This window comes from Bradyrhizobium jicamae (genome assembly GCF_001440395.1).
In the GTDB taxonomy this organism is placed as follows: domain Bacteria; phylum Pseudomonadota; class Alphaproteobacteria; order Rhizobiales; family Xanthobacteraceae; genus Bradyrhizobium; species Bradyrhizobium jicamae.
Map to the genome: position 1 here is coordinate 502 of NZ_LLXZ01000219.1, position 42,420 is coordinate 42,921.

Below are 42,420 nucleotides of genomic sequence, written 5' to 3' on the forward strand. Positions count from 1 at the left end.
CCGGACACGGTCGTGGCCTCGCCCGACGGCCGCGCCATCATCGCCTCCAACGCGCCGCCCTGGCTCGCCACCGCTGGCGCCGGCGATGTGCTGGCGGGGATGATCGCAGGAATGCTGGCGCAAGGCGTGCGGGCCTTCGAGGCCGCCAGCATCGGCGTCTGGATGCACGGCGAGGCGGCATCCGAGGCGGGGCCGGGGCTGATTGCGGAGGACTTGCCGGAAGTGTTGCCCGCGGTGTTCCGGAGACTCTACGACGAGTTCGGGATTGAGTATTAGTTTCGTAGGATGGGTGGAGCGAAGCGATACCCATCGCTTTCGAGCTACAGGCGTTGATGGGTATCGCTGCGCTCCACCCATCCTACGATTACGTCACACGAGATATTTCGCCACCGCCGTCTCGTTCCATTCCAGCCCGAGTCCTGGCCCTCGCGCGGTCACGGTGCCGTCGACGATCTCGGCCGGCTTGGCGAGGATCACACTGGCGAAATCCAGGAATTCGAGCCAATGCGCCGTCGGTGTCACCGCCAGCATGTGGGCGCTGGCTTCGGCGAAGAGGTGGCTCGACATCGGGATGTTGGCGGCTTCGGCTTGCGCTGCCACCTGCAGCCAGCCGGTGACGCCGCCGCACTTCATCAGGTCGGGCATGATGAAGTCGCTGGCCCCTAGCTCGATCGCCTCGGCAAAACCGCGCGGGAACCACCAGTTCTCGCCGGCCTGAATCGGCGTTGGCGACGTCTCGCGCACCTTGGCATGGCCGGACAGATTTTCCTGCGGCACCGGTTCTTCGATCCAGTGCAGATCGTAAGGTTCGAGGCGGGCGATGCGGCGCGTGGCTTCCGCGGGATCGAGCGACTGGTTGAAGTCGATCATCAGCGCAACATCAGGGCCGAGCAGGGCGCGCACGCCCTTGACCACACGCTCGTCATTGGCGGCGTCGCCATCGCCGCCCTTGATCTTGATGCCGCGAAAACCCTGTTCGAGCGAATGGCGCAGTGCGCGTTCGTCGGAGACCGGATCGACGACGCCATAGCTGTCATACGCCTTTATCGGTTTTGGCGAACCGCCAAGCAGCTCGGCCACCGGCCGACCAGCGATCTGGCCCAGTGCGTCCCAATAGGCCATGTCGAGGCCTGACACCGCCATGCCGACAAGGCCCTGCCAGCCGAGCAGGCGGAATTTGGCGTCCATCGCCTTCATCAGGTCGTAGGGCGCGATCGGTTTGCCTACGAGCTCGCGGCCGATCTCCTCGATCAGGTGAACCAGCGGCTTCAGCGTCAGCTTCGCGTAGGCAAAAATGTAGGCGCGCCCGGTAACGCCCTGATCGGTCTCGACATCGATCAGGACGAGCGGCCCGACGTCGATCACGCCAAAGGCGTTCTTCACGGGACGCTTGAGCGGTACGACGAGCGCTCTCGCCTTGACGCTGCGGATGGCAGGAACGGATTTGCTCATGGCGTGCTCCTCACTCGACACGATACCCCCGCAGCCGCCGCGGCGCCGCCCAATCGGCAGCGACGGATTCGATTAGTCCAGCATATTCGGCGCGGAAGGCAATGCGCTGGGTCTGGCCGGGCTCGATCGCCAGCGTATCCAGCCAGAACGGCTTCCAGCCATCGTCGAGCCGGTCGAGCAGGCGGAAATGATGGCCGTGCAGACGGAAGACGGTGGCGGTGGCGGCGCGGTTGGTCAGGGCCACAACGACGGTGCGGCCGGCCTTGACGCGGAAGGCAGGTGCAGGTGAGGACGAGGCGCCGGAACTCGTGGGTACACTCCAGTCGGGTCCGTCGAGCGCAAGGTCGACACGCAGCGCGTTTTTCAAGTCGAGCCGCGCCGGCAGGCCGTTCGACGGCAAAGGTGGAGGGGGTGGCAGCGGCGTGGGGCGAGCGGGCGGATCGGGAGACACGATCACAGAGCCGATGGTCCGGATTTCCTTGCCTTCGTGCAGCCAGATCTTGAGGTTGCTTCCGGCAGGTGCGGTGACATCGACAAAGGCATCAACGCGGCTGCCCGGCGCCAGCACCACCGCGCCGTTGCGTGCCGGGAATGGCTCGGCCGGCTGGCTGTCGATTGCCATGACCCAGACCGCAACCGACTCCAATTTCACTGCAATAACGGTGCGCTGGCTGCCGTTGATGAAGCGAAGCCTGAACCGTTCGTTGGATCGGGCTGAAACGTCGAACGAGGGTTTCCCGTTAAGCGTATAGAAAACCTCGGCTTCGTTGGGGGCGGCGCCCGGCGGAACTGCTTTCCCGTCGGCGCGTATCCGCCACTCCTCGATGAGCAATGTCTCGTCCCGATCGACCGCTACCTGTTCGCTCTCCTGGACGATCAGCGGGTGCGCGCGGGTCGGCCACCCCCGCTCGTTGGGAAATAGCCCGAGATCGCACACGAAAGTGCCGGCCTGGCGGAGAACCGTTCGCCTTTCAATCTTGGACGGCCGCGCCGGATCCTGCGGTGTGGCTGGACCACTGTCCATGCCCAGCAACGACGCCATTCCGTTCTCGAGATTGGGATCGGAGGCCAGTTCGACCTTGTCGCCACGGTTGAATCGCATGTTGGCCGTGCCGAGTGACAAGACGGGAGTATCCGGGGCTCCCGGGCGTATCGCCAGGCGATCGGGCCTAATCCGCAGGTCCAACAGGGGGTCGGCCTGCGCCATGCCGGTGGCGGACCATGCGGGGGTCAGAGCGGCAGCGCCCAATCCTGCGATCAATTCGCGTCGGTTCACGCCGAATTTCTCCCTTGCCATTAGCCCGATCCGGACCATTTTTCGGGTGAGATGTCCAGTTGCGGCGCATTGGCCCAAAGCGGCTGGGACCGGCCATTTTTTTGCTGCGGAGGTGTAGGCTCATGTTATAAGCCCGCCGCCCGCGGCATCGCGGCCGGGTATGGATGCTTTTCACGCGGGCGTGGCGGAACTGGTAGACGCGCTGGATTTAGGTTCCAGTGACGAAAGTTGTGGGGGTTCGAGTCCCTCCGCCCGCACCAAGCGCTCTATCCAAGCGTTTGCATGACGATACTGGAGGACCTTCCCGCCGGGGAGCGAAGGTCAGCCGAACCACCGGCGCAGGCTTGCCAAGGCCTCGCCTCTGACATTTGAACACTGCCGGGCTGCTTCCAGCCCGGCGCAAGCGGAAGAAGATTGACACCATGCAGGTCACCGAAACCCTCGCCGAGGGATTGAAACACGAGTTCAAGGTCAGCGTTTCCGCATCGGATCTCGATGCCAAGGCGGACGCCAAGCTGGTCGATCTGAAGGACAAGGTGCGCCTCAATGGATTCCGTCCCGGCAAGGTGCCGGTGGCCCACCTGAAGAAGGTGTATGGCCGCTCGGTCATGGCCGAGACCATTGACCAGACCATCCGCGACAGCAACACGCAGATCTTTACCGAGCGCGGTTTCCGTCTCGCGACCGAGCCGAAGATCACCATGCCGACCGAGACCAAAGAGGTCGAGGAGCTGCTCGCCGGCAAGACCGATCTGACCTACACGGTCGCGATCGAGGTGGTGCCGACGATCCAGCTCGCCGATTTCAAGACCTTCTCGGTGGAGAAGCCGGTGGTCGAAGTCACCGATGCCGAAGTCGATGAAGCGATCAAGCGCATCGCCGACCAGAACCGCCCCTATGCGGCGAAGGCCGATGGCGCCAAGGCCGAGAACGGCGATCGCGTCACCATCAACTTCAAGGGCTCCATCAACGGCGAACTGTTCGACGGCGGCACCGGCGAGGGCATCCCGGTCGTGATCGGCGCGGGCCAGTTCATTCCGGGCTTCGAGGAGCAGCTCGTCGGCATCGGCGCCGGCGAAACCCGTACGCTGAAAGTGTCGTTCCCGAAGAACTACGCCAGCGAGAAGCTTGCCGGCCAGCCCGCCGAGTTCGAGACCACGGCAACGCTGATCGAAGCTCCCGGCGAGACCAAGATCGACGACGAGTTCGCCAAGACGCTCGGCCTGGAATCGCTCGACAAGCTGAAGGAAGCTGCGCGCGAGCGTCTGGTCGCGGAGTTCGCCGGCGCGACGCGCCAGCGCGTCAAGCGCGCGCTGCTCGATCGTCTCGACGACAGCCACAAGTTCGAGGCGCCGCCATCGCTGATCGAGGAAGAGTTCAACCTGATGTGGAACTCGATCAAGGCCGAGATGGAGTCCTCCGGCAAGACCTTTGCCGACGAGGACACCACCGAGGATGCGGCCAAGGAAGAGTACAAGAAGATCGCCGACCGTCGCGTCCGGCTCGGCCTCGTACTCTCGGAGATCGGCGAGAAGAACAAGATCACCGTGACCGACGACGAGGTCGGCCGCGCCGTGATCGAGCGGGCGCGTTCGATGCCCGGCCGCGAGAAGGAAGTCTGGGACTACTACCGCAACAATGCCAATGCGCTGGCCCAGCTTCGAGCGCCGATCTATGAAGACAAGGTGGTCGATTTCATCCTCGAACTCGCCAACGTGACCGAGAAGAAGGTCTCGCGCGAGGACCTGTTCAAGGACGAAGACGAGAAGAGCGCAGCCTGATCGATTCGATCAGGCTGACATTAATGATGAACGGCGAAAGCGGAGTGGCGGCAGCATCCGTCGCTATGAGATCGCCTGCGAATCAGCTTGAACTCGTTCCATTCGGCTCGCAATTGCCCGGCCTTGTCGCCGGGAAATTGGCTCATATCTGTGAACGGCTCGCTGACGCGAGTTGTGAGTTGAAGTCCTGCATCACGGGACGTTCGTCCACGCGCGACAATCATGCCGATTGGCCTGCCTTGCCGATGGATGAACGACCCCGCCGATCAAGCCCTCTTCTAACCCTTGGGGTAACCAATGCGCGATCCCGTTGAAACCTACATGAACCTCGTTCCGATGGTGGTCGAGCAGACCAACCGCGGCGAACGCGCCTACGACATTTTCTCGCGCCTCCTGAAAGAGCGCATCATCTTCGTGACCGGTCCGGTCGAGGACGGCATGTCGACGCTCATCGTCGCGCAGCTTCTGTTCCTCGAGGCGGAAAATCCGAAGAAGGAAATCTCGATGTACATCAACTCGCCCGGCGGCGTGGTGACATCGGGGCTTGCGATCTACGACACCATGCAGTTCATCCGTCCGCCGGTGTCGACGCTGTGCACGGGGCAGGCGGCTTCGATGGGCTCGCTGCTGCTCTCGGCCGGTGAAAAGGACATGCGCTTCTCGCTGCCGAACTCGCGCATCATGGTGCATCAGCCCTCCGGCGGCTTCCAGGGCCAGGCCACCGACATCATGTTGCACGCGCAGGAGATCCTGAATCTCAAGAAGCGCCTCAACGAAATCTACGTGAAGCACACCGGCCAGACCTACAAGGCGATCGAGGATGCGCTGGAGCGCGACAAATTCCTGACCGCCGACATGGCCCGCGACTTCGGCATCGTCGACAAGGTGATCGACAAGCGGCCGGAAGAGGCGGCGCCGACGAAAATCGGGTAAGGGGAAAACCCCGTAAGGTAACGGGTTGCGACACCCCTCGTTGACCTTAACGGTTGGTTGAATCGGCAAATTTGGCCGAAAGCAGCAGGCCTGTGCGCTGCACAGGCCGAAAGTTCCGCTTTCGTGCCGGTTTTGCGGCGTGGCACAAGCGCAACGCTCGGCCGATTTTGTCAACTTCTCCCCGTGCGAACGCCACAAATCACGGTATTGTCACGGGTAGCCAATCCGGCCCCGATTAGCGAATTCTTGATAGTCGGGTGTCAGCATGGTTGGCTGCGTGGACTGGGTTAAGATCGCGGGGGATTCGAGTGGCCGTGATTCGCAGCACGGTGTGTAATTGAGTTAGGGTCTTTTCTGGTACGGAATTTGCTCTATCTACCTTGAGGTCCGGTGAAGTGCCGGAATGGGTCGATCGGGTAACGGATCGAACGGCGGACGGAGACAGGAATGAGTAAGGTTGGCACGAGCGACTCCAAGAACACGCTGTATTGCTCGTTCTGTGGAAAGAGCCAGCACGAAGTCCGCAAACTCATCGCGGGTCCCACCGTATTCATCTGCGACGAGTGCGTCGAACTCTGCATGGACATCATCCGTGAGGAGAACAAGTCCTCGCTGGTGAAATCGCGCGACGGGATTCCGACGCCGAAGGAAATCTGCAAGGTGCTGGACGACTACGTGATCGGCCAGAGCCATGCCAAGAAGGTGCTCTCGGTTGCCGTTCACAACCACTACAAGCGCCTCAATCACCAGACCAAGCACAACGACGTCGAGCTGGCGAAGTCGAACATCCTGCTGATCGGTCCGACCGGTTCGGGCAAGACGCTGCTGGCGCAGACGCTGGCGCGCATTCTCGACGTGCCATTCACGATGGCGGATGCGACGACGCTGACCGAAGCCGGCTACGTCGGCGAGGACGTCGAGAACATCATCCTGAAGCTCCTGCAGTCGGCCGACTACAATGTCGAGCGCGCGCAGCGTGGCATCGTCTACATCGACGAAATCGACAAGATCAGCCGCAAGTCGGACAACCCGTCGATCACCCGCGACGTGTCGGGTGAGGGCGTGCAGCAGGCGCTGTTGAAGATCATGGAAGGCACGGTTGCCTCCGTGCCTCCACAGGGCGGCCGCAAGCACCCGCAGCAGGAATTCCTGCAGGTTGACACCACCAACATCCTGTTCATCTGCGGCGGCGCCTTCTCGGGCCTTGAGAAGATCATCTCCGCGCGCGGACGTTCGACCTCGATCGGTTTCGCCGCCCAGGTGCTGGCGCCCGAAGACCGCCGCACCGGCGAAATCTTCCGCCATGTCGAGCCGGAAGATCTCCTGAAGTACGGCCTGATCCCGGAATTCGTCGGCCGCTTGCCGGTGGTCGCCACCCTGGAGGATCTCGACGAGAACTCGCTGAAGAAGATCCTGGTCGAACCGAAGAACGCGCTGGTGAAACAATACCAGCGGCTGTTCGAGATGGAGAACATCGAGCTCACCTTCGCCGACGAGGCGCTTGGCGCGGTCGCCCGCAAGGCGATCGAACGCAAGACCGGTGCGCGCGGACTGCGTTCCATCCTGGAGGCCATCCTGCTCGAGACCATGTTCGATCTGCCGGGTCTGGAAGGCGTCGAAGAAGTCGTGATCTCGCGCGAAGTGGTCGAGGGAACCGCCCGTCCGCTCTACATCTACGCGGACCGTTCAGACCGGGCCGTCGAGAGCAGCGCCAGCGCCTGATCGCGCTCGCCAGAGCTCGCCTGGATTACCCACAGATAACCCGGCTGCCGGATATTCCGGCGGCCGTTGTTGCGTAGCGTTTTCCACGCGTTAGCCCGAAATAATGGGCATTTTTCCGTGACTTGACACCCCCATGCCCGATAGCCACCTAATGCCAATGGTGGCGGAAATCACGTTCGAGATTCGTCGCAAAATCATCCGGCAAGAAACGGCAGCAGGTGCGGCCGAGTGACCCGGAACTCCCGGCACCTTGTGGCGGTTGCGCAAGCTATGCGGACTGCGTGCAAGGGGGCAAAACAGAAGGACAAGGCCATGACGACCCCAAAAACCCGGCCAACCATCGTTCTCGGCGAAAGCCATTCGTATCCGGTGCTGCCCCTCCGCGACATCGTTGTTTTTCCGCACATGATCGTGCCGCTGTTCGTCGGCCGCGAGAAGTCGATCCGCGCCCTCGAAGAGGTCATGAAGAACGACGCGCTGATCCTGCTCGCGACGCAGAAGAACGCGTCCGACGATGATCCGAGCCCGGAATCGATCTACGAGGTCGGTACGCTTGCCAGCGTGCTGCAGCTCCTGAAACTTCCCGACGGCACCGTGAAGGTGCTGGTCGAAGGTCTCGAGCGCGCGCGCGTGCAGAAATATTCCGACCGCACCGAATACTATGAAGCGACCGCGATCGCGCTCGCCGACACCGACGCCAACTCGGTTGAAGCCGAGGCCCTGGCGCGCTCGGTCGTGTCCGATTTCGAAAGCTACGTGAAGCTGAACAAGAAGATCTCCGCCGAAGTCGTCGGCGTGGTTCAGGCGATCACCGACTTCGCCAAGCTCAGCGATCAGGTCGCACAGCATCTCGCCGTCAAGATCGCCGATCGCCAGGGCATCCTGGAGACGTTGTCCGTCACGCAGCGCCTGGAGAAGGTGCTGGGCCTGATGGAGAGCGAAATCTCGGTGCTGCAGGTCGAGAAGCGCATCCGCTCGCGCGTCAAGCGCCAGATGGAGAAGACCCAGCGCGAGTATTACCTGAACGAGCAGATGAAGGCGATCCAGAAGGAACTCGGCGACGACGAAGGTCGCGACGAGCTTGCCGATCTGGAAGAGAAGATTGCCAAGACCAAGCTTTCGAAGGAAGCGCGGGAGAAGGCGCAGCACGAATTGAAGAAGCTGCGCCAGATGTCGCCGATGTCCGCGGAAGCGACCGTCGTGCGCAACTATCTCGACTGGCTGCTGTCGATCCCGTGGAACAAGAAGTCCAAGGTCAAGAAAGACCTCGAGCAGGCGCAGGCCGTGCTGGACTCCGATCACTACGGGCTCGAGAAGGTCAAGGACCGCATCGTCGAGTACCTCGCGGTGCAGTCGCGCGCCAACAAGCTGACCGGACCGATCCTGTGTCTGGTCGGACCTCCCGGCGTCGGCAAGACCTCGCTCGGCAAGTCGATCGCGAAGGCGACGGGGCGCGAATTCGTGCGCGTCTCGCTCGGCGGCGTGCGCGATGAAGCCGAAATCCGCGGTCACCGCCGCACCTATATCGGCTCGATGCCCGGCAAGATCATCCAGTCGATGCGCAAGGCGAAGACCTCGAACCCGCTGTTCCTCCTGGACGAGATCGACAAGATGGGCGCCGATTTCCGCGGCGATCCGTCGTCGGCGCTGCTTGAGGTTTTGGACCCCGAGCAGAACTCGACCTTCAACGACCACTACCTGGAGGTCGACTACGATCTGTCGAACGTCATGTTCATCACGACCGCGAATACGCTGAATATTCCCGGCCCGTTGATGGACCGCATGGAGATCATCCGGATCGCCGGCTACACCGAGAACGAGAAGGTCGAGATCGCGCGCAAGCATCTGATCCCGAACGCCATTTCCAAGCATGGCCTCGATTCAAAGGAATGGTCGATCGACGACGATGCGCTGCTGCTGATGATCCGCCGCTACACCCGCGAAGCGGGCGTGCGTAACCTGGAGCGTGAGCTCTCCACACTTGCCCGCAAGGCGGTGAAGGAGCTGATGATCTCCAAGAAGAAGTCGGTCAAGGTCACCGAGAAGACTCTCGAAGACTTCCTCGGCGTGCCGAAGTACCGCTTCGGCGAGATCGAGAGCGAGCCGCAGGTCGGTATCGTCACCGGCCTTGCCTGGACCGATGTCGGCGGCGAGTTGCTGACCATCGAAGGCGTCATGATGCCTGGCAAGGGCAAGATGACGGTCACGGGCAATCTGCGCGACGTGATGAAGGAGTCGATCTCGGCGGCGGCGTCCTATGTCCGCTCGCGGGCGATCAACTACGGCATCGAGCCGCCGATGTTCGACAAGCGCGACATCCACGTCCACGTTCCGGAGGGCGCAACCCCGAAGGACGGACCGTCGGCGGGCGTCGCGATGGCCACCGCGATCATCTCGGTCATGACCGGCATTCCGGTCCGCCACGATGTCGCGATGACCGGCGAAATCACGCTGCGCGGCCGCGTGCTGCCGATCGGCGGTCTGAAGGAGAAGCTGCTTGCTGCCGCCCGTGGCGGCATCAAGACGGTGCTGATCCCCGAGGACAACGCCAAGGATCTCACGGAGATTTCCGATGCGATCAAGGGCGGCATGGATATCATCCCGGTCGGAAGGCTGGATGAGGTGGTCGCCAAGGCGCTGGTCCGGACGCCCACGCCGATCGTGTGGGAAGAGGACGCCAAGGTGGTCGCCAAGCCCGATGCCGGCGAGGAAGCCGGTGGCGGTCTGACCGCCCACTGAGCCGATCCGTCTCGATATGATAAAACGGCGCCCTCGGGCGCCGTTTTTGTTTGTGCGGACGGATGTGGGCAGACGGAGTCGACGGAAATGGAAATCGACGGGCAATGCCATTGCGGGCGGGTGACCTATCGGGCCGAAATCGATCCGAAGAAAGTCTCGATCTGCCACTGCACCGATTGCCAGAACCTGACGGGCTCGCCGTACCGGGTCACCGTGCTCTGTTCGGCGGACCAGATTCGGATAACGGGCGCGCCGACGAAAGTCTATCCGAAGAAGGGCGACAACGGCCGGACGCGCTTTCAGCATTTTTGCGAGGCCTGCGGCTCGCCGCTGTTCACCAGCGGTGACGGCGGGGCCGACGATTGGGGTATTCGCTGGGGCAGCATCCGCCAGCGCGATCAACTCAAGCCGGCGCGGCAGATCTGGTGCCGCTCGGCGGCGCCGTGGATCAACGATATCGCGGGATTGCCGGGGCGCGAGACCGATTAGCTCAGTCCATGGCGCGTGACACGCGCCGCAGCAGTGACGGGTTGACGGTCGTGAGAACGACGTGAAAGCCCTCGGTCGCGCCGCCGATCGGCCACACCGCCATCAGGATCGTCGCGTCGCCAAGGTATTGGTGGGGCCGGTAATAGGCCCTCAGGCCGGCTGGCGGCAGCAGGCGGCTTTCCGGCATCACCGGGTTGTCAGCGAGGACGCCGGTGCGGCCCCAGCCGCGCTGGTCCAGCAACCGGTCGAAATGGGCGAAGACTTCCTCGACGGACGTCCACCCTTGCGTGTGCGGATAGGCCGTTCCGACCCGCCGGTGAACATAGAAAGTGCCCGGCGAATCCGCGTAGGTAATTTGCGAATAATGCTGCTCCCACCAGAACGCGCCGCCGCCCTTGTGCTTCATCACGGGAACGTCGAGTTCGATGTAGCCCGGCTTGAACCACCAGAACGCAAAGGCAGCGATGGCAACGGCCAGCAGGCCGTTGCGCAGAAAAGGTTTCATGATCTCGCCGTATGGCAGGTATTTCGCGGCAATTGGCCGGTTTCGGGCCATTTGTCGTCGCCGGCCTCGCTTGCGTTCACACCGCGCGGCGCTGTAGATAGGGGCGGCTCAAGGGCGGCTAGCTCAGCTGGTTAGAGCATCTCGTTTACACCGAGAGGGTCGGGAGTTCGAATCTCTCGCCGCCTACCAGCCTTCGCGCTGGCGCGCTACGGCTCGGCAAGCCAGCTTTCCGCGACGGTGGTGCCGCGGACACGGCGCGCGAAGGCCGTCGCGCCGAAGCTTGAAGGCGAACGGTTTCTGAACATCCAAACCGATAAGACGGAACGCGCGCCTCGCGCGTCGGCGCAACGTTCACCGCACGGCAGTGCAGGTGCGGTTCTCTGCCAGGGCAGCAAAAAACCGGCGCTCATGTTTCGCCGGTTAACTGCGTCTGGGTGTTTCAACAAGAACCGGGCGCGGGACCAAGGCCCTGCGCGTCGCTCGCTTGTTCTTCAGCCTTGAGGGGCTGGCGTGGTAGCCGGGGGACCGAGCGGGGCTCCTCCGAGCGAAACAGGTCCCACTGGTTTAGACTGCTGAACCATCTTCTTGCGCACCACCCGCGACATTCGGTTTTGAGCGCGCTTTGTCGAGATAGAGGAAGTTACTTCCGGGCTTATTGCATTCTGCAGCGAGTCGACCTTCGCAATGAGCGTGGAGATCTTGGCAGAGATCTTCTTCACGTCTTCATGCTCATCCGCTATCTGGGAAGATATTTTCTTCACAATGACCTGCTCATCCACGACGCTCTGTCGCAAGGAAGCAAGCGAAATCGAATCCTGCCGAACAATATCTGTGTTTTGCTGCAATAAGAAGTTATTCGCTTGCAGCGCGGCAACGTATTGCTGCTGGGTCGACTGAATATCCTTCAATGCGACGACAGCCGTATCCGGTATTGGATCGGAAGCTTTCTGCTGCGGAAGCAGTTCGGCCAAACGGCTGATATCCGGCAAGCTGCTGATATTCTGCAGATCAAGATCAGGCGCCAGTGTATGAACGGCCGCAGCGGTGTTTATTCCAAGAGCGAGGATCGCCAGCGCCACAACCGACTTCCGGCTCTTTTGCTTGACCGGTGTCATGGCTTCGGGTTGTTCGGTTTGGCCCTGTGTTTCCGTTGTGTTGGTCACGTGCATCTACCTCAAAAGAGTGCAACAAAAAAGGAGCCGTCGCTGGATCGTCCCATGCGAGGGCTCCTTTACGCGACAACCAACTAGAACTTCTGAGACTATAGGCTGACGAGATTAATTCCGCGTTAGCGCTTCATTCGCGTGGCTAGTCGAAGAACGAATCAACGTCCGTGTCATCGTTCGCTTCAATGCGTGCCGTCGAGCCGAACAATAATGAGGCGCTACGCCGGGCCGCTTCAGGTCGAGCAATGCGGAGGGCGGTATTCCACGATCGCGCAGCGTGCGCTAGGATCGTTGTGTCGGAGCCGGTGAAGGCGAAGAAGCAACGTTCTGTCCTTCGACGTTGAGTGGAGTCGTGTCCCATATGAATATCCCGCATCCTCACGATCAAAACGCCGACCAGGTCGCCTACTGGAACGGTCCCGCCGGACAGCGCTGGGCGGATCGGCAGGCGGTCCAGGACGTGCTGCTAAAGCCGGTCGCCGACCTCGTCGTCGACCGGGCCGGCTTCAAGCCGGGTGAGCGGGTCATCGATGTCGGCTGCGGCAGCGGCGCGACCGCAATCGCGTTCGCGTGCAAGGTCGCGCCATCGGGCCATGTGCTCGGCGTCGACGTATCTGGCCCGATGCTGGAGCGGGCGCGGCAGGCCGCGCCGAAGGATTTGCCGATCGATTTCGTTCTGGCCGATGCCACCGTCTATCCGTTCGAGCCTGCCAGCTTCGATGTGCTGGCCTCGCGGTTCGGCGTGATGTTCTTCGCCGATCCCACGCTGTCGTTTGCCAATATGAGAAAGGCGCTGAAGCCGTCGGGCCGGCTGGCGTTCGCGTGCTGGCGCGAGCCGCGCGAAAATCCGTTCTTCATGGCGCCGCTGATGGCCGCCTACAAGCACGTGCCGAAACTGCCGCAGGTCGGGCCGGAAGATCCCGGGCCGTTTGCGTTTGCCTCCGAGGCGCGGGTGCGCCGCATCCTCGGCGAGGCCGGATTTACGGGCGTGGAGATGGAAGCGTGTCCACTGTTGCTCGATGCCGCGATCGGCCGCGGCCTCGACGGCGCGGTGCAGGGCGCGCTGGACATCGGTCCGGTGAGCCGGGCGCTGGACGGCCAGCCGGAAGATGCCCGCGCTGCCGTCGCCGCTTCGATCCGTGAAGCGCTAACGCCGTTCGCGAAGGGCGACGCGGTGCTGCTGCCAGCGTCGGTGTGGATCGTGACGGCGCGGGCGTCGTAGTCGGGACCAAAGCAGCCGCGCCCCACGCGTCATTGCGAGCGCAGCGAAGCAATCCATCTTTCCGTTATGCCGCGCTATGGATTGCTTCGCTGCGCTCGCAATGACGGGGAGAGAGCGGCAATGACGCGGTGAGAGCGGCGCTGAACTCTCTACGCCCGCTCTTCCCAGATCATCGCCAGATGCACGATGGTCTCGGCCGCCTTTTCCATGTCCTGGCGGCTCACCCATTCCAGCCGTGAGTGGAAGGCGTGTTCGCCGGCGAAAATGTTGGGGCAGGGCAGGCCCATGAACGACAGCCGCGAGCCGTCGGTGCCGCCGCGGATCGAGCTTCGCACCGGATTCAGCCCGGCGCGCCTGATCGCCTCGATGGCGTAGTCGACGGTTTGGGGATGGCGGTCGATCACCTGCTTCATGTTGCGGTATTGCTGTCTGACCTCCATCCGGTAGGTCGAATGCGGATAGTCCTTCATCACGCTTTTGACGATGCCCTCGAGCAGGGCTTCCTTTTCCTTCAGGCCCTCGTCGGTGAAATCGCGGACGATGAAGCCGATGGTGGCCTTCTCCAACTGCCCCGACATGCCGATCGGATGCAGAAAACCTTCCTTGCCCTCGGTCGTCTCGGGCGAGCAGGTGTCCCTGGGCAGGTGGTCGATGATGGCAGCGGCGATCTTCATCGCGTGCTCCATCTTGCCCTTGGCGAAACCCGGGTGGGTCGAGACGCCCTCGATGGTGATGGTGGCGCCGTCAGCCGAAAAGGTTTCGTCCTCGATATTTCCGGCAGTTTCGCCGTCCATCGTATAGGCGAAGTCGGCACCGAGCTTTTTCAGGTCGACCTTGTCGACGCCGCGGCCGATCTCCTCATCCGGCGTGAACAGGATCTTGATGGTGCCGTGCTTGATGTGCGGATTCTCGATCAGGAACCGCGCCGCATCCATGATCTCGGCGAGGCCGGCCTTGTTGTCGGCCCCTAACAGCGTGGTGCCGTCCGTCGTGATGATGTCATGGCCGACCTGGTCGGCGAGCGCCGGATGATCGGCGGCGCGGATCACCTGGGCGGAATCGGCCGGCAGCACGATGTCGCCGCCGCGATAGTTCTTCACGATTTGCGGCTTGACGTTGGCGCCGGTGCAGTCCGGCGACGTGTCCATGTGCGAGCAGAAGCAGATCACCGGCACCTTCTTGTCGGTGTTGGCCGGGATCGTCGCATAGACATAGCCGTGGTCGTCGAGATGGGCGTCCTTGAGCCCCATCGCCTGCAGCTCCGACGCCAGCAGGCGGCCGAGATTCTTCTGCTTCTCGGTGGAAGGGCAGGTCGGCGAGGTCGGATCGGACTGGGTGTCGATCACGACATAGCGCAGGAAGCGCTCGGTGACATCGTGGGTGAAGGCGAGGGGTGCAACCGGCATGACGATCCCAGAAAAGATGAGCAACGAGAGCGCTCTATAACAGAAAAGCGCCATTCCGGGTCCCGCCGGAATGGCGCTTCTGGTCAGATCGGAGGGAGCGTCGGATCAGACGGCTTCCTTGAGTTCCTTGGCGGCGCGGAACGCGACCTTCTTGCTGGCCTTGATCTGGATCGGCTCGCCGGTGGCCGGGTTGCGGCCGGTGCGGGCGGCGCGTTTGCGGACCTGGAGGATGCCGAGCCCAACGATCCTGATGCGCTCGCCCTTCTTCAGGTGTTTTGTAATCTTGCCGACCATGTCGGTCAGGATCGCCTCGGCGGCCTTTTTCGACAGGTCGTGTTCCTCGGCGAGCGCCGCCGCCAGATGCTTGAGTGTGATGGTGGCTGGAGACGCCGCTTTCTTCGCCATATCTGGCCCTTCCTCGATAATTGATTGGCTCGAGCGTGGTTGAATGCCGGTCTGCGCCGGGGAAAATGCATTGCGTGGCGACTTGAAACCCCGGGATCGCGCAACGATCAGCGCGGGAGGGCTTCAGGAACACCAGACGTCACAGGCCTTAGACGATTCGGCCGATCGCTGCCTACGCCGTTTGCCCGAAAACAGTCGGCAATTGGCATTGAAACCGCGGAAAATCCCGTCTCACACAGGTATTCGCAACGTCCTTGACTAAGCGGGAGCGGGCCTTTATGCCCTCGGTTCTGCGCGGATCAGGATCTGATTACGGCATCCGCGGGAGTAGCTCAGTTGGTTAGAGCGCCGCCCTGTCACGGCGGAGGCCGCGGGTTCGAGTCCCGTCTCTCGCGCCATTTTTCAATGGCTTGATGCTGGTCTCTTAAGACCGCTGCAAACAAAAAGGCCGCCCCGAAGGCGGCCATTTTTACTCCAATAATATCGATAGCGCTTAACGGACCGTCGAGGTGCTCGAGCTGGTGACAACCACCGGCTTGCCGGCCTTTACGACTTGGGCGGTCTGGCTGTAGTCGGCCCCGGTCCGGGCCGAGATGCCGAACGCCGCAACCGCAATGCCTGCGACCAATGCGACGACCACGATCTTCAAATGGGTGGCGCGATCTGCCGAGTGAAATGAGTGGTTCATCTAATGCCTCCCGGACGCTTTTGACGTCCTGTGTTGGCGAGATAGGTACGCCCCATCTGTTTCAGGATCGTTTCGCGGTTTCGGCAAAATGGTTTCATTCAGCCGGTTTTTCGCCGATTTTCTGCCAAATCATCCGTGATGTAGATCACATACAGGCCGCCCTTCGGCGTCGATGCGCGCAGGCGGCGATCGGTGAGATGAAAACAATAATGAAAACAATGGGAGAGGGCGGATGCGAGCCCGGTTCAGCTCGCCCGCTCGATATCGCCCCGGATTGACCGCGCCGCCCAGATGAAGAGCAGCGCCCCGAGCACGCTGGTGACGGCGGCGGAGAGCAGTGAATAGCGCACGGCATGGGCGCCGAAGTCAGCCTTCAGCGCGTCGTTGAGCATGCCGACGGCGAGCGGGCCGACGCCCTGGCCGAATCCGGCCGCCATCAGCAGCATGATCGCCGAGGCCAGCGCCCGCATGCTCGGTTTGGCCACGGTCTGCGCGATCGCAAAGATCGGGCCGAGCTGGAAGCCCGCCAGGAAGGAGGTCGCCGCCAGCGTCACTACCATGGTGGCGAAGTCCGGCGTCAGCATGCAAACCGCAAACACCGGGCCGGCGAGGCCCGAGGTGATCGCCGGCGCCCACAATTTCCAACGATCGTCGCGCCGGCCGATCTGGGCCACGATGATGCCGCCGAGCAGCGTGCCGGCGATACCGCACAGTCCTTTGAAGGTGCCGGCATAGGTGCCGATCTCGGCGCTCGACAGATGATGCACCCGCGCCAGGAATGGCGGGATCCAGGCCGAGGTGGCGTAATTGGTGTAGGTCGTCAGGCAGAAGCCGACGAGCAGGACCACGAAAGTGCGCTGCGAGGCGAGGAAGCCGAGCGTCGGCCCGATCGGCTCCGGCGTGAACGTCTCCGCCATCGCGCCGCGCTTGGGCTCGGAGACCGTCAGCCACAGCACCGCGGCGAGCGCGAGGCCGGGCAGGCCCGCGGTGTAGAATGCCATCCGCCAGCCATAGTACTGGTTGACGTAGCCGCCGATGAAATAGCCGAGGAACACGCCGAGATAGGTGCCGATGGCAAAGATGCCGAGCGCGCGCGGCCGTTCGTGCTTGCTGAAGAGGTCGGCGATGATCGACTGCGAGGCCGGCGTGCCGCCGGATTCGCCGATGCCGACGCCGATGCGCGCCAGCGCCAGCGTCGCGACGCTTTGCGCCATGCCGCAAAACACCGTCATCGCGCTCCAGAACGCCAGCGCGATGGTCACAATGTTGCGGCGGTTATAGCGGTCGGCGATGCGCGCGATCGGGATGCCGAGCAGTGAATAGAACAGCACGAAGCCGAAGCCGGCGAGCAGCCCCATCGTGGTGTCGCTGAGCGCAAACTCCTTTTTGATCGGCTCGATCAGGACGTTGAAAATGGTGCGGTCGAGAAAGTTCAGCGCATAGACGATCGTGAGCAGCGCCAGCACGTAATATCGTCGGAGCGAGGGCCTTGCGGCGGCTTCCGCCGGAGCAGCCGCCTGCGGTGCAATATCGACCATGCTTTCCCCCTGGATTTCTTATTGTTGCGAGCCGGGCGGCTCAGGCGTCGCGAATGAAATTCCCCGCCTCGAATTCCACCGGCGGCGCGTTTTGCTCGAACGAGACGCCGATCGGATCGCGCCCTGCGGCCATCGCCGCGAGCTGATCGCTCAGCATCCGCCGGATCATCAGGATGCCGCGGTCGCTCTGGCCGAAATGTTCTTCCGAATGCAGCGTCACCGGACCCTGGCCGACCTGCGCCTCGTAATCCCCAGGAAATTGCTGGTGCTCCCGTTCGGTCATGTCCCACCAGAATTTGCCGTTGAATTTGGAGCGCATGCGGCCGATGTCGCCTGAATTCTTCACGCGGCCGGCGACATGAATGCGGAACGAGGTGTCATCGATCGGCAGCGTCCAGCCGATCGACTCGACGCGGGCGAACTGCGCGACGCGCGGGTTGGGCACCACGCGCAACGTGGGAAGTGCAGCTTCCGTCACGCGGTAAAAAACCTTGCCGTCGTCCTGATGCCGGATCGAGCGCACGGTGACGCCGCGCGACGACATCTCGAATTTCACCTCCGGCATCGAGGCCATCATGTTGGTGAATTGCGGTCCCGAGAACGAGCCGTGCAGGACGGGCACGTGGTAGGGATCGACCACGTTCTCGAAATGCTGCAGCCAGTTGCAGGGGATGATTGCGGGGCCGCCGCCGCCGATCGAAGAATCATCCGCCTCGACGAATTCGCCGTCGTCCATCTTCTCCAGGCATTCGTAGCGCGGCAGCGCCGGCTTTTTCTCTGATGGTCCGAGATAGGCGAAGATCAGGCCGTAGCGCTCCTGCAGGGGATACCAGGGCTGCCGCACCTTGTCCCTGAACAGGCCGCCCTCGGGCTCGCAGGGCTGTTCGAGGCAATGGCCTTCGGTGTCGAACTTCCAGCCGTGATAGCAGCAGCGGATGCCGTCTTCCTCGACCTTGCCGTAATAGAGCGTGGTGCCGCGATGGCAGCAGCGGGCGTGCAAGAGGCCGGCGCGGCCATGCTTGTCGCGAAACAGCACCGTGTCCTCGCCGAGCACGCGCACTTTTCTGGGGATATCGGTGGCGTCGCCAACAAGGCCAATGGGGTGCCAGTAGCGCCGCAACAGCTCGCCCATCGGCGTACCGCGTCCCACCGAAGTCAGCTCAGTCCGCGTGGTGGACGGCTTCATGGCGTAGCCAGTCCCGAGATCGCGATCCCGCTGCGTGATGGTCATCCCGTTTCCTCCCGCCGCGGCATTGGCGCCGCGGTCGTTGATGTATTTCAGTGAGTGAAAGCATAATCGATGACAATGTCAACGAATTTCAATTGGCTTATCCGATGGCCCTATTCGAGGGGCTTATCCAGGGGCGTTGCGCGCCGGCGCGCCGGATGGTCTTGCCAGATGCTCTTGGCACCGGGCCGCTTTGTTGGCAGAGGTTTGCAATGAGCCGGAAGCTGGAAAAGCAGACCGCGCCAATATCTGCGGCCGATGACGCCGCGGAGCTGGCGCCGATTACCGCGATGATGTCGTCGCGGCTGATGGTGCTGGCGAACCTGCTCAAGCGCGGCGCGATTCTGCGTTACAAGCGGCTGACGGGGCTGTCCTCGGTGGAATTCGGCCTGGTGGCTTCGCTGGGCCGCCGGCCGCCGATGAGCGTTATCCGGCTCGCCGAAGCGGTCGGCATGGACAAGGGGCAGATCAGCCGGGCGCTGGCGGAACTGGTTGCGCGCAAACTGGTCGCCAAGGAAGTCAATCCGCGGGACAATCGCGAGACGCTGGTTTGCCTGACCAAGGCGGGGCTGGCCGCCCATGATGCAATCGTGGCAGGGGCGCAGGAGCGCAACCGGCGCCTCCTGGAACAGCTCGGTAAGGACGAGCTGGCGGTGCTGCTCGACCAGATCGATAGCCTGACCGATACGGCTGCCCAGATGCTGGCAGATGAGAAGGATTTGAACTGAAATTTGGGCACCATGCCGCCCGCCTTGCGTTGATGGGAGAGGCAGGAACGCAACACTTTTTGGTGTTCTGCCGACGCATTGGAGGCGGGCTTGGGCGTCAGGGCGGCTTGTCTTGCGCCCTCTGTTGCGCTGCGCTAAGCCAAGAATAATTCCAATCAACGAATCTGCGGTCAAAATCCGCAGGAAAAGGCACCGCCGATGTCCGGCATCCTGCAAGACTACCTTCCGCTTGTCGTGTTTATCGGGGTGGCGAGCCTGATCGGTCTGGCGCTCCTGATCGCCCCGTTCCTGGTCGCGTTCCAGCAGCCGGACCCCGAAAAGCTCTCCGCCTATGAATGCGGATTCAACGCATTCGACGACGCCCGCATGAAGTTCGATGTGCGCTTCTACCTGGTCGCCATCCTCTTCATCATCTTCGACCTCGAAGTGGCGTTCCTGTTCCCGTGGGCGGTCGCGTTCGGCAAGCTGGGGGCCACCGGCTTCTGGTCGATGATGGTGTTTCTTGCCGTCCTCACGGTCGGCTTTGCTTATGAGTGGAAGAAAGGCGCGCTCGAATGGGATTGAGCCCGACTGCAACAGGCTCTTCGCCGGCGATCGCACAGGCGCCGAAGGGCATTCTCGATCCCTCGACCGGCAAGCCGGTCGGGGCCAACGATCCGTTCTTTCTCGAGGTCAATCACGAGCTTTCGGACAAGGGCTTCTTCGTTGCCGCCGCCGATGACCTGATCACCTGGGCGCGCACGGGGTCGTTGATGTGGATGACGTTCGGCCTCGCCTGCTGCGCGGTCGAGATGATGCAGGTGTCGATGCCGCGCTACGACGTCGAGCGGTTCGGCTTTGCCCCGCGCGCTTCGCCGCGGCAGTCCGACGTCATGATCGTCGCGGGCACGCTGACCAACAAGATGGCGCCGGCGCTGCGCAAGGTCTACGACCAGATGCCCGAGCCGCGCTACGTGATCTCGATGGGATCATGCGCCAATGGCGGCGGCTACTATCACTATTCCTACTCGGTCGTGCGCGGCTGTGACCGCATCGTGCCGATCGACATTTACGTGCCCGGCTGTCCGCCGACGGCGGAGGCGCTGCTCTACGGCGTGCTGCTGCTGCAGAAGAAGATCCGGCGCATCGGGACCATCGAACGCTAAGGTTTTAGGTAATGGACGACGGCAAACTCGACGCCCTTGGGCAGACGATTGTTAGCGCGCTTGGCGGCGCGGCCTCTGCCCATGCGGTCGCGTTCAACCAGCTCACCATTACGGTCGATGCCGGCAAGATTGTCGATGTCATGAAGCACCTGCGCGACGATCCGGCGCTGCGCTTCGTCAACATCACCGATGTGACCGCGGTGGACTACCCCGGCCGCGAGAAGCGTTTCGACGTGGTCTATCACCTGCTGTCGCCGACCCTGAACGAGCGCATCCGCGTCCGCGCCGAGGCCGACGAGAACACGCAGGTGCCCTCGATCATCGACGTGTTTCCGGGCGCCGACTGGTTCGAGCGCGAAGCCTATGATCTCTACGGCGTGATCTTCACCGGCCATCCCGACATGCGCCGGCTGCTGACCGATTACGGCTTCGACGGCCATCCCCTGCGCAAGGACTTCCCGCTGACCGGCTTCGTCGAGGTCCGCTACGACGACCAGGAGAAGCGGGTGCTGTACGAACCCGTCCGTCTCAACCAGGAATTCCGCAAATTCGATTTCCTCTCGCCATGGGAAGGCGCCGACTATCCGCTGCCCGGCGATGAGAAGGCGGAGCCGAAGGCCTGACCATGAACGAACAGAACCTGCGTAATTTTACGATCAATTTCGGGCCGCAGCATCCTGCGGCGCACGGCGTGCTTCGCTTGGTCCTCGAATTGGACGGTGAGGTGGTCGAGCGTGTCGATCCGCACATCGGTCTCTTGCACCGTGGCACTGAAAAGCTGATCGAGCAGAAGACCTATCTGCAGGCGATTCCGTATTTCGACCGGCTCGATTACGTCGCGCCGATGAACCAGGAGCATGCGTTCTGTCTGGCCGCGGAAAAGCTGCTCGGCATTGCGGTGCCGCGCCGCGGGCAACTGATCCGCGTGCTCTACTGCGAAATCGGCCGCATCCTGTCGCATCTGCTGAACGTCACCACGCAGGCGATGGACGTAGGCGCCTTGACCCCGCCGCTGTGGGGCTTTGAAGAGCGCGAAAAGCTGATGGTGTTTTACGAGCGCGCCTCCGGCTCGCGCATGCACGCGGCCTATTTCCGTGTCGGCGGCGTGCATCAGGACCTGCCGCCGAAGCTGATCGACGACATCGAGGCCTGGTGCGACCCGTTCCTGCAGGTGGTTGCCGACCTCGAAACGCTCCTGACCGGCAACCGCATCTTCAAGCAGCGCAATGTCGACATCGGCGTGGTGTCGCTGAAGGAAGCCTGGGAGTGGGGTTTTTCGGGCGTCATGGTACGCGGCTCGGGCGCGGCGTGGGACCTGCGCAAGGCGCAGCCCTACGAATGCTACGACGAGATGGATTTCGATATCCCGATCGGCAAGAACGGCGACTGCTACGACCGCTACTGCATCCGCATGGAGGAGATGCGCCAGTCCGTGCGCATCATGAAGCAGTGCATCGCGAAACTGCGCGCGCCGGACGGGCAGGGACCGGTTGTGGTCGAGGACAACAAGATCGCGCCGCCCCGCCGCGGCGAGATGAAGCGCTCGATGGAAGCCCTCATCCATCACTTCAAGCTCTATACCGAAGGCGTGCATGTGCCGGCCGGCGAGGTCTATGCCGCGGTCGAGGCCCCGAAGGGCGAGTTCGGCGTCTATCTGGTGTCCGACGGCACCAACAAGCCGTACAAGTGCAAGATCCGCGCGCCGGGCTTTGCCCATCTGCAGGCGATGCATCACATCTGCAAGGGCCATCTGCTGGCCGACGTCTCGGCGATCCTCGGCTCGCTCGACATCGTGTTCGGAGAGGTCGATCGGTGATGGCGCAGGCGCCCATCCAGTTTGACCGGGCTTCGGGCGTACTTGCGGGTGCGAACGCGTGGGAGCGTTTGGCCGCGGTGGCGCTGGTGCTGGGCTCGAAGGTGGCGTCGAATTTCTCGCACCGAGGCTACAACATGTGCGCCAATCTGTTGCGCACGACGCTGCCGGAGCGCGGCATCCAGATCAAGCTCAACCCCGACGCCACCTTTGAATTTCCCTATGGCGACGGCTACTGGAGCAAGCTGCTCAACCGCACCTACAGTTACGAGAACGAGCTCGAACTGCTGTTTCAGGACTCCGCCGACGTCGACTACACGCTGCTCGATTGCGGCGCCAATTACGGCTACTGGTCGGTGCTGGTGTCGAGCAAGCCGTTCGGGTCGCACAAGGCGATCGCGATCGAGCCGTCGGGGCAGAATTTTCCGAAACTTGCCAACAACGCCAGGATCAACGGCAACCGTTTCGAGGCCATGAAATGCGCGATCGGTGCTGCGCGCGGCACTGCGCGTCTGTCGGGCACCAAGCATGAGGCCTTCAGCATTGCCGGCGACCAGTCGGCAGGCGAGGAAGTGCCCGTCATCGCGCTCGACAATCTGCTCGATGACGGCAAGGTCGCGCCCGGCGGCAAATTCCTGATCAAGCTCGACGTCGAGGGCGTCGAGATCGAGGCCATGAAGGGCGGCGCACGGCTGATGCAGGCCGACAGCGTGTTGCTGTGCGAGGAGCACGGCAACGATCCACAGCATACGGTGTCGCGCTATATCCTCGAACAAACTCCGCTGAAGCTGATCGTCTACGATCCGCGCAGCCATCGCCTTGAAACCGTGACCGACCTTTCGATTCTGGATCGGATCAAGGTTTCAACCCATGTCGGCTACAACGTGTTCGGCACCGCAAGCGCATTCTGGCTCGCCCGGATCGATGCGCTCAATGCGAAAACCGCGCGCCGCGTGCAATGAGAGACTGAACGATGTCCGTCCGCCGCCTCGCACCGAAGGAATTGCAGCCCGCGAGCTTTGCGTTCTCGGATGAGAACCTCGCCTGGGCCAAGGCGCAGATCACCAAATATCCGCCGGGCCGTCAGGCGTCGGCGGTGATCGCGATCCTGTGGCGCGCGCAGGAGCAGCATGAGGGCTGGGTTTCGGAAGCCGCGATCCGTGTGGTCGCCGACATGCTCGATATGCCCTACATCCGCGTGCTGGAAGTGGCGACCTTCTACACCATGTTCCAGCTCCAGCCGGTCGGCAAGAAGGCCCATGTGCAGGTGTGCGGCACCACGCCGTGCCGGCTGCGCGGCGCCGAGGATATCATCAAGGTGTGCCAGAGCCGCATTCACCACGATCCCTTCCATCTGTCGAAGGACGGCAATTTCAGCTGGGAGGAGGTCGAGTGCCTCGGTGCCTGCGTGAACGCACCGATGGTTCAGATCTGGAAGGACACCTACGAGGACCTGACCAAGGAAACCTTCGGCAAGGTGCTGGACGGCTTTGCGTCGGGCAATCCACCGAAGCCGGGACCGCAGATCGACCGTCAGTTCTCGGCGCCGGCAGGCGGGCCGACGACGCTGAAGGAATCCACATGATGCGTAACGACACTTTGCCCGTGAGCGGGCCGGGGAAGGGCAGCACGATGAAGAACTGGCGCTATATCGGCATGCACGCCGTCGCGGCAGCGACATTCATCTTTCTGCTGCAGCGTTACGGGCTGAACAACACGCTCGAATCCAGCCTGTTGTGGGCGCTGACCTTCGGCGGATGCGCCGCGGGGCTCGCCTACGCGCAGTCCAAACGTTGATCCGCTAGGAAGCTTCAAGTCATGCTCGACGACAAGGATCGCATCTTCAAGAACCTCTACGGCCTCCATGATTGGGGCCTGGAAGGCGCGCGCCGCCGCGGCGCGTGGGACGGCACCAAGGCAATCATCGACAAGGGCCGCGACTGGATCATCAATGAGATGAAGGCCTCCGGCCTGCGCGGCCGCGGCGGGGCGGGCTTTCCGACCGGCCTGAAATGGTCGTTCATGCCGAAGGAATCCACCGACGGCCGGCCGAGCTATCTCGTGGTCAACGCCGACGAGTCAGAGCCCGGCACCTGCAAGGACCGCGAGATCATGCGGCACGATCCGCATCTGCTCGTGGAAGGCTGCCTGCTCGCCAGCTTCGCGATGAATGCGCATGCCTGCTACATCTATGTGCGCGGCGAATTCATCCGCGAGCGCGAGCGCCTGCAGGCCGCGATCGACCAGGCCTATGATGCAAAACTGGTCGGCAAGGACAACGTCAATGGTTGGCCGTTCGACATCTATGTCGCGCATGGCGCCGGCGCCTATATCTGCGGCGAGGAAACCGCGCTGCTGGAGAGCCTGGAAGGCAAGAAGGGCCAACCGCGGCTGAAGCCGCCATTCCCGGCCAATGTGGGTCTCTATGGCTGCCCGACCACCGTCAACAACGTCGAATCCATCGCGGTTGCGCCTGACATCCTGCGCCGTGGCGCTGCGTGGTTCGCCGCGATCGGCCGGCCGAACAATGTCGGCACCAAACTGTTTTGCGTCTCCGGCCATGTCGAGCGGCCCTGCAACGTCGAAGAGGCGATGGGGATTTCGTTCCGCGAACTGATCGAAAAACATTGCGGCGGCATTCGCGGCGGCTGGGGTAATCTGAAAGCCGTGATCCCCGGCGGCTCGTCGGTGCGCATGGTGCCGGCCGAGCAGATCATCGACACGCCGATGGACTTCGACAGCCTCAGCAAGTTGCGCTCCGGCCTCGGCACCGCTGCCGTGATCGTGATGGACAAGTCGACCGACCTGATCCGGGCTATCGCGCGCATCTCCTATTTCTACAAGCACGAAAGCTGCGGCCAGTGCACGCCGTGCCGCGAGGGCACGGGCTGGATGTGGCGCGTGCTGTCACGCATGGCCGAGGGCCGCGCCCACAAGCGCGAAATCGACATGCTGCTGGAGGTGACGAAACAGGTCGAGGGACACACCATCTGTGCGCTCGGCGACGCCGCGGCATGGCCGATCCAGGGCCTGATTGCGCATTTCCGGCATGAGATCGAGGAGCGGATCGCCCAGTACTCGCACAAGGCTGACATCGACGACGTCGGCGTTCTCGATCCCGCGCACATGGTCGCGGCGGAGTGATCGCGATGTCGCAACCGAGCTTCTGGTGGCAGAGATACGGGACGCTGGCGCAGATGGCGCAGGCGGCAGTGGCGCTGCTCGGCTTTGTTGCGATCCTGTTCCAGATCAACGAAATCCGCACTGGCAACCGCGCGTCCAGCGCGCGGCAGGCGTTCCTGGGCTACACCGATCTGGCGTTCAAGAACCCGAAATTCGCGCAGCCGGACTACGAGAAGATCAAGGCAGCCGGTCGCGACGAGCAGGTGCAGTACGAGAGTTTCGTCACCTACTTCCTCTACGCCTGCGAGGAGGCGATCGGTGCCTTTGCCGGAAAGCGCGAGTGGCTCGCCTCCTGCGATTACGACCTGAAGCCGCATCTGCCGTTCCTGTGCGAGAAGAACGCGGCGCAGCCGGCTTATCTCGCGACCTATGGCGCCGAGACCCAGCAATGGATCAAGACGTCGCTGAAGACCGCCAGCGTTACACCGCCAGACTGCAAGCTGGGAAAGACCTGAGACCGCAATGACCAAACTCATCATCGACGGCAAAGAGATCGATGTACCCGCAGAATTCACGCTGCTGCAGGCGTGCGAGGCCGCGGGCGCCGAAATTCCGCGCTTCTGCTACCACGAGCGGCTGTCGATCGCCGGCAATTGCCGGATGTGCCTCGTCGAGGTGAAGGGCGGCCCGAAGCCGGTCGCAAGCTGCGCCTGGGGCGTGCGCGACTGCCGGCCGGGTCCGAAGGGCGAGCCGCCGGAAATCTCGACGCGTTCGCCGATGGTGAAGAAGGCGCGCGAAGGCGTGATGGAATTCCTGCTCATCAACCACCCGCTGGACTGCCCGATCTGCGACCAGGGCGGCGAGTGCGACCTGCAGGACCAGGCGATGGGCTATGGCGTCGACACCTCGCGCTTCGCCGAGAACAAGCGCGCGGTCGAGGACAAGTATCTCGGTGCGCTGGTCAAGACCTCGATGAACCGCTGCATCCAGTGCACGCGTTGCGTCCGCTTCTCCGCCGAAGTCGCCGGCGCGCCGGAAATGGGCGCCACCGGCCGCGGCGAGGACATGGAGATTACGACCTATCTGGAGCAGGCGCTGACCTCGGAGCTGCAGGGCAATCTCGTCGATATCTGCCCGGTAGGCGCGCTGACCTCCAAGCCTTACGCGTTCGCCGCGCGTCCGTGGGAGCTCGGCAAGACGCAGTCGGTCGACGTCATGGATGGCGTGGGATCTGCGATCCGCGTCGACACCCGCGGCCGCGAGGTGATGCGGATCCTGCCGCGCATCAACGAGGCCGTGAACGAGGAGTGGATTTCCGACAAGACCCGTCACGTCGTCGACGGCCTGCGCACGCAGCGGCTCGACCGGCCCTATATCCGCGACAACGGCAAGCTCCGCCCCGCGTCGTGGCAGGAAGCGTTCGCGGCTGTTGCGGCCAAGGTGAAGATGAGCGACGGCAAGCGGATCGGCGCCATTGCCGGCGATCTCGCCGCAGTCGAGGAGATGTTCGCATTCAAGGATCTGCTGGGACGATATGGTTCGACCAACCTGGCGGTGCAGGGCGGTGATGCCTTCGACCCGGCACTCGGCCGCGCGACTTATATCTTCAATCCTACCATTGCCGGGATCGAACAGGCCGATGCGCTGCTGATCATCGGCGCCAACCCGCGCAAGGAAGCCGCCGTCCTCAACGCGCGTATCCGCAAGCGCTGGCGCACCGGCCAGCTCAAGGTCGCGCTGGTCGGCGCCAAGGCCGATCTCACCTATGATTACGACTATCTCGGCGCGGGCACCGATACGCTTAACGATCTCGCCAGCGGCAAGCACTCCTTCATCGAGGTATTGAAGGGCGCCAAGCACCCGATGGTGCTGGTCGGCGCCGGTTCGCTGTCGCGGCATGACGGCGCGGAAGCGCTGGCGCTGGCGGCCAAGGTCGCGACGGGCGTCGGCGCGCTCAAGGACGATTGGAACGGCTTTGCCGTGCTGCAGGACACCGCCTCGCGCGCGGGCGCGCTCGATATCGGCTTTTCGGCCGGCAAGGGCGGTCTCAACCTGGCGCAGATGACCACCTTCGGCACCCTCGACGTGCTGTTCCTGCTCGGGGCTGACGAGGTGAAGGTGCCTGATGGCACGTTCGTGGTGTATATTGGCACCCATGGTGATCACGGCGCGCATCGCGCGGACGTGATCCTGCCGGGCGCGGCCTATACCGAGAAATCCGGCCTCTTCGTCAACACCGAGGGCAGGGCGCAGATCGCCGCCCGCGCGGCGTTCCCGCCCGGGGAAGCACGCGAGGATTGGGCGATCGCCCGCGCGCTGTCGGACGTGCTGGGCAAGAAGCTGCCGTATGACTCGCTTCAGGCGTTGCGTCAGGCGCTGTTCAAGGCCGTTCCGCATCTGATGCGGATCGACCAGATCGAGCCCGGCAAGGCCGAGCAGGTCAAGGCGTTGGCGGGCAAGAGCGGCAAGGTCGACAAGAGCCCGCTGAAATCGTCCGTCGAGGATTTCTACCTGACCAACCCGATCGCACGGGCCTCGGCGGTGATGGCGGAATGTTCCCGGCTGGCGGCCGGGCGAATGCTGACGGCAGCGGAGTGAGCGTGATCTGATGGCTGATTTGTTCGCAAGCCCGTTCTGGACCGGCTTTCTCTGGCCGCTGATCGTCATGGTGGCGCAGAGCCTGCTTCTGCTCGTCGTGCTGCTGGTCGCGATCGCCTACATCCTGCTCGCCGACCGCAAGATCTGGGCGGCGGTGCAGATCCGCCGCGGCCCGAACGTGGTCGGCCCCTGGGGTCTTTTGCAATCCTTCGCGGACCTCCTGAAGTTCGTGCTGAAGGAGCCGATCATTCCGTCCGGCTCCAACAAGGGCGTATTCCTGCTGGCGCCGCTGGTGTCCTGCGTGCTGGCGCTGGCCGCCTGGGCCGTGATCCCGATGGATCTCGGCTGGGTTATTGCGGACATCAATGTCGGCGTGCTCTACATCTTCGCGATCTCGTCGCTGTCGATCTACGGCATCATCATGGCCGGCTGGTCGTCGAACTCGAAATACCCGTTCCTGGCGGCGCTGCGCTCGGCGGCGCAGATGGTGTCCTACGAGGTCTCGATCGGCTTCGTCATCATCACCGTGCTGTTGTGCGCCGGCTCGCTCAACCTGTCGGCGGTGGTGGAAGCACAGAATGCGCGCGGCTTTGCCAGCCTGATCGGGCTGCCGCAGCTCACCATCCTGAACTGGTATGTGTGGCCGCTGTTCCCGATGTTCGTGGTGTTCTACGTCTCGGCGCTGGCCGAAACCAACCGCCCACCATTCGACCTGGTCGAAGCAGAGTCCGAACTGGTCGCGGGTTTCATGGTCGAATACGGCTCGACGCCGTATCTGCTGTTCATGCTCGGCGAATATGTCGCGATCACCACGATGTGCGCGTTGGCGACGATCCTGTTCCTCGGCGGCTGGCTGCCGCCGGTGAACCTGCCGCCCTTCACCTGGATCCCGGGCGTGGTGTGGTTCGCGCTGAAGCTGTTCTTCATGTTCTTCCTGATCGCGATGGCGAAGGCGATCGTGCCGCGCTACCGCTACGACCAACTGATGCGGCTGGGCTGGAAGGTGTTCCTGCCGCTGTCGCTGGCGATGGTCGTGATCGTGGCCGGCGTGCTGCAATTCGCAGGGATCGCGCCGAAATGAGGATGGAACGCCATGACGCTGTCAATGCCGGGCCTGATCGGTGCCGCCTTGGGATTGGTGATATCGAGCGCGATGTATTTCGTGACGATGTCCATGCTCAAGCGGCCGGCGCCGGATACGACCGCGACTGCGGACGAGCGCGAACGCGCAGCGGCATCGGTTCGGACGGTCCTGCTTGCGGACATTCCGATCCTGACCGCACTGGGATATTACGCCGGCCAACTTTATGGATGACAAGGACCGGCGGCAGAAAGAGGACCTGGGCATGAGTGTCAACGTCAACGCAACGGCCCGTGCGCTTCTCTTGAGCGAATTCGTATCGGCGTTCTTTCTCGCCATGCGCTATTTCTTCAAGCCGAAGCCGACGCTGAACTATCCGTTCGAGAAGGGACCGATCTCGCCGCGCTTCCGTGGCGAGCACGCGCTGCGCCGCTATCCGAACGGCGAAGAGCGCTGCATCGCCTGCAAGCTGTGCGAGGCGATCTGCCCGGCGCAGGCGATCACGATCGAGGCCGGCCCGCGCCGCAACGACGGCACCCGTCGCACGGTGCGCTACGACATCGACATGGTGAAGTGCATCTATTGCGGCCTGTGCCAGGAAGCCTGCCCGGTCGACGCCATCGTCGAGGGGCCGAATTTCGAATTCGCGACCGAGACCCGCGAGGAACTCTACTATGACAAGGCCAAGCTGCTCGCCAATGGCGATCGCTGGGAACGCGAGATTGCGAAAGCGATCGAGCTCGACGCGCCGTACCGGTGAGGTGAGGGCATGATCCTTCCTGCTCTCTTCTTCTATCTCTTCGCAGGCGTCTGCGTGGCCTCGGCGGTCATGGTGATTGTCTCGCGCAATCCCGTGCACTCCGTGCTGTATCTGATCCTGGCCTTCGTCAACGCCTCCGGTCTGTTCGTGCTGATGGGCGCCGAATTCCTCGGCATGATGCTGATCGTGGTCTATGTCGGCGCGGTGGCCGTGCTGTTCCTGTTCGTGATCATGATGCTCGATGTCGATTTCACCGAGCTGCGCGAGGGCTTTATCGAATATCTGCCGATTGGCCTCGTGATCGGCGGCATCTTCCTCGCAGAGCTGCTGCTGGTCGCGGGCGGGTGGGTCATGAAGCCCGATACCGCCAAGCAGATCACGGCGGCGATCCCGACGAATGTCAGCAACACCGAGGCGCTCGGGCTGGTGCTCTATACGAAGTACATCCATTACTTCCAGATCGCCGGCATGGTGCTGCTGGTCGCCATGATCGGCGCCATCGTGCTGACGCTGCGCCACAAGGCCAAGGTCAAGCGGCAGGACATCAACGTGCAGAACGCACGCACGCCGGAGCTGGCGATGGCCGTGCGCAAGGTTGCGTCGGGGCAGGGGCTGCAGGATGCGGACGCGGCGGAGTGGGTGAAATGACGATCGGTCTGGGACACTATCTCGCGGTCGCCGCCATCCTGTTCACGATCGGGATCCTCGGCATCTTCCTGAACCGCAAGAACATCATCGTCATCCTGATGTCGATCGAGCTGATCCTGCTCGCCGTCAACATCAACCTGGTGGCGTTCTCGACCTTCCTCGGCGACATCGTCGGGCAGGTGTTCGCGCTCTTGGTGCTGACGGTGGCGGCTGCGGAGGCCGCGATCGGTTTGGCTGTGCTGGTGGTGTATTTCCGCAACCGCGGTTCGATCGCGGTTGAAGACGTCAATCTGATGAAGGGCTAGCTCAGCTATGGTTCAGGCAATCGTCTTTCTGCCGCTGCTGGGCGCCATTCTGGCCGGCCTGATCGCACTGTTCGGGGCGCATGCGCGCAACCCGAGCGGCGACGAGGTCGAGCATCATGACCACGGGCATCACGATCATGGCGATCACGCGCATGCGTCGGCCGCCCATGACGACCATGGCCATGGCGACCACGGCCACGACGACCACCACGTCTCGGAGCCGCCGGCGCAGGGCTCGCGCGCGGCCGAGCTGATCACCACCGGCCTGTTGATGATCTCGGCGCTGCTGTCCTGGATCGTGCTGGTCGATGTCGGCTTCCAGCACCATGACTACAGGATCGCGCTGTTCCCGTGGATCAATTCCGGCGACCTGCAGGTGTCGTGGGCGCTGCGCGTCGATACGCTGACTGCCGTGATGCTGGTGGTGGTCAACACCGTCTCCTCGCTCGTGCACCTCTATTCCATCGGCTACATGGACGAGGACCCGCATCGGCCGCGCTTCTTCGGCTATCTCTCGCTGTTCACCTTCGCGATGCTGATGCTGGTGACCGCGGACAATCTGGTCCAGTTGTTCTTCGGCTGGGAAGGCGTCGGTCTCGCGAGCTATCTGCTGATCGGTTTCTGGTACCAGAAGCCGTCGGCGAACGCGGCAGCGATCAAGGCCTTCGTGGTCAACCGCGTCGGCGACTTCGGCTTCGCGCTCGGTATCTTCGCGGTGTACATGCTGCTCAAGACCACCGATTTCGAGACCATTTTTGCCGGCGCGCAGGGGCTGACGGGCAAGACCATCAACTTCTTCGGCTGGAACGCCGATGCGCTGACCCTGATCTGCCTGTTGCTGTTCATGGGCGCGATGGGCAAGTCGGCCCAGTTCCTGCTGCACACCTGGTTGCCGGACGCGATGGAAGGCCCGACGCCGGTCTCGGCGCTCATCCACGCCGCGACCATGGTCACCGCCGGCGTGTTCATGGTGGCGCGGCTGTCGCCGCTGTTTGAGCTCGCGCCCAACGCGCAGGCCGTCGTGATGTTCTTTGGCGCCACCACCGCGTTCTTTGCGGCAACCGTCGGCCTCGTGCAGAACGACATCAAGCGCATCGTCGCCTATTCGACCTGTTCGCAGCTCGGCTACATGTTCGTGGCGATGGGGGCGGGGGCCTATTCGGTCGGCATATTCCACCTGTTCACGCATGCCTTCTTCAAGGCGCTGCTGTTCCTGGGGTCCGGCTCGGTGATCTACGCGATGCATCACGAGCAGGACATCCGCAACATGGGCGGGCTGTGGCGCAAGATCCCTTATACCTATGCGGTGATGGTGATCGGTACGCTTGCGTTGACCGGTTTCCCGCTGACTGCGGGCTATTTCTCCAAGGACGCGATCATCGAGTCGGCCTATGTCGCGCACAATCCGTTCGCGTATTACGGCTTCGCGATGACGGTGGCCGCGGCCGGCCTGACCTCGTTCTATTCGTGGCGCCTGATCTTCAAGACGTTCCACGGCGAACCGCATGATCAGCATCATTACGAGGCCGCCCACGAAGCGCCGCTGTGGATACTGATCCCGATCGGCATCCTCGCCGCCGGATCGATTCTGGCCGGCTACCCGTTCAAGGAAGTGTTCGCAGGTCACGGCGTGGAAGAGTTCTTCCGCGAGTCGCTGAAGATGCACCCGCACATCATCGACGAGATGCACCACATTCCGAAGACCATCGCCTGGCTGCCGACCGTCATGATGGCGATTGGCCTTTATATCTCCTACGTCTTCTACATCCGCCGTCCCTACATTCCGGTCCAGCTCGCCCGCGAGCACCCGATGCTGTACCAGTTCCTGCTCAACAAATGGTACTTCGACGAGCTCTATGATCTCATCTTCGTCCGCCCGACGAAGTGGCTCGGCCGCTTCCTGTGGAAGAAGGGCGACGGCTTCGTCATCGACGGCTTCGGCCCGGATGGCGTCTCGGCGCGCGTGCTCGACGTCACCCGCAACGTGGTGAAGATCCAGACCGGCTATCTCTATCACTATGCCTTCGCGATGCTGATCGGCGTCGCCGGGCTGATCACCTGGTTCATGTTCGGCTTGGGAGGCCAGTAATGACAACCTGGCCTATCCTTTCGGTCGTCACCTTCCTGCCGGTCATCGGCGCGGTGGCGATCTATCTCACTCGCGACGACGACGAGGCGGCGCGGCGCAATGCGCGCTGGATCGCGCTGTGGACCACGCTGGTCACCTTCGCGGTGTCGCTGATCCTGGTCTGGCGTTTCGACGCCGCAAGTGCGGACTTCCAGTTCGTCGAAAAGGCGAACTGGCTCGCCAGCGGCATTACCTATCACATGGGTGTCGACGGCATCTCGCTGCCGTTCGTGATCCTGACTACCGCGTTGATGCCGTTCTGCATCATCGCGAGCTGGAAGTCGGTCACAGTGCGCGTGCGCGAATACATGATGGCGTTCCTGTTCCTGGAAACGCTGATGGTCGGCACCTTCTCGGCGCTCGACCTCGTGCTGTTCTACCTGTTCTTCGAAGGCGGCCTGATCCCGATGTTCCTGATCATCGGTGTCTGGGGCGGCCCGCGCCGGGTCTATGCGTCGTTCAAGTTCTTCCTCTACACGCTGCTCGGCTCGGTCCTGATGCTGCTCGCGATCATGGCGCTGTACTGGAATGCCGGCACCACCGACATCCCGACGCTGATGAACACGGCGGTGCCGCGCTCGTTGCAAACCTGGGCGTGGCTGGCGTTCTTTGCCTCGTTTGCGGTGAAGATGCCGATGTGGCCGGTGCACACCTGGCTCCCCGATGCGCACGTCGAGGCGCCGACCGCGGGCTCGGTGATCCTGGCTGCGATCCTCCTGAAGATGGGCGGCTACGGCTTCCTGCGGTTCTCGCTGCCGATGTTCCCGCTGGCGTCGCATGACTTTGCGCCGCTGGTGTTCTCGCTGTCGGTGATCGCCATCGTCTATACTTCGCTGGTGGCCTTGATGCAGGAAGACATCAAGAAGCTGATCGCCTATTCGTCGGTGGCCCATATGGGCTTCGTCACCATGGGCATCTTCGCGGCGACCACCCAGGGCGTTGCCGGTGGCGTGTTCCAGATGGTGTCGCACGGCATCGTCTCCGGTGCGCTGTTCCTCTGCGTCGGCATCGTCTACGACCGCATGCACACCCGCGAGATCGCGGCCTATGGCGGCCTCGTCAACCGGATGCCGCTCTATGCGATGGTGTTCATGGTCTTCACCATGGCCAATGTCGGTCTGCCCGGTACGTCCGGCTTCGTCGGTGAGTTCATGACGCTGCTCGGCACCTTCAAGGTCTCGATCCCGACCGCGACCTTTGCCACGCTCGGCGTCATCCTGTCGGCTGCTTACGCGCTCTGGCTCTATCGCAAGGTGGTGTTCGGCGCGCTGACCAAGCCGTCGCTGGCCAGCATCAAGGATCTGACGTGGCGCGAAAGCCTGACCCTGATGCCGCTGGTGTTCCTCACCATTCTGTTCGGGGTCTATCCGAAGCCGGTGCTCGACATGTCGGCCGCCTCGGTCCAGCAACTCGTCAACAATTACAATGCCGCCGTGACTGCCGTGAAGGCAGCCGCGCTGGTCGCGCAATAACGTAGCGTTTTCAAGCGAAGTGGAAGCCGGTTCGCATGAAGAAAACGCGTCAAGGATAAGAAGGCCATGAGCTTCTCAAGTGCAGGTTATCAGTTGCTGCCGGTGCTGCCGGAGCTGGTGCTCGCGGTCGGCGCCATGGCGCTGTTGATGCTCGGCGCCTACCGCGGCGAGGGTACGACCCGGCTCGTCACCACACTCGCGGTGGTGCTGCTGGTCGTCACCGGCGTACTGATACTGATGCTGCCGGCCGGCAAGCTCACGACCTTCGGTGGCAGCTTCGTCGTCGACGACTTCGCCCGCTTCCTGAAGATCCTGGCGATCATCGGTTCGGCGGTGACGCTGATCCTGTCGACGGAGTTCCTGTCCGACCCGTCGCGGCGCATCTTCGAATATTCGATCCTGGTGCTGCTCTCCACGCTCGGCATGATGGTGCTGATCTCGGCCGCCGACCTGATCATGCTCTATCTCGGCCTCGAGCTCATGTCGCTTGCCCTCTACGTGGTCGCCGCCTCCAACCGCGACAACGCCAAGTCCACCGAGGCCGGCCTGAAGTACTTCGTGCTCGGCGCGCTGTCCTCGGGCATGCTGCTCTACGGCGCCTCGTTGATCTATGGATTCACCGGCACGGTCGATTTTGCCGGCATCGCCGCCGCCGTGAAGACCGGCAGCGTCGGCATCGTGTTCGGCCTCGTATTCCTGCTGGCCGGCCTCTGCTTCAAGGTCTCCGCCGTGCCGTTCCACATGTGGACGCCAGACGTCTATGAAGGTGCGCCGACGCCGGTCACGGCGTTCTTCGCCTCCGCGCCGAAGGTGGCAGCGCTTGCGGTGTTCACCCGCGTGACGCTCACCGCGTTCCCCGGCATCGTCCCGCAATGGCAGCAGATTCTCGTCTTCGTCGCCATCGCCTCGATGGCGCTGGGATCGTTCGCCGCGATCGGGCAGAAGAACATCAAGCGCCTGATGGCCTATTCCTCGATCGGCCATATGGGCTTTGCGCTGGTCGGGCTTGCGTCCGGCACGGTGGAGGGCGCGCAGGGCGTTTTGATCTACATCGCGATCTATGTCGCGATGACGCTGGGTTCCTTCGCCGTCATCCTGACCATGAAGCGGAACGGGCAGCCGGTCGAGCAGATCAGCGATTTCGCCGGCCTCTCGCGCACCAATCCGATGCTGGCGTTCTTCTTCGCCATGCTGCTGTTCTCGCTGGCCGGCATTCCGCCGCTCGCGGGCTTCTTCGCCAAATGGTACGTGTTCGTGGCCGCGATCAAGGCCGGCCTGTTCACGCTCGCCGTCATCGGCGTGCTGAGCAGCGTCGTGGGCGCGTTCTACTATCTCACCATCGTGAAGCTGATGTACTTCGACGAGCCGGCCGGCCAGATCGAGCCGATGCGCATCGAATTGCGCACGGTGCTGGCGGTCGCGGGCATCTTCAACATCTTTTTCTTCGTCTATCCGGGGCCGCTGGTCAGCGTCGCCACGGCGGCGGCGAAGTCGCTTTTTTAGGCGCGTGGTTCCGAAAACCGACGTTCGGTTTTCGCAGCGGATCATGCGCAGAAACTGGAAATGACCTTCTCGCTCGGTCCCAAAGCCACATCGGCGGGTTACCGCCTCGCCGCCTTCGACAAGGTTGGTTCGACCAATGCCGAAGCCATGGCGCGCGCCCGCACCGGTGAGCGTGACCCGACATGGTTTGTGACCACCGAGCAGACGGCGGGTCGGGGCCGCCGGCAGCGCGTCTGGATCGCGCCGCGCGGCAATCTCGCCAGCAGCGTGCTCGAGGTCATGGATATTTCTCCTGCCGTTGCGGCGACCATGGGTTTCGCCTTTGGTTTGGCACATGCGACGGCGTTGCAGCGTGTCAGCGTAGAGGCCAACTTGCGGCTGGCCGGAGCGGATCAATTGCAATATCTCCTGAAATGGCCGAACGACATTCTGGTCCGCGGGCAGAAGCTTTGCGGCTTGTTGCTGGAGGCTGAGGCCGTGACAGACGGTCGTCTCGCCGTCGTGGCAGGCATCGGCACCAACGTCATCGCCGCGCCGGAAGGCACACCGACGCCGGCCACCTCGCTGGCCGCGCTCGGCGTTCATGTCGGTGCAGAAGAGTTGTTCGCCGCGCTGTCGGATGCCTGGGTCGAGTTCCGCGGCATCTGGGACAATGGCCGCGGCTTCGGCGAAATCCGAAAGCTGTGGCTGGACCGTGCCTTCGGCGTGGGCGAACCGGTCGCGATAAAGACCGGAACCGCGACGGTGGAAGGCACGTTCGATACAATCGATGACACCGGCTGCCTGATCGTCCGCACCGCGGAGGGCAAGCGCATGCCGATTACGGCCGGGGAAGTCTATTTCGGCACCGCGGCATCGCTGGGAGCGACCTGATGGCGCGGCCGGATGAACTGACCTTTGCGCCGCTTGGCGGTGTCGGCGAGATCGGCATGAACCTGTCGATCTACGGGCTCGGCAACCGCCACGAGCGGTCCTGGCTCGCGGTCGATCTCGGCGTCTCCTTCGGCGACGAGGAACATCTGCCGGGCATCGACCTGATCATGCCCGACATCAGCTTCCTGGAGAAAGAGCGCAACAACCTGATGGGCCTGGTGCTGACGCACGCCCATGAGGATCATTTCGGCGCCATCATCGATCTCTGGCCGAAGCTGCAATGCAAGATCTATGCGACGCAATTCAGCGCCGCCTTGTTCGAAGCCAAATGCGCGGCGGAGCGCAATCCGCCCAAAATCCCGGTGACAGTGGTTCCCTCCGGCGGCCGGGTCAATCTCGGACCGTTCACCGTCGAATTCATCCCGGTTGCGCATTCGATTCCGGAATCGCATGCGCTCGCGATCCACACCGCCGCCGGCACCGTGCTGCACACCGGCGACTGGAAGATCGATCCGACGCCGATCATCGGCCTGCCGACCGACGAGCGGCGCCTGCGCGAGCTCGGCGACGAGGGCGTGCTGGCGCTGGTCGGCGATTCCACCAACGCGGTGCGGGACGGGCGCTCGCCCTCGGAGACCGAGGTTGCCGCCACCATTGCCAAGCTGGTGAAGGCCGCGAAGGGCCGCGTCGCTGTCACCACCTTCGCCTCCAACGTTGCCCGCCTCAAGGCGGTTGCGGATGCCGCCAAGGCCGCCGATCGCGAAGTCGTCGTGGTCGGCCGCGCCATGGAGCGCGTGGTGCAGGTCGCCCGCGAGACTGGCTATCTCGATGGCGTGCAGAATTTCCGCGGCGCCGATTATTACGGCCATTTTCCGCCGGACAAGGTGCTGGCGCTATGCACCGGCAGCCAGGGTGAGCCGCGGGCGGCGCTGGCCCGGATCGCCAACAACGACCATCCGCAGGTGACGCTGAACAAGGGCGACAGCGTGATCTTCTCGTCGCGCACCATCCCGGGCAACGAGAAGGCGGTCGGCGCCATCATCAACGGGCTGGTGGCCCAGGGTATCGATGTGATCACCGACCGCACCGATCTCGTCCACGTCTCCGGCCATCCGCGCCGCGACGAGCTGCGTGACATGATCTCATGGGTGCGCCCGCAACTCCTGATCCCCGTCCACGGCGAGGCGCTGCATCTATCCGAGCACGCCAAGCTGGCGCGCGCCGCCGGCGTGCCGAAGGTTCTGACCTGCCGCAACGGCGAACTGGTCAGGCTCGGCCCCGGCGACCCCGCCATTATCGACGAATTGCCGTCGGGTCGGCTCTACAAGGACGGCGCGATCCTGGAGGATTCCAAATCCCGCACCGTGGTGGAGCGGCGACGGATGGGGTTCGCCGGATGCGCCTTCGTGGCGATCGCCATGACCGACAAGGGCGAACTGGTCGACGATCCCGAGGTTGATCTGGTCGGCGTCCCCGAGAAGAATGCGGCCGGCGAGATCATCGACGAGATCGTGTTCGACACGGTGGTCTCGACCGTCGAAGGCCTGCCGCGGGCGCGGCGTCGCGATCCCGATGCGACAGCGGAATCGGTCCGCCGCGCGGTGCGGGCGGTCATCAACGAGCAATGGGGCAAGAAGCCGATTTGCATCGTTCATGTTCTGGTGGTTTGAGGTAGAAGCGCTCGGGCGGCTGGTCGCCGGGTAGAAGCAGGGAGTGGAGTGTCATGCTGGGCCGGCTCAATCACGTTGCGATCGCGGTCAAGGATGCGGAAAAGGCCGCCAGGATCTATGGCGGTGCGTTCGGCGCCGAAATCTCCGGCGCGGTGCCGCTGCCGGAGCATGGCGTCATCACCGTGTTCGTGACGCTGCCCAACACCAAGATCGAATTCATCCAGCCGCTCGGCGAGGCCTCGCCGATCGCCAAATTCGTCGAGCGCAACGCCGACGGCGGCATTCATCACATCTGCTACGAGGTATCAGACATCATCGCCTCGCGCGACAAGCTGATCGCAGAGGGGGCGCGCGTGCTCGGCGACGGCGTGCCGAAGATCGGCGCCCATGGCAAGCCGGTGCTGTTTTTCCATCCAAAGGATTTCTCCGGCGCGCTCGTCGAAATCGAACAGGCCTGAAGCATGATCCGGAAAAGTGGACACCGGTTTTCCGAAAAGATCATGCTCAAAAGAGAACATCAGATCATGATCCATAGGAGCATGATCTGATGGCCTACAGCATCTCAACCGCGCTTGCGATCTACTTCGTGCTCTGGTGGGTCGTGCTGTTCGTGACGCTGCCGTTCGGCGTCCGCAGCCAGCATGAGGACGGCGAGGGCGCCCCCGGCACCGATCCCGGCGCGCCGGTCATGGCGCGGATGGGATGGAAGCTGCTCTGGACCACGCTGATCTCGGCCGTGGTGTTCGGCATCGGGATGTGGGCCTATCACCAGGGGCTTCTGAACATCGAGCGGCTGTCGAAGCTGATGGGCCTGCCGTTCTAGAGCCCGGTTCTGATTGGAAAGCAACGGCTGAGCGATTCCAATAAGTTGCAGCGACTAACGCGATTTAGTGCGCACTATGAGCCACAAGGGTCGCCGCAGCGAGTGACTAACAGCCTTGGTCCATCCTGCCATGGCTGACAGAAAACGGCCCCGCACTGGTGATGCAGGGCCGCAAAAAAAAGTAGATGGTGGTGATAATCGGAACAGCCGCCATTTTATTCTTCAAAATCACCATCTGCAAGAGCCGCCAGTTTCTCTGACAGTAACATGTAGCTTTTGCTGGCTAGTGCACAAAAATGCATCCAATGAGTTAGGCAAGCGATACCCGAGACGCGGGCGGCGTGAACAATGTCGGCTCATCCCGGTAAAGCGGACCTCGCAACCAGCGCGTACCCAAGTCCGAAAGTGCCCCATTGCAGACGTGAGGCTGGAAAGGACGCTACGTTCATGTTGTCTGGCGGAGTTCCATTTCAGTGTGATGTGAAGTGGTTCACGCCTTGGAAGACCAATTCAAGCTAGTGTTGGGTAAAGCCTTCTACATGCAAGAGCCGATGATGTCGTCGGATGCAGGAGATAAGGCTATTCCGCACCATGCAGCTTGGCCGTGAGCATTATTGCGTGAACACGATGGGAGGAAATCATGCTCCTTCACCCGACGATCAGTGTAGTAGCAGTAGCCGCAATCGCATCGACAGCGACATATGCTCAGAACGCCAGTTTCGGCACGCCCGCCGAGGCGAAGGCAATGCTTGAGAAGGTCGTCATCTCCATGAAAGCCGATCCGGCAAAAACCATCAGCCAAATCAATAAGGGTGAAGGAGGATTTCGCGACCGTGATCTTTACCCAACTTGCGCAGGCCCTGACGGCAAGAACATCGCTCATCCCGATCCTGCGCGTATTGGCCTCGTGCAGAGAGACATCAAAGACGTCACGGGCAAACCCTACGGGGCGGAATTTGCTTCCGCCGTCGAGGAGAAGATCACGGAGGTCACATACATGTACCCGCGTCCCGGCGAAGATAAGAGACCGGTTGAGAAGGTAGGACTCGCTACGAAGGTCGCTGGCTACATATGCGTCGTCGGGTATTACAAATAGATCGTAGTGTGCGACTTCGTTTTCCCCGGATCATGATATCCGCTTCCGGCCCTTGGCCGACATGGCAGATCGGTTCACCGACGTCTGCTTTCCGGGGTGGAGCGGACAAAGCTCGCATGGGCCCCGAGCGTCGGCTTCCCATATCCCCGACATCACCCCTCTGGCAGCCCGGCCACGCGCATGCCCTCATAGAAGCGCTCGCGTCCAGCGAGGTAAGTCGGATTGTCGCTCGGCACGTTGGCGCGGAAGCGGGAGATGGTGAAAGTCGGGTCGAGCGCAAGCCCTGCTTGGGCCGCGGATCGCGCCTCATCAAGCTGACCGAGGTGCGCTAGCGCGGTGGCAAGATAGATATGCGCGCGTGGATGATTTTGGTTGATCTCGACCGAGCGACGGAACCGTGCGACCGCCTCCTGGTCGGCGCCGAGCTGCAGCTTGGCGAAGCCCGCGAAGATCATCCAAACAAAAGCCTCCGTATCACGAGGACTGAGGCGGAGTGCCTCTTGGACATGGGCCTCAGTCTCCTCGCCGCGACCGAGAAGATACTTGGCGCGACCGATGTAGGCGTGCGCATTAGCTAGGTTTCGATCCAGCGCCAATGCCTGCTCGCATTCAGCTATGCCTTGGGCCGCGCGGTTTGTGAACATTTTGATGTTTCCTAGAAGCCAGTGGGCGCGTGCGTGCTGGGGGGCCAGGGACAGAGCCTTGATCAAGGCCGCCTCAGCCGCTGCGAGACGCGCGGCCCGCTCAACGGTCAAAGCCATGCCAACAGCTGCCGCATCAACAACTGCCAATCCGACCAGCGCTTCGACATTTTTGGGATCGAGCGCCAAGGCGGGTTCAAAATAGCTGCGCGATTGCGCAAGATACTCGGAAGTCCTTCCCTTGTTTAAGCAAGCCATGCCCTGGAAAATCAAATCCATCGCATCGGGATGCAGCGAACGCTCCGCCCGCCGCGCCTCAGCTTCGACAAGTTGAGTATTTAGCGTGTTAGCGAGCCTCGATACGATTTCGTCCTGCATATCGAATAGATCAGCGACTGGCTTATCGAACCGTTCGGCCCACAGGTGTTTGCCAGTCTCGGCGTCGATCAGCTGAACATTCACGCGAAGCCGGTTGCCACCACGCTGCACCGAGCCCTCCAGTACATAGCGGACGTTTAATTCGCGTCCGATCTGCTTGAGATCAACCGCTTTGCCTTTGAACGTAAATGCGGTGTGTCGGCCAATCACGAATGAGCCATTGATGCGCGACAAGTCTGTGGTCAGGCTCTCGGTCACGCCGTCAACGAAATAGTCTTGCTCGGGATCGCCACCAATATTCGCAAACGGCAGCACCACCATGGACAGACGCGGCGCTGAAAGCGAGCTTGGCGTCGTGCTGCCGACCTTTGTCACCGGGCTAAGTCCCTCTCGGGCCACGGCATAGGCTCGGACCGGACGAGCAATATTCTTGAGGTTCTGCTCGCCCAGATCGGTGAACTCAACCCCGACCTTGCCTCGGACTTGATCGTAGGCAGAAGACGAGATGCAGATGCCGCCCGGTTCGGCGATGCCCTCAAGCCGCGCCGCAATGTTGACGCCGTCTCCGAAGATGTCATGAGGCTCGACGATTACGTCGCCAATATTGACACCCACGCGGAAAGCAATACGCGTGTCTTCCACATCACCGATGGTAAGTTCCTTGACGCGGGTCTGGAACTGCAAAGCAGCTCGAACCGCTTCGACCGCGCTCGAAAACTCCGCCAAGCACCCGTCGCCGGTGTTCTTCACGATGCGTCCGCCGTGTTCCGCAATCGCGGGCTCGACGGCGTCCGCTAGGAGCGCTGTCAGTTTGGCGTGCGTAGCCTCTTCGTCACTGTGCATGAGCCGCGAATAGCCAGCGACGTCGGCGGCCAATATCGCCGACAACCTGCGCTCGACCCGACCTCGCGGTTCCTGCACCATGGCTCGCAGTCCAACCCACAGATACTGTACGACGGATCGGCTGAGAAATCCCGAGGTTCGTATAGCACTGCTTCAGCCGTTCCAGCAGCCGGGCTAAAGTCCGTAATTGATGCTGTGGACGGCTCCTCCACGGGCACGAGAGTGCCAAGACATGGGCGCCG

At 62.6% G+C, this 42,420-nt stretch carries 41 protein-coding genes and 3 tRNA genes; 34 read left to right on the forward strand and 10 right to left on the reverse strand.

What is annotated here, in order from left to right; all coding sequences use genetic code 11:
• On the forward strand, positions 1 to 276 hold a 276-nt coding region (locus CQ12_RS38720; protein WP_283807440.1), incomplete at its 5' end, for an ADP-dependent NAD(P)H-hydrate dehydratase.
• A 93-nt stretch (positions 277 to 369) separates the two neighbouring features.
• On the opposite strand, the gene CQ12_RS38725 is transcribed toward CQ12_RS38720, so the two are convergent.
• Both CQ12_RS38725 and CQ12_RS38730 read right to left on the reverse strand, forming a co-directional pair.
• A complete protein-coding gene (locus CQ12_RS38725; protein WP_057840535.1) occupies positions 370 to 1,452 on the reverse strand; it encodes an enolase C-terminal domain-like protein in 1,083 nt (360 codons plus the stop codon).
• Between the two features lie 10 nt (positions 1,453 to 1,462).
• Positions 1,463 to 2,728, reverse strand: a complete 1,266-nt coding sequence (locus CQ12_RS38730) for a multicopper oxidase domain-containing protein (RefSeq protein WP_245310338.1) — start codon at positions 2,726 to 2,728, stop codon at positions 1,463 to 1,465.
• 175 nt (positions 2,729 to 2,903) lie between these two features.
• On the opposite strand from CQ12_RS38730, the gene CQ12_RS38735 reads away from it, so the two are divergent.
• From CQ12_RS38735 to CQ12_RS38760, 6 genes are all read left to right on the forward strand, one after another.
• Positions 2,904 to 2,988, forward strand: a tRNA-Leu gene (locus tag CQ12_RS38735).
• A 162-nt stretch (positions 2,989 to 3,150) separates the two neighbouring features.
• On the forward strand, positions 3,151 to 4,509 hold the full coding sequence (gene tig, locus CQ12_RS38740) for a trigger factor (protein WP_057840536.1): 1,359 nt from the start codon (positions 3,151 to 3,153) through the stop codon (positions 4,507 to 4,509).
• A 297-nt stretch (positions 4,510 to 4,806) separates the two neighbouring features.
• Positions 4,807 to 5,442 carry an ATP-dependent Clp protease proteolytic subunit gene (locus CQ12_RS38745; protein ID WP_057840486.1) on the forward strand — a complete coding sequence of 212 codons (636 nt, stop codon included), beginning with the start codon at positions 4,807 to 4,809 and terminating at the stop codon, positions 5,440 to 5,442.
• 447 nt (positions 5,443 to 5,889) lie between these two features.
• Positions 5,890 to 7,164 carry an ATP-dependent Clp protease ATP-binding subunit ClpX gene (clpX, locus tag CQ12_RS38750; RefSeq protein ID WP_057840487.1) on the forward strand — a complete coding sequence of 425 codons (1,275 nt, stop codon included), beginning with the start codon at positions 5,890 to 5,892 and terminating at the stop codon, positions 7,162 to 7,164.
• A 312-nt stretch (positions 7,165 to 7,476) separates the two neighbouring features.
• Positions 7,477 to 9,903: an endopeptidase La gene (gene lon, locus CQ12_RS38755; RefSeq protein ID WP_057840537.1), complete on the forward strand. Its 2,427-nt coding sequence runs from the start codon at positions 7,477 to 7,479 to the stop codon at positions 9,901 to 9,903.
• Positions 9,904 to 9,990: 87 nt separating this feature from the next.
• A complete protein-coding gene (locus CQ12_RS38760; protein WP_057840488.1) occupies positions 9,991 to 10,392 on the forward strand; it encodes a GFA family protein in 402 nt (133 codons plus the stop codon).
• A 1-nt stretch (position 10,393) separates the two neighbouring features.
• On the opposite strand, the gene CQ12_RS38765 is transcribed toward CQ12_RS38760, so the two are convergent.
• The gene (locus CQ12_RS38765) at positions 10,394 to 10,897 is read right to left on the reverse strand and encodes a hypothetical protein (protein ID WP_157088749.1); all 504 of its coding nucleotides are present in this window, start codon (positions 10,895 to 10,897) and stop codon (positions 10,394 to 10,396) included.
• Positions 10,898 to 11,009: 112 nt separating this feature from the next.
• On the opposite strand from CQ12_RS38765, the gene CQ12_RS38770 reads away from it, so the two are divergent.
• Positions 11,010 to 11,086: transfer RNA gene (locus CQ12_RS38770), tRNA-Val, on the forward strand.
• A 302-nt stretch (positions 11,087 to 11,388) separates the two neighbouring features.
• Here CQ12_RS38770 and CQ12_RS38775 read toward each other — a convergent pair.
• A complete protein-coding gene (locus CQ12_RS38775) occupies positions 11,389 to 12,066 on the reverse strand; it encodes a hypothetical protein (RefSeq protein WP_083519669.1) in 678 nt (225 codons plus the stop codon).
• Positions 12,067 to 12,424: 358 nt separating this feature from the next.
• Here CQ12_RS38775 and CQ12_RS38780 point away from each other — a divergent pair, with 358 nt between their 5' ends.
• Positions 12,425 to 13,285 carry a class I SAM-dependent methyltransferase gene (locus tag CQ12_RS38780; protein WP_057840490.1) on the forward strand — a complete coding sequence of 287 codons (861 nt, stop codon included), beginning with the start codon at positions 12,425 to 12,427 and terminating at the stop codon, positions 13,283 to 13,285.
• Between the two features lie 149 nt (positions 13,286 to 13,434).
• Here the strand turns inward: CQ12_RS38780 and pepT are convergent, their stop codons facing one another.
• Together pepT and CQ12_RS38790 are read right to left on the reverse strand one after the other, a co-directional pair.
• Entirely contained in the window at positions 13,435 to 14,691 is a 1,257-nt protein-coding gene (gene pepT / locus CQ12_RS38785) for a peptidase T (protein ID WP_057840539.1), read from the reverse strand.
• A 105-nt stretch (positions 14,692 to 14,796) separates the two neighbouring features.
• Positions 14,797 to 15,096, reverse strand: coding sequence for an HU family DNA-binding protein (locus CQ12_RS38790; RefSeq protein ID WP_057840491.1), 300 nt, complete (start codon positions 15,094 to 15,096; stop codon positions 14,797 to 14,799).
• Positions 15,097 to 15,417: 321 nt separating this feature from the next.
• On the opposite strand from CQ12_RS38790, the gene CQ12_RS38795 reads away from it, so the two are divergent.
• Positions 15,418 to 15,494: transfer RNA gene (locus CQ12_RS38795), tRNA-Asp, on the forward strand.
• Positions 15,495 to 15,589: 95 nt separating this feature from the next.
• Here the strand turns inward: CQ12_RS38795 and CQ12_RS38800 are convergent.
• The 3 genes from CQ12_RS38800 to CQ12_RS38810 form a co-directional block, all read right to left on the reverse strand.
• The gene (locus CQ12_RS38800; protein WP_057840492.1) at positions 15,590 to 15,784 is read right to left on the reverse strand and encodes a hypothetical protein; all 195 of its coding nucleotides are present in this window, start codon (positions 15,782 to 15,784) and stop codon (positions 15,590 to 15,592) included.
• Positions 15,785 to 16,029: 245 nt separating this feature from the next.
• Positions 16,030 to 17,322, reverse strand: coding sequence for a spinster family MFS transporter (locus CQ12_RS38805; protein WP_057840493.1), 1,293 nt, complete (start codon positions 17,320 to 17,322; stop codon positions 16,030 to 16,032).
• 40 nt (positions 17,323 to 17,362) lie between these two features.
• Positions 17,363 to 18,553, reverse strand: a complete 1,191-nt coding sequence (locus CQ12_RS38810) for an aromatic ring-hydroxylating dioxygenase subunit alpha (RefSeq protein WP_057840494.1) — start codon at positions 18,551 to 18,553, stop codon at positions 17,363 to 17,365.
• Between the two features lie 209 nt (positions 18,554 to 18,762).
• On the opposite strand from CQ12_RS38810, the gene CQ12_RS38815 reads away from it, so the two are divergent.
• From CQ12_RS38815 to CQ12_RS38930, 24 genes are all read left to right on the forward strand, one after another.
• Positions 18,763 to 19,278, forward strand: coding sequence for a MarR family winged helix-turn-helix transcriptional regulator (locus CQ12_RS38815; protein ID WP_057840495.1), 516 nt, complete (start codon positions 18,763 to 18,765; stop codon positions 19,276 to 19,278).
• Positions 19,279 to 19,476: 198 nt separating this feature from the next.
• A complete protein-coding gene (locus CQ12_RS38820; protein WP_057840496.1) occupies positions 19,477 to 19,842 on the forward strand; it encodes an NADH-quinone oxidoreductase subunit A in 366 nt (121 codons plus the stop codon).
• Complete coding sequence (locus tag CQ12_RS38825) at positions 19,833 to 20,423, forward strand: NuoB/complex I 20 kDa subunit family protein (RefSeq protein WP_057840497.1); 591 nt, start codon at positions 19,833 to 19,835, stop codon at positions 20,421 to 20,423. Before CQ12_RS38820 ends, CQ12_RS38825 begins: the two co-directional genes overlap by 10 nt.
• A gap of 11 nt (positions 20,424 to 20,434) precedes the next feature.
• The gene (locus CQ12_RS38830) at positions 20,435 to 21,046 is read left to right on the forward strand and encodes an NADH-quinone oxidoreductase subunit C (protein ID WP_057840498.1); all 612 of its coding nucleotides are present in this window, start codon (positions 20,435 to 20,437) and stop codon (positions 21,044 to 21,046) included.
• 2 nt (positions 21,047 to 21,048) lie between these two features.
• Positions 21,049 to 22,239 carry an NADH-quinone oxidoreductase subunit D gene (locus CQ12_RS38835; RefSeq protein WP_057840499.1) on the forward strand — a complete coding sequence of 397 codons (1,191 nt, stop codon included), beginning with the start codon at positions 21,049 to 21,051 and terminating at the stop codon, positions 22,237 to 22,239.
• On the forward strand, positions 22,239 to 23,198 hold the full coding sequence (locus tag CQ12_RS38840) for an FkbM family methyltransferase (protein ID WP_057840500.1): 960 nt from the start codon (positions 22,239 to 22,241) through the stop codon (positions 23,196 to 23,198). Before CQ12_RS38835 ends, CQ12_RS38840 begins: the two co-directional genes overlap by 1 nt.
• An 11-nt stretch (positions 23,199 to 23,209) precedes the next feature.
• On the forward strand, positions 23,210 to 23,821 hold the full coding sequence (nuoE, locus tag CQ12_RS38845; protein WP_057840501.1) for an NADH-quinone oxidoreductase subunit NuoE: 612 nt from the start codon (positions 23,210 to 23,212) through the stop codon (positions 23,819 to 23,821).
• Positions 23,821 to 24,033, forward strand: coding sequence for a hypothetical protein (locus CQ12_RS38850; protein ID WP_057840540.1), 213 nt, complete (start codon positions 23,821 to 23,823; stop codon positions 24,031 to 24,033). The genes nuoE and CQ12_RS38850 overlap by 1 nt, the downstream gene beginning before the upstream one ends.
• A gap of 21 nt (positions 24,034 to 24,054) precedes the next feature.
• Positions 24,055 to 25,380: an NADH-quinone oxidoreductase subunit NuoF gene (nuoF, locus tag CQ12_RS38855; protein ID WP_057840502.1), complete on the forward strand. Its 1,326-nt coding sequence runs from the start codon at positions 24,055 to 24,057 to the stop codon at positions 25,378 to 25,380.
• Positions 25,381 to 25,385: 5 nt separating this feature from the next.
• Entirely contained in the window at positions 25,386 to 25,874 is a 489-nt protein-coding gene (locus tag CQ12_RS38860) for a hypothetical protein (protein ID WP_157088751.1), read from the forward strand.
• A gap of 7 nt (positions 25,875 to 25,881) precedes the next feature.
• Entirely contained in the window at positions 25,882 to 27,957 is a 2,076-nt protein-coding gene (gene nuoG / locus CQ12_RS38865) for an NADH-quinone oxidoreductase subunit NuoG (RefSeq protein ID WP_057840504.1), read from the forward strand.
• A 10-nt stretch (positions 27,958 to 27,967) separates the two neighbouring features.
• Positions 27,968 to 29,038, forward strand: coding sequence for an NADH-quinone oxidoreductase subunit NuoH (gene nuoH / locus CQ12_RS38870; RefSeq protein ID WP_057840505.1), 1,071 nt, complete (start codon positions 27,968 to 27,970; stop codon positions 29,036 to 29,038).
• Positions 29,039 to 29,050: 12 nt separating this feature from the next.
• Positions 29,051 to 29,272, forward strand: a complete 222-nt coding sequence (locus CQ12_RS38875; protein ID WP_057840506.1) for a hypothetical protein — start codon at positions 29,051 to 29,053, stop codon at positions 29,270 to 29,272.
• Positions 29,273 to 29,303: 31 nt separating this feature from the next.
• A complete protein-coding gene (nuoI, locus tag CQ12_RS38880; RefSeq protein ID WP_057840541.1) occupies positions 29,304 to 29,798 on the forward strand; it encodes an NADH-quinone oxidoreductase subunit NuoI in 495 nt (164 codons plus the stop codon).
• Positions 29,799 to 29,807: 9 nt separating this feature from the next.
• Positions 29,808 to 30,446, forward strand: a complete 639-nt coding sequence (locus CQ12_RS38885) for an NADH-quinone oxidoreductase subunit J (protein WP_057840507.1) — start codon at positions 29,808 to 29,810, stop codon at positions 30,444 to 30,446.
• Positions 30,443 to 30,751 (forward strand): NADH-quinone oxidoreductase subunit NuoK, encoded by a 309-nt coding sequence (nuoK, locus tag CQ12_RS38890; protein WP_057840508.1) that lies wholly within the window; start codon positions 30,443 to 30,445, stop codon positions 30,749 to 30,751. The genes CQ12_RS38885 and nuoK overlap by 4 nt, the downstream gene beginning before the upstream one ends.
• A gap of 7 nt (positions 30,752 to 30,758) precedes the next feature.
• A complete protein-coding gene (gene nuoL / locus CQ12_RS38895; protein WP_057840509.1) occupies positions 30,759 to 32,840 on the forward strand; it encodes an NADH-quinone oxidoreductase subunit L in 2,082 nt (693 codons plus the stop codon).
• Positions 32,840 to 34,351, forward strand: a complete 1,512-nt coding sequence (locus CQ12_RS38900) for an NADH-quinone oxidoreductase subunit M (protein WP_057840510.1) — start codon at positions 32,840 to 32,842, stop codon at positions 34,349 to 34,351. The genes nuoL and CQ12_RS38900 overlap by 1 nt, the downstream gene beginning before the upstream one ends.
• Before the next feature lie 66 nt (positions 34,352 to 34,417).
• Positions 34,418 to 35,854, forward strand: a complete 1,437-nt coding sequence (nuoN, locus tag CQ12_RS38905) for an NADH-quinone oxidoreductase subunit NuoN (protein WP_057840511.1) — start codon at positions 34,418 to 34,420, stop codon at positions 35,852 to 35,854.
• A 60-nt stretch (positions 35,855 to 35,914) separates the two neighbouring features.
• Positions 35,915 to 36,727, forward strand: coding sequence for a biotin--[acetyl-CoA-carboxylase] ligase (locus CQ12_RS38910; RefSeq protein WP_057840512.1), 813 nt, complete (start codon positions 35,915 to 35,917; stop codon positions 36,725 to 36,727).
• Positions 36,727 to 38,397, forward strand: coding sequence for a ribonuclease J (locus tag CQ12_RS38915; protein ID WP_057840513.1), 1,671 nt, complete (start codon positions 36,727 to 36,729; stop codon positions 38,395 to 38,397). Before CQ12_RS38910 ends, CQ12_RS38915 begins: the two co-directional genes overlap by 1 nt.
• A gap of 53 nt (positions 38,398 to 38,450) precedes the next feature.
• The gene (mce, locus tag CQ12_RS38920) at positions 38,451 to 38,855 is read left to right on the forward strand and encodes a methylmalonyl-CoA epimerase (protein ID WP_057840514.1); all 405 of its coding nucleotides are present in this window, start codon (positions 38,451 to 38,453) and stop codon (positions 38,853 to 38,855) included.
• Positions 38,856 to 38,944: 89 nt separating this feature from the next.
• On the forward strand, positions 38,945 to 39,220 hold the full coding sequence (locus tag CQ12_RS38925) for a DUF1467 family protein (RefSeq protein WP_057840515.1): 276 nt from the start codon (positions 38,945 to 38,947) through the stop codon (positions 39,218 to 39,220).
• Positions 39,221 to 39,860: 640 nt separating this feature from the next.
• A complete protein-coding gene (locus tag CQ12_RS38930; RefSeq protein ID WP_057840516.1) occupies positions 39,861 to 40,316 on the forward strand; it encodes a cache domain-containing protein in 456 nt (151 codons plus the stop codon).
• Between the two features lie 152 nt (positions 40,317 to 40,468).
• Here the strand turns inward: CQ12_RS38930 and CQ12_RS38935 are convergent, their stop codons facing one another.
• Positions 40,469 to 42,259 (reverse strand): adenylate/guanylate cyclase domain-containing protein, encoded by a 1,791-nt coding sequence (locus tag CQ12_RS38935; RefSeq protein WP_057840517.1) that lies wholly within the window; start codon positions 42,257 to 42,259, stop codon positions 40,469 to 40,471.
• Positions 42,260 to 42,420 lie beyond the last annotated feature (161 nt).

Excerpts from the sequence above, each read along its gene's own strand:
- nuoL (WP_057840509.1), top strand. The coding sequence starts at position 30,759 with ATGGTTCAGGCAATCGTCTTTCTGCCGCTGCTGGGCGCCATTCTGGCC.
- clpX (WP_057840487.1), top strand. The coding sequence starts at position 5,890 with ATGAGTAAGGTTGGCACGAGCGACTCCAAGAACACGCTGTATTGCTCG.
- CQ12_RS38780 (WP_057840490.1), top strand. The coding sequence starts at position 12,425 with ATGAATATCCCGCATCCTCACGATCAAAACGCCGACCAGGTCGCCTAC.
- CQ12_RS38840 (WP_057840500.1), top strand. The coding sequence starts at position 22,239 with ATGGCGCAGGCGCCCATCCAGTTTGACCGGGCTTCGGGCGTACTTGCG.
- CQ12_RS38850 (WP_057840540.1), top strand. The coding sequence starts at position 23,821 with ATGCGTAACGACACTTTGCCCGTGAGCGGGCCGGGGAAGGGCAGCACG.
- nuoF (WP_057840502.1), top strand. The coding sequence starts at position 24,055 with ATGCTCGACGACAAGGATCGCATCTTCAAGAACCTCTACGGCCTCCAT.
- pepT (WP_057840539.1), bottom strand. The coding sequence starts at position 14,691 with ATGCCGGTTGCACCCCTCGCCTTCACCCACGATGTCACCGAGCGCTTC.
- CQ12_RS38810 (WP_057840494.1), bottom strand. The coding sequence starts at position 18,553 with ATGACCATCACGCAGCGGGATCGCGATCTCGGGACTGGCTACGCCATG.
- CQ12_RS38915 (WP_057840513.1), top strand. The coding sequence starts at position 36,727 with ATGGCGCGGCCGGATGAACTGACCTTTGCGCCGCTTGGCGGTGTCGGC.
- nuoE (WP_057840501.1), top strand. The coding sequence starts at position 23,210 with ATGTCCGTCCGCCGCCTCGCACCGAAGGAATTGCAGCCCGCGAGCTTT.
- CQ12_RS38800 (WP_057840492.1), bottom strand. The coding sequence starts at position 15,784 with ATGAACCACTCATTTCACTCGGCAGATCGCGCCACCCATTTGAAGATC.
- CQ12_RS38875 (WP_057840506.1), top strand. The coding sequence starts at position 29,051 with ATGACGCTGTCAATGCCGGGCCTGATCGGTGCCGCCTTGGGATTGGTG.
- nuoH (WP_057840505.1), top strand. The coding sequence starts at position 27,968 with ATGGCTGATTTGTTCGCAAGCCCGTTCTGGACCGGCTTTCTCTGGCCG.
- CQ12_RS38760 (WP_057840488.1), top strand. The coding sequence starts at position 9,991 with ATGGAAATCGACGGGCAATGCCATTGCGGGCGGGTGACCTATCGGGCC.
- CQ12_RS38765 (WP_157088749.1), bottom strand. The coding sequence starts at position 10,897 with ATGAAACCTTTTCTGCGCAACGGCCTGCTGGCCGTTGCCATCGCTGCC.
- nuoK (WP_057840508.1), top strand. The coding sequence starts at position 30,443 with ATGACGATCGGTCTGGGACACTATCTCGCGGTCGCCGCCATCCTGTTC.
- CQ12_RS38815 (WP_057840495.1), top strand. The coding sequence starts at position 18,763 with ATGAGCCGGAAGCTGGAAAAGCAGACCGCGCCAATATCTGCGGCCGAT.
- CQ12_RS38925 (WP_057840515.1), top strand. The coding sequence starts at position 38,945 with ATGGCCTACAGCATCTCAACCGCGCTTGCGATCTACTTCGTGCTCTGG.
- nuoG (WP_057840504.1), top strand. The coding sequence starts at position 25,882 with ATGACCAAACTCATCATCGACGGCAAAGAGATCGATGTACCCGCAGAA.
- nuoN (WP_057840511.1), top strand. The coding sequence starts at position 34,418 with ATGAGCTTCTCAAGTGCAGGTTATCAGTTGCTGCCGGTGCTGCCGGAG.
- CQ12_RS38725 (WP_057840535.1), bottom strand. The coding sequence starts at position 1,452 with ATGAGCAAATCCGTTCCTGCCATCCGCAGCGTCAAGGCGAGAGCGCTC.
- lon (WP_057840537.1), top strand. The coding sequence starts at position 7,477 with ATGACGACCCCAAAAACCCGGCCAACCATCGTTCTCGGCGAAAGCCAT.
- CQ12_RS38805 (WP_057840493.1), bottom strand. The coding sequence starts at position 17,322 with ATGGTCGATATTGCACCGCAGGCGGCTGCTCCGGCGGAAGCCGCCGCA.
- CQ12_RS38835 (WP_057840499.1), top strand. The coding sequence starts at position 21,049 with ATGAACGAACAGAACCTGCGTAATTTTACGATCAATTTCGGGCCGCAG.
- CQ12_RS38790 (WP_057840491.1), bottom strand. The coding sequence starts at position 15,096 with ATGGCGAAGAAAGCGGCGTCTCCAGCCACCATCACACTCAAGCATCTG.
- CQ12_RS38825 (WP_057840497.1), top strand. The coding sequence starts at position 19,833 with ATGGGATTGAGCCCGACTGCAACAGGCTCTTCGCCGGCGATCGCACAG.
- tig (WP_057840536.1), top strand. The coding sequence starts at position 3,151 with ATGCAGGTCACCGAAACCCTCGCCGAGGGATTGAAACACGAGTTCAAG.
- CQ12_RS38775 (WP_083519669.1), bottom strand. The coding sequence starts at position 12,066 with ATGCACGTGACCAACACAACGGAAACACAGGGCCAAACCGAACAACCC.
- CQ12_RS38830 (WP_057840498.1), top strand. The coding sequence starts at position 20,435 with ATGGACGACGGCAAACTCGACGCCCTTGGGCAGACGATTGTTAGCGCG.
- nuoI (WP_057840541.1), top strand. The coding sequence starts at position 29,304 with ATGAGTGTCAACGTCAACGCAACGGCCCGTGCGCTTCTCTTGAGCGAA.
- CQ12_RS38860 (WP_157088751.1), top strand. The coding sequence starts at position 25,386 with ATGTCGCAACCGAGCTTCTGGTGGCAGAGATACGGGACGCTGGCGCAG.
- mce (WP_057840514.1), top strand. The coding sequence starts at position 38,451 with ATGCTGGGCCGGCTCAATCACGTTGCGATCGCGGTCAAGGATGCGGAA.
- CQ12_RS38910 (WP_057840512.1), top strand. The coding sequence starts at position 35,915 with ATGACCTTCTCGCTCGGTCCCAAAGCCACATCGGCGGGTTACCGCCTC.
- CQ12_RS38820 (WP_057840496.1), top strand. The coding sequence starts at position 19,477 with ATGTCCGGCATCCTGCAAGACTACCTTCCGCTTGTCGTGTTTATCGGG.
- CQ12_RS38745 (WP_057840486.1), top strand. The coding sequence starts at position 4,807 with ATGCGCGATCCCGTTGAAACCTACATGAACCTCGTTCCGATGGTGGTC.
- CQ12_RS38930 (WP_057840516.1), top strand. The coding sequence starts at position 39,861 with ATGCTCCTTCACCCGACGATCAGTGTAGTAGCAGTAGCCGCAATCGCA.
- CQ12_RS38885 (WP_057840507.1), top strand. The coding sequence starts at position 29,808 with ATGATCCTTCCTGCTCTCTTCTTCTATCTCTTCGCAGGCGTCTGCGTG.
- CQ12_RS38900 (WP_057840510.1), top strand. The coding sequence starts at position 32,840 with ATGACAACCTGGCCTATCCTTTCGGTCGTCACCTTCCTGCCGGTCATC.
- CQ12_RS38935 (WP_057840517.1), bottom strand. The coding sequence starts at position 42,259 with ATGGTGCAGGAACCGCGAGGTCGGGTCGAGCGCAGGTTGTCGGCGATA.